The following is a 56,681-nucleotide window of genomic DNA, read 5'->3' as shown; positions in this document are numbered from 1 at the left end:
CGGGCGGCCGAACCGTTCTGGCGGCATCCCCGGGACCAGAACCTCGACGGCTCGGGGCTGGGCGTCACCATCGCCACGTCCCTGGTGACGGCGGGCGGCGGGTCCCTCGACCTGCTGCCCGCCGAGCCGCACGGGGTGGACGCACGGATCCGTCTCCGGGCGACGCGATGACGGGCCTCCGGCGCAGGACGCTGCTGGCACTCCCCCTGATGGCCGCCGCCTGCGACCTCGCCCCGCCCCCTCCCCTGGACCGCCTGACCATCGCGACCGGCGGGCAGGGCGGCGTCTACCACACGCTCGGCACGGCCTACGCGGCCGCCGCCGCGCGCCGGTGGCACGCCGACGCCCGCGTGCTGACCACCGCGGCCTCCGTGGAGAACCTCCGCCTGGTCGCCGACGGGCGCGCCGACGTCGGTTTCACGACCGTGGACTCGGCGGCGCTCGCCGTCCGGGGCGAGGGGGCGTTCACCCACCCGCTGCCCGTCGTGGCGCTGGCCGGTCTCTACGACGACTACCTCCAGGTCGTCGTGCGGGCCGACGGGCCGGTGCGCGAGATGACGCACCTGCGCGGCCGCCGGGTGTCGACCGGGTCGCCGGACTCGGGCACCGAGGTGGTGGCGACCCGCGTGCTGGAGGCGATCGAGCTCGACCCCGACCGAGGGATCGACCGCCGCCGCATGTCGGCGGCCGACTCGGCCGAGGCGCTGCGCAAGGACGAGATCGACGCCTTCTTCTTCACCGGCGGACTGCCGACGCCCGCCGTCGCGAACCTGACCGCGGCCACGCGCATCCGGATCCTGTCGATGAGGCACATCGTCGACGGGCTCCAGCAGCAGTACGGAGAGGTCTACCAGACCCGCTCGATCCCGGCGAACACCTACGCGCTCGGCGAGGAGGTCATCACCGTGGGGATCGCCAACGTGCTGGTGGTCCGCTCGGACATGGGCGGCGCCAAGGCGCGGGCGCTCACCGCCCTGCTGTTCGACGCGAAGCCGACGCTGGTGAAGGCGCACGCCGAGGCCCGCCGCCTGGACCACCGCACGGCCACCGCCACCTACCCGGTGGCCCTGCACCCCGGAGCGGCCCGGTACTACCGCGACTCCAAGGTCATGGTCACCCACCGGGGCCGGTGAGCCACAACACAGTCACAGACCGAAACGACTTGTTAAGGACACCTCAATTTCCGTGCCCAACCATGGCGGGCCCGGGCCCCCTCGCGGTTATCTAATGGCACCTCCGTGGTGGTGCGGTGAAAACCGCCGTTATCCCAGCTCCGCCCGCGGTCGGTGTACGTTCCCAACACCGGCCGCGGGCAGAGCCCACGGATTTCGCGACGAAACAGGCCAGTGGCCGTCCTTTTTCGTTCGTACGGTTCCACGGAACCGAAACGAGAGGGCACCACTGATGACCATCGTCGTCACCACTCCGACCGGACACGTCGGCTCCCGCGTGCTCCGGCTGCTGCTCCAGGCCGGCGTCCGCCCGCGCGTGCTGGTCCGCGACCCGGCACGGCTGGACGCCGCGACCCGCGAACGCGTCGAGGTGCGGCGCGGCGACCTGACCGACGCGGCGTTCGTCCGCGAGGCGACCGCCGGCACGCGGACGGTCTTCTGGGTCGACCCGACCCCCCACACGGTCGAGGACCCCGTCGGGACCTCCCGGCGCACGGCCTCCGGCCTGGTCGAGGCCGCCCGGGCGGGCGACGTCGCCCGGGTCGTGCTGCTGAGCAGCGTCGGCGCCGAGAGACGCCGCGGCGCCGGCCACATCGACGCCCTGGCCTGGATCGAGGAGCGGCTCGACGCCACCGCCGCCGACACGCTCCACCTGCGGTGCGGCCACTTCTTCACCAACCTGCTGATGGACCTCGACGGCCTGGCCCGCGGCGAGCTGACCACCTCGGTCCCGCCCGACCGGCCCCTGCCGTGGGTCGATCCGCGCGACGTCGGCGAGGTCGTGGCCGCGCGGCTGCTGAACGACGGGTGGAAGGGCCATCTCGTCCAGGCCGTCCACGGTCCGGAGGACCTCACCTACGAACAGGTCGCGCGGATCCTCACCGAGGTGCTGGACCGTCCCGTCCGGCTCAGGGCCGTCGGCGACGACGACCTCCGCGCCGCGCTGCGCTCGGCGGGCCTGCCCCCCGGCGCCGTGGAGGGCATCGTGGGCATGACGGCCGGGACACGCGACCTGGTCCCCGAGCAGCCGCGCGACGTGGTGACGACGACCCCCACCACCCTCGCGGCCTGGGCCTACGACCGTCTGCGCCCGGCATTCCTCAGCGGCTGAGCGCGGCGTCGAGCTCGGCGAGGGAACGGCGCAGGAGCGAGCGTTCGAACTCCCGCGGGTCGTCCTCGCCGGGCCGGTACGTCGCCATGTACGCGTGAACGGCCGTGAACCAGGCTTCGAGGTCCTCCCGCCGCCGGGCGTCGACCCGGCCGTTGGCGACGGCGTGGTCGGCGAGCATGGCGAACTCCTGGCGCATGAGGTCGGGCTTGGGCCGCTGCGGGTTCACCCAGTCGTCGGTGACCACCGGGCGGAGGCGGGCGCCGCTGTCGTGCCAGTGCAGCAGGATGGCCAGGTCGCAGGTGAAGCCCTCGGGCAGCACGGTCGGCCACAGGTCCCGGAGCGCGGCCCGCTGGCCGGACCACGGGGTCGTCCCGAACGTCGGCAGCGCCTCCGGGAGCAGACGGCCCGCGAGCGGCGCGAAGAAGCCGTGCAGCCAGAGCTGGGGGTAGACCGGGCGCCAGTACAGGTCCGCGATCGTGGCCTCGGCGACGCCCCGCAGGATCGGGGCGACCAGGGAGACGGCGAGCGGCTCGTCCCCCAGGTACCGGAGGTCGCCGTCGATGAGGCAGACCACGTCCGCGGTGGACGCCTTTAGGCCCGCGAGAACGGCGTTGCCCTTGCCCTCGGCCGCCTCGGTCACCCGGGCCCCCGCGGCGGCGGCCCGTTCGGCCGTGGCGTCGGTGCACCCGCTGGCCGCGACGACGACCTCACCGTCCACCCCCAGCGTTTCCAGGGCCCTGAAGCCGTCCCGGACCACGCGGGCGACGCTCTCCTCCTCGTCGTGGGCGGGGATGACGATGGCGACGCCGCCCTCGACGTTCCGGAGCGAGCGGGGCGAGTCGACGTCGATGAGTCCGAGGGCCGGGTCGATCGTGGGCTGGGTCACTCGTCACTCCAGGCTTGAGAGGGCGTTCCGGAGAAACTGAACCATCCCCGGGCGCGGACGCCTCCCCTCAACGCCCGCGGCACCCGCCGTGCTCCGGCCGACACCCCGTGTGTGCGCCAGCTCACGTCCAAATTGACCCTTATGTCCGCTCGGTAACGGGTATCCCGCACAAGGTTACGAACGGGCGTGGCGGCCGGTTCGTCGCCGTCCCCGGACCCGGGGTCGGCATGATGTCGCGCCACCGGAGCACGAGGAACGGCCATGTCGACCATCAGCGGCGTCCAGACGCCCGCCGAACCCGAACACCCCGCCCTGCGGCCGGTGCCGCTGCGCGCCATCTGGAAGGACGTGCGGCGCGGTGGCCCGCTGGAGCTGCTGGACCGGCTGGCCCGCGAGGAACCCGGGCGGATCGCGCAGCTGCGGCTGGGACCGTTCCGCCCGCTGCTGGTGACCCATCCCGACCACCTGCGGCACGTCCTGCGCGACCGCGCCGACAACTACCCGCGCGGCGCGGCGATGTGGTCGGCGCTCGGCCGGCTGACCGGCGACGGCATCGGCGGCGAGGGCCCCCAGTGGCACGCCAGCCGCCAGATCCTGCAGAGCGCGTTCTCCGGCGCCCACCTGCGGCAGATGAGCGGCGCGATGCTGGACGGGATCACCGCCGGCACCGACGAGCTGGTCGAACGCGCGGCCGCCGGGCCCGTGGACGCCGGAACGGAGATGACGCGCCTGGTGCAGCGCGTCATCGACCCGGTGTTCTTCGGCGACCTGATCCCCGACGGGGAGGGCGACCGCCTGGGCGAGTCGATCGCCACCGCGATGGGGAGCCTGCTGTGGCGGATGGCGCTGCCGTTCGTACCGCACGCCGTCCCGCTCCCCGGCGACCTGGCGTTCTGGCGCGCCACCCGGACGGTGCGCCGGATCCTGCAACCGCTGCTGGCCGAGGCCCGGCGGCACCCCGTCCCCGAGCACAGCGTGATCACCAAGCTCATGCGGGGCACCGGCGCCGACGGGCGGCCGCTGACCGACCAGCAGATCGTCGACGACATCGTCGCGCTGTTCGTGGCGGGCAGCGAGTCCAGCGCGATCGCCCTGACCTGGGTCTGGGTGGCGCTCGCCGAGCACCCGGAGGTGCTGGGGCGGGTGCGGGAGGAGGTCGACCGGGTGATCGGCGACGGCGGCCTGCGGCGCGACCACGTGCGGGAGCTCACCTACACCAGGATGGTGCTGCGCGAGGTCCTGCGGATCTACTCGGTGGGCTGGGCGGTGCCCCGGATGGCCACCGACGACGACGTCCTCGGCGACGTCCCGGTGCGGGCCGGGACCACCCTGGTCATCTCGCCGTACCTGACCCACCGGCTGCCGGAGTTCTGGCCCGACCCCCTGCGGTTCGACCCGCTGCGGTTCACCCGCGAGCGGTCCCGCACCCGCGACCCGCTGGCCTACCTGCCCTTCGGCGACGGCGTCCACCAGTGCCTGGGCGAGGCGTTCTTCCTGGAGGAGGCCACGCTGGTCGTGGCCGAGCTGGTGCGCCGCTGCGACATCGCCGTGGCCGACCCCGTCCGGCCCAAGCTGTCGCTGACGGTGCAACCGCGCCAACCGGTCAGGCTGCGGGTGACACCGCGCGCTTGAGGGCCGTTCCCGAACGGCATACTTGCCGCCGACGGCCCTGATGGCCCGTGCCACCCGCCCCGCCGCCCGTCCAGGAGTCGCGCATGCGTGAAGCCACCGACCACCAGATCACGGCGACGGCCCTCGCATGCGCCCGCGACCTCCAGGACCGCATGCGCCGCTACCCGACGCTGTTCCCCGACCCGCCGCTGGGCCCGGACACCGCCACCCGTGTCGCCCAGGCGATCGCCTGGGGCGCCCCCTGGTGCACCCCCGCGCAACTGCGCGCGCCCGCCCGCACCGCGTTGTGGATCTTCGCGGTCGACTGGCTGATCGACCACCAGGCCACCGGTGCCGAGCAGGTCCGCGCCCTGGTCGACGGCTGCCTGCGCGTCGCCGACGGCCACCCTCCGCAGGGCGCGCTGGAAACGATGCTGGCCGAACTCCGCGCGGACCTGGCCGACCGCGACGCGATGCCGGTATGGCGCGAGGAACTGCGGCGCATGCTGACGGCGATGGAGCGGGAGTGGGCATGGGTCGCCGGCCACGCGCCCACCTGGCGGCAGTACCTCGACAACGCCGACAACTTCGGCTCGACCTGGGTCAACGTCACCCACTGGATCGTCACCGGCGACGACGCCACCCGCGAGCACCTGGACGTCCTGCGGCGGGCCAGCCGCCTGGTGCAACAGGCCCTGCGGCTCTACAACGACCTCGCCACCATCGGCCGCGACCGTTCCTGGGGCGACCTGAACGCGTTGATGCTGGGCCTGGACGAGACCGCCGCCCGCCGCCACATCGACGACCTCATCACCCGGCGCGACCGCTGCCTGGAGCCCCTGCGCACGGCCTGCCCCCGGCAGATCACCTATCTCCGGCGCCAGATCGAGTACAGCGCGGCCTTCTATGGCGACGGGCGGGACTACTGGGGAACCCTCGATGACGAAAGCGTTTCCGACCGCTGACGAGGATCATGGTGAGGCCCGCGTTGCTATGGTGATGCACGTGCATCCGGGTGCCCGGTGACACCATCGCGGCTGGTTCGGACCGCGACGGCCGAGATACCGGCGCCCTCTGTTTGCGCCTCCCCGCTCGTTGCGCCCTGCTAGGACTGGTAGATGCGTCTGCGCCCCCCTCCCGAGTCCCGCAAGATCCGGCTGCGGTCGAAGATCACGGCGGTCCTGCTCTCTCTCATCGCGCTCTGGGGGTTCTCCGCTTGGGTCACCGTGCGCGACGGCTGGAACCTGTTGCAGGCCGCCGAGCGGGACACCACCGTCGGCCGCCCGTCCAAGACCCTGACCAACGTGCTGCAGGACGAGCGCCGGCTGTCGCTGGCGTACCTGGGCGCCAGGGAACGCCGCGTTCCCCCGCCGAGCCTGGTCGAGCAGCGGGCCCGCACCGACCAGATGATCCGCCAGTGGCAGAGGCAGGCCCACCAGGCGCCCGGCGAGAAGATCCAGCGCGCGGTCAAGCTGACCGCGCAGCGGTTGCGCGCGTTGCAGGCGGCGCGCGCGGCGGTGGACGCCGACACCACCGACCACACCAGCGCCGTGCAGCCGTTCGACGCGGCCATCGACGCGACGTTCGTGATCCACGCGGCCAACGCCGAACTCGACGACCAGGGCATCGCCGCCGACGGCCGCGCGCTGATCGCGCTGACGCGGGCCCGCGAGCTGCTGGCCCGCGAGGACGCCATCATGGCCGCGCGGCTGGCCGGGGCCCGCGTCACCGAGCCCCGGCAGGCCCAGTTCGCGCTGGCGGTCGGCGCCGCGCGGATGGAGCTCCAGGACGCCCACACCCAGCTTGCGCCCGCCGACCAGCGCCGCCTGGACCAGGTGATGCAGAGCGGCGCCTTCACCCAGCTGCGGTCCCTGGAGGACCGCCTGCTCGGCCGCGTGCGCGGCAACCGTCCGCCCGTGACCGCCGCCCAGTGGCAGTCCGTCACCCGGCAGGTCCTGGCCGACCTGGACGCCACCATCGACGCCGGCGGTGACGCCGTGGTGGAGCGCGCCCAGCCCGTCGGCCTGTGGGTGCTGGCGCGCCTGGTGCTGGCCGCCGGACTGGGCCTGGTGGCGGTGGTGGCCTCCATCGCGCTGTCCATCACCACCTCGCGACTGCTGCTGCGCCAGCTCCACCGGCTCAAGGTCGCCGCCCAGGAGCTGGCCGAGGACAAGCTGCCCGCCGTCGTCGACCGGCTCGGCCAGGGCGAACGGCTCGACGCCGCCGCCGAGGTCCCGCCCCTGGAGTTCGGGGACGACGAGGTCGGGCAGGTGGGCCAGGCCATCAACCGCGTGCGGACGACCGCGATCGACGCCGCCGTCCAGCTGGCCGAGCAGCGGCTCGGCTTCCGCAACACCCTGCGCACCCAGGCGCTGCGCACCCAGGCGCTGACCCAGCGCCAGCTGCTCGCCCTCGACGAACTCGAACGCCGCCGCGACCTGGACCCCGCGGTCTTCGGCGGGATCGTCCGCGTCGACGAGCTCGCCACCCAGACCTTCCGCCACTGCGCGAACCTGCTGCTGCTGACCGGGGAGCCCGGCTACACCGGCGCCCGCAGGCCCATCGCCCTGCTCGACGCCGTCCGGCACGCCGTCAGCCAGGTGGAGGACTACCAGCGCGTCACGACCCAGCCGGTCGACGAGCGCTGGCTCAGCGGCCGCGCCCGGGACGTCATCTCCCTGCTGGCCGAGCTGATCGACAACGCCCTGCGCTTCTCCAGCGCCGACACCACGGTGGAGATCTCCTCCCAGCCGGTCCCCCGCGGGCTGGCCCTGACGATCGAGGACAAGGGCGTGGGCATGTCGCCCGAGCGGCTCCAGGAGGCCAACCATCTGATCGTCGACCCGCCCAGCTTCGACGTGTCCAGCACCACCCAGCTGGGACACCGGGTCGTCGGCCTGATCGCCCGCCGCCACGGCATCTCGGTGACCCTGAAGCCGTCCCCCTACGGGGGCGTGTCGGCGGTGGTCCTGCTGCCCCCCGACCTGTTCGAGGACCCGCCCGCGTCCCACGACACCCCCGCGACCGGCACCGCCCGCAGGACCCCGACCGGCACGGGCCCGAACGCCAAGCCCGCCCCCGTCCGCCTGTCGGTCATCACCGCCCCGCAGGAGTCCTCCACCGCCGTCGCCACGGCACCGCGCCCGCGACAGGAGCCCGACCGGATCGCCCCGGCCCCCAGCCCCGAGCCCCGGCAGACCACCGAACACGGCCTGCCGGTCCGCCAGCCCCAGCAGCACCTGGTCCCGGAACTCCGCACCGACGAGCCCACCGAGGCTCCGGAGCCCGTTCCCGACGACCAGGACACCCGCTCCCCAGAAGAGGTGCGCCGCATCATGAGCGCCTACCAGAGCGGCACCAAAAAGGGACGCAACGAAACCGCCCCCACCCCAGACGAGTAACAAAGCGGGGCCGCCACACCAGCGGCCCCGCCCACCTCCTCCAGGCGCAAACCAACCTCCCGGAAAGACGCCTCCGCCCCGCCGGCGTTCATCACGGCACCGGCCCATGCCCCGAGCGCCACGCCGCCCCACAGACACAAATCTCCTGGCATTCGTCGATTTCGTCGCGCGGGCAACCGTTCCGCGGGCCTCGCCGGTAGTACCGGCAGGAACGCGACGAAAGGCGAGGCCTATGCGAGATCGGGCGGAGTTCACCGCCTATGTCGAGGCGCGGTCGCCGAGAATGCTGCGCACCGCCTACCTGCTGTGCCGCGACTGGGCGCAGGCCGAGGACCTGGTGCAGACCGCGCTGGTCAGGGCGTGGCGGGCATGGCGGCGGATCGGCGACGACCCCGACCCGTACGTGTACCGGATCCTGGTCAACACCCACGCGTCGTGGTGGCGACGCCGGTGGCGGGGCGAGGTCCCGACGTCCGCGCCGCCCGAGGCCACCGCCGCCGGCGACGCCATGGGGGCGGCCGACAACCGGGCCCTGCTGTGGGAGGCCCTCGGGAGGCTGCCGCGCGGGCAGCGGGCGGTGCTGGTGCTGCGGTTCTTCGAGGACCTCAGCGAGCCCAGGGTCGCCGAGATCCTCGGCTGCTCGGTCGGCACCGTCAAGTCCCAGACCAGCAAGGCACTGGCCAAGATGCGCGTCGACCCGCAGATCGTCGCCGTCACCGCGGAATCGAGGAGGGTCTGAGATGCCCACGATCGAAGAAGAACTGCGACAGACGCTGACGGAGGCCAGCGCGAACGCCCCGACCGGAGGCGACCGGCTGGCCGAGGTACGGCAGCGGATCCGCCGAGGCAACCGGATGCGGTTGGCGGGCGGAGCGCTGGCGGGAGCCTCGGCACTGGCGCTCGCCGGACTCCTGGCGCCGAGCACGCTGACCGGACCGGACGCCGACCACCCCACGACGGTCAACGTCGCCGCGGTGACGTCGGCGTCCAGCGGCAGAGCACTGCCCGACACCTACCTGGGAATGCCACGCGTCACGGCCCAGCGTTTCTCCACTGGAGGCAAGAGGACACGGATCGACTTCGCCCCCACGGGACCCAACACCGCGATCACGATCCAGTGCCCCACCGGGACCATCGCCGTCGCCTGGCTCAACGGCCGGCTGCTGGCCTACGGGGACTGCCACCGACGGGGCGACACCTTCGGCTGGACGACGATCAGCGCCCCCGACGCGGGAGCCCTGCCCGCCGGAAAGACCGTGGCCCTGGAGATCGCCGTGCTGCCCGCGTCGACCCAGCGGACCGTGGCCATCGTCCCCGACGGCCTCCCCACCGAGAAACTCCGAAAGGAGGGCCACACCCGCAAGCAGACCATCACCCAATACCTGGCCACCAACCCGACGAGCCAGGTGACCTGGTCAACCGCCATCTACAGCGGAACCTGCAAGAGCACCGACTGCACTACGACCAAGCGCACCAAGTAACGCCTCTAACTCAACGGCGGCACCCCCGCCATCCAGGCGGCCGAGCGACCAGAACACAGCGTCGAGCCCCACCCCCGGCCCTACGCCGCCAAACGACGCACCCTCGCAACTCCCCACGGCCGAAACGACGACACATACTCGGCCCGTGTACCCACCCCAAGCCAATGATCACCAAACACAAATAAGGCAGCCCACCTGCACTGATGCAGGTGGGCTGCCTTGTCACGGGTGGAGCTGAGGGGATTTGAACCCCTGACCCCCTCGATGCGAACGAGGTGCGCTACCGGACTGCGCTACAGCCCCGCGGACGAGAAGTAGATTAGCACTGATCGCGCGGTGGGTGGGAATCAAAGCGTGCTGGTCACTCGCCGACGGCGCGGCGGTCGTCGGCGTACTGGTCGAAGACCTCCTCCTGTGCGGGCGCCGACAGTTCGATGATCTCGGCCTGGGGGGTGGCGGCCTCGGCGGCGCAGGCCGCTTCGCGGGCGCGGATGCGTTCGGCGGCCAGGCGGGCGCGTTCCTCGGCGGCGTGGGCGGCGTCCATCTTCACCGCGACGCGCAGCAGGGTCAGGTGGCCCGCCAGCAGGAGGACGGGGGGCGCGACGATCCACCAGGGGGCCACGCCGGCGGCCGGGACGGTGATCGCGGTCAGCAGGAGGAGGGACAGGCCCGCGGTGCGCCGGCGGCGGCGGGCGATGACGGCGGCGCGGCCACGGGCGTTGCGGCGGGGTGTGACCTCGGTCTCTTCCTCCGGTTCTTCCTCCTCGGGCGCCTCCTCCTCGGCATCCTTGTGGAGGATCTTGGAGATACCGGACTGCTCGGTGTCGCGGCGCAGCCACATGGGTACCAGGACGATGGCCCAGACAGCGACGATGGCGAGATAGAGAACGGCACTGCTCACCGGCCCACCGCCGGGGCCGAGGCGCGGCCGACTTTCGGCGCGCGCACGTGCATTGGGAGCAGGGTCACGCCCCGCACGGTACGAGCCGGTGTCAGAGGTTGACGAGTATAAAGGGCGGTGTGTCGCGAGATCGATGCCGTGGTTACTCTCCGTTTGCCGAGTCTTCTTGGTCGCAAGATTTTTTCGGCGGGGCGAGCAAACGTCACGAGGCCGAGGACGGCCGGGGAAACGCCTGGTCACGGCCCAGCCAGCGGGCGCGCAGGCCGCCGGGGACATCCTCCACGGTCAACGCATAGCAGATGTGGTCGCGCCATGCCCCGTCGATGTGGAGATGGCGGCGGCGAATTCCCTCTTCGCGGAATCCGAGTTTTTCGACCACGCGGCGGCTGGCGGCGTTCTCGGGGCGGATATTGGCCTCGACGCGGTGCAGCCCGACGGTGAAGAAACAGTGGTCCACCGCGAGGGCGACGGCGGTGGGGATCACCCCGCGGCCGGCGACGTGCCGGTCGACCCAGTAGCCGATCTGGGCGGAACGGGCCGAGCCCCACACGATCGCGCCGATGGTGAGCTGTCCCGCGAACGCCCCGTCGTAGGTCACCACCCACGGCAGGGCGAGTCCCTGGCGGGCCTCGCGGCGCATGGTGTGGACCATGGACAGGTAGGGGCCGAGGCCGCTGCGGAACAGGGGCGTCTCGGGGTTGGTGGGCTCCCAGGGGCGGAGCCAGTCGGCGTTGCGGACGCGTAGTTCCCGCCAGGTGGCGGCATCACGGTGCCGCAGGGGGCGCAGCCCCACCGGGCCTTCGGTCAGGGTGACCGGCCATCCCCGCATGCGTTCCACGGCTCCCATGATTCCCTGGTCCGGCCTTCGGACGCCATCAATTGTCGCCGACGAGTTCCGATCCACCCAGGTCCGGTGCCACAAAACGGGGCATTAGGCGGCGCCGAGCAGGCCCAGGAGGCGTTCCACTTCGGCCGCGACGGCCGTTCGCGCGGGCGCCAGGTATTTGCGGGGGTCGACGCGGGCGGGGTCGTCCCGCAGGGCGGCGCGGAGTTCGCCGGTGAAGACCTCGTTGAGCCGGGTGGCGATATTGATCTTGGTCATGCCGCGGGAGACCGCCGCCGTGAGCGTCGCGTCCGGAACGCCGGAGGACCCGTGTAGCACGAGCGGAACGGGGACCTCCGCCCGCAGCCTCCCGATCAGGTCGAGGTCCAGCACCGCGTCCCGGGTCAGCATCGCGTGGGAGCTGCCGACCGCCACCGCCAGCGCGTCCACGCCCGTCGCCGCGGCGTAGGCGGCGCCCTCGGCGGGGTCGGTGCGCGCGCCGGGCGCGTGGACGCCGTCCTTGCCGCCGACCTCGCCGAGCTCCGCCTCGACCCAGACGTCCCGGGCGTGGCACCAGGAGACGATCTCGGCGGTGGCCGTCACGTTCTCGGCGTACGGGAGCGTGGAGGCGTCGAACATCACCGAGCCGACGCCCAGCCCGACCGCCTCGCGCACCAGGTCGGCCGAGGTCGCGTGGTCCAGGTGCACCGCCACCGGGACCGACGCCCCGCGCGCCGCCGCCAGCGCCGCGCTGATCACCGGGGCCGCCGCGCCGTGGTAGCGCACGCAGTTCTCGCTGACCTGGAGGACGACGGGGGCTCCGGCGGCCTCGGCCCCGGCGACGATCGCGGTGGCGTGCTCCAGCAGGATGACGTTGAACGCGCCGACGCCGCGTCCGGCGGCCGCCGCCGGGCCGACGATCTCGCCGGTGGTCACGAGGGGCATGGGACTCCTTGGACGGTGATCTCGGGGAGGAGGCGCGCGTACAGGGCGGCGTCGAAGTCGCCCGCGACGGGGGCGCGCACGGCGGCGGCCGACAGCGCGACGGCGTGCCGCAGCAGGTCGGGCCAGGGTTCGCCCCAGCGGGAGGCGACGGCGGCGGCGACGGCGTCCCCGGCGCCGGTGGGGTTGCCGGTGACGGGTCCGGGCGGGGAGGCCCGCCAGGCGCCGTCCGGGGTGACCGCGAGCAGGCCGTCGGCGCCGAGGGAGACCAGGACCGATCCCGCTCCGGCGGCGCGCAGGGCCGCCGCGCCGTCGAGGGGGTCGGAACGTCCCGTCGCGCGCGCCAGTTCCTCGGCGTTCGGCTTGACCAGGGCGGGGCGGCCCGCGACGCCCCGCGCGAGCGTCTCCCCGTCGGCGTCCAGGATCACCGGGACGGACGCGATCTCGCCCAGGGTCGCGTACGCCGACTCCGGCGCCCCCGGCGGCAGGCTCCCCGACAGCACCACGACGTCGGCCTCCGGCAGCAGCCTCCGGTAGTGGGCGAGGAACGCCTCCCACTCCCTCGCGCCGATCCGCGGCCCCGGCTCGTTGAACACCGTCGCCTGGCCGGTGCCGGTCGCGACGGCCGTCAGCGTCCGCCGCGACGTGCCTTCGATCGCGAGGAAGTCGTGCCGCAGCCCGCAGCGGTCCAGGTCGGCGCGGACCAGCGCGCCGGTGTCGCCGCCGAGCAGCCCGGTGGCCAGGACGGGGGCGCCGAGCGCGGCGGCGACGCGGGCGACGTTGACGCCCTTGCCGCCCGCGCGCCGCCGGACGGCGGCGACCCGGTTGGAGCCGCCCCAGGCGATCGCGTCGACCTCGTAGGTGACGTCGAGGGCGGCGTTCGGGGTGACGGTGAGGATCACTGCCAGTGGCCGCCCTTCATCACCCGCCAGACGCTGAGGTCCTCGTCGAGGACGACCAGGTCGGCGGCCTTCCCCGGCTCCAGCGAGCCGATCTCGGCGTCCAGCCCGAGGGCGCGCGCCGGGGTGAGGGAGGCGGCCCGCGCGGCGACGGTGATCGGCAGGCCGACGTCGGTGACGGCGCGCCGGAACGCGTCCGCCATCGTGATCGTGCTGCCCGCGATCGAGCCGCCCTCGGCGAGGGTGGCGCGCCCGTCCGACACCCGCACCCGCATCACGCCGAGCATGTACTCGCCGTCGCCCATCCCGGTCGCCGCCATCGCATCGGTGATCAGCGCGACCCGGTCCGGGGCGGCGGCGAACACCAGCCGCGCGACGTCGGGGGCCACGTGGATGCCGTCGTTGACCAGTTCGACGGTGACGCGGGCGTCGTTCAGCGCGGCGGCGACCGGACCGCCCTCGCGGTGGTGCAGCGGCCGCATCGCGTTGAACAGGTGCGTCGCCACCCGGGCGCCCGCGTCGAACCCGGCGCGGGTCACGGCGGAGGTCGCGTCGGTGTGCCCGAGCGCGGCGAGCACGCCCTCGGCGGCGGCCTCGCGCACCAGGTCGAGCGCGCCGGGCAGCTCCGGCGCGAGCGTGATCATGCGGACGTGCCCGCGCCCCAGCTTGACCAGCTCGCGGAACTCGCCGGGGTCGGGGTCGCGCAGCAGCGCCGGGTCGTGCGCCCCGCACCGGGACGGCGCGATGTAGGGGCCCTCCAGGTGAACGCCCGCGATCAGCCCGTCCTGGGCGGCCTCGGCCAGCCCGGCGACCGCGCGCCGCAGCTCGGCGGCGTCGCCGGTGACGAGGCTGGCCATGGTCGTGGTGGTGCCGTGCGCCCGGTGGAACTCGGCGACGCGCCGCGCGTCCTCGGGCGTCCCGCTCTGGTAGGAGGCCCCGGCGGCCCCGTGGACGTGCATGTCGACGAAGCCGGGGACGACGTACCGCCCGCCGAGGTCCACCTCGCCGGGGGCCGGGCCGTCCGCCGGGTCGGAGTCGGCGACGATGCGGCCGTCCCGCACGTTCAGGGAGCCGGTGCGGACCTCGCCGGGCAGGACGAGGCGGGCGTTCGTGAGAAGCGTCATGCCCCATCTTCCAAAATCACCGAACGGGTCAGGTTGCGCGGGGTGTCCGGATCGGCTCCGGCGGCGCGGCTCAGGGAGACCGCCAGCCGCTGCACGCGGACCAGGTCGGCCAGCGGATCCAGCGCCGAGGTGATCATCGTGCCGCCGACGTCCGCGACCTGCGCGGCCAGGCCCGCCGGGGGTTCGCCGAACGACCACGCCACCCGCCCCGGGCCGGTGATCGCGATCGGTCCGTGCCGGTACTCCATCGCCGGGTAGGACTCGGTCCACGCCCCGGCGGCCTCGCGCATCTTCAGCGCCGCCTCGTGCGCGATCCCGACCGTCCAGCCCCGGCCCAGGAACGTGAACTGCGCGGCGGTCACGGCGGCCTCGGGCAGCGGGGCGGCCAGGGCGCGTTCGACGTCGGCGAGCGCGGCGGCGACGTCCTCGCCGAGGACGGCGCGCAGCAGGACGAGCTGGGTGGTCGCGAAGCGGGTCTGCACCACCGACCGCTCGTCGGCGTAGTCCAGCACCACGACCTCGTCGGCGGCGTCCACGACCGGCGTCGCCGGATCGGCGGTGATCGCGACGGTCGGGATCCGGCCGCGCACCCGGTCCAGCGCGGCCAGCACCTCGGTGGTCGTCCCGGAGCGGGTCAGCGCCAGCAGCCGGTCGTAGCGGCGCTCCAGGGGCGCCTCCGACGCCGCGAACGCGTCGGTCTCGCCGTGCCCGGCGGCCTCGCGCAGCGCCGCGTACGACTGGGCGGCGAACCACGAGGTGCCGCAGCCGACGACGGCGACGCGCTCCCCGGGCCGGGGCAGCGTCCCGGCGAGCGCGGGGGCCGCGTCGGCGGCGCGGGCCCAGCACGCGGGCTGGCTGGCGATCTCGGCCTCGGTGTGCCCGGCCGACGGGACGTCCGCCACGGTCGCCTCCTCCTGTGCGCAATGTTGATCGATTTATAACAACTCCGAGCAGAAAGGAGCAATACCGTGCAGCGCTAGAATCCGGGGCTACCGTCACGAACCCGCGCACTCCCGAGCGAAAGGGGGCCGGTGTGAACCGGCACGAACGCTGGAACTCCCTGCTCGGACTCCTCGCGGACGCTGGTCAGCTCACCGTCGAGGAGGCCGCGCGGCGCATGGACGTCTCGGCGGCCACGATCCGCCGCGACTTCGACCAGCTCGCGCAGCAGCAGATGCTCACCCGCACGCGCGGCGGGGCGGTCGCCCACAGCGTCAGCTACGACCTGCCCCTGCGGTACAAGAGCGCCCGCAACGCCTCCGAGAAGCAGCGCATCGCCGCCGCGACCGCCGAGCTGGCCCGGCCCGGCTCGATCGTCGGCCTGAACGGCGGCACGACCACCACCGAGGTCGCCCGGGTCCTGGCCACCCGCGCCGACCTGCACGCCACGGGCGAGTCCCCGGCGATCACGATCGTCACCAACGCCCTCAACATCGGCAACGAGCTGGCCGTCCGCCCGCATGTGAAGATCGTGCTGACCGGCGGGGTGCCGCGCCCGCAGTCCTACGAGCTGACCGGCCCGCTCGCCACCGGGATCTTCGACCAGGTGACGCTGGACGTGGCGATCCTCGGCGTCAACGGCGTCACCGTCGAGCACGGCGCCACCTGCCAGAACGAGAGCGAGGCCGACGTGAACCGACGGATGGCCGAACGCGCCGACCAGGTCGTGGTGGTCGCCGACGGGTCGAAGGTGGGGCGGCGCGCGTTCGCGAAGATCTGCGACACGGCGCGCATCGACGTGCTGGTCACCGACGGGACGGTGGCGCAGTCGGCGGTGGACGAGTTCACCGAGGCGGGCGTGCGGGTCGTCCGCGCCTGACCGGGGTCACCTCAGGTAGAAGATGCGGTCGGCGTTCTCCGCCAGCAGGCGCGCGTTCCACTCGGCGCCGCCGTCGAGGTTGGCGGACACGAAGACCGGCGGGGTGACGCCGCGCGCCACCAGCCGTTCGACGGTTGCGGCGACCAGCGCGTGCAGCAGCGCGGTGCCGGTCACGCCGGACGCCGGGCAGAACCGCTGCGGGACGCCCTCGGCCTCCAGCACGGCGTCGCCCTCGCCCACCTTGTTGTCCAGCACGAGGTGGGCGACGTCCGCCAGCTTCTTCCCGGAGGCGTGCCGGGAGGCGACCGCATCGCTGTACGCGCGGGAGGTGACGGCGATGACGGTGAGACCGCGTGCGCGGGCGGAGGCGGCCATCTCGACCGGCACGGGGTTACGCCCCGACACCGACACGACGATCAGCACGTCGCCGGGCTCGACGGGCGCGTTGTCCAGGATCGCGTCGGCGTAGCCCGGCAGCCTCTCGATGGCGCTGCCGAGGGTGACCGGCCGGGTGTCGAGGGCGGCGATGCCGGGCCCGTAGATCGGGTTGACCAGCATCAGCCCGCCCGCGCGGTAGACGAGGTCCTGCACCGGCAGCGAGGAGTGCGAGCAGCCGAACGCGAACAGCCGGCGCCCGCCCGCGAGCGCCTCGGCGATCACCTCGGCGGCCTCCCCGATCGCCGGGGCCTCCTCGTCGCGCAGCCGCTCCAGCAGGGCGATGGCGGCGTTCAGGTAGGCGTCGGCGAGTTCGCTCATGGGAGCTCCAAGAGGTCAGGGACCGGGCACCCGGGACACGTGCCCACCACTGATGAGCATCCGCCCGGACGGCCCCCTCCGGAAGCCCTCGCCCCACGCGGTCCGTCACCGGCTAGAACGGGCCGGTCTCCGTGTCGTCCGTGTCGGAACGGGGGTGGTCGCCGCCGCCGATCTGGTCCACGGCGTGGTGCAGGACCGGCCCGAGGACGCGCATGCCGTCGCGGACCCCGCCGGTCGAACCCGGCAGGTTCACGATCAGCGTGCCGCCCGCGACGCCCGCGACGCCGCGCGACAGGATCGACGTCGGCACCGCGTCGCGGTTCTCCTGGCGGACGGCCTCGGCGATGCCGGGGATCTCGCGTTCGACCACCCGGCGGGTCATCTCCGGGGTCTGGTCCAGCGGGGTCAGGCCGGTGCCGCCGGTGGTGACGACCACGTCGTAGCCGTCCTCGACCGCGTCGCGCAGCACGTCGGCGACGGCCTCGCCGTCGGGGATGACGACGGGGCCGTGGACCTGGCAGCCGAGCTCCTCCAGCAGCTCCACCAGCACCGGGCCGGACCTGTCGGAGTACACCCCGGCCGCCGCGCGGTTGGACACCGTGACCGCCATCGCCCGAATCATCTGACCTCCATGCCCCACTGCGCCGACCCCCGCGGACGGCGTGCCAGGTCACGCTATGCCAGACGGCACGGACGGCGGCACCGGATCGGCCGAAACGGAACCCCGCCGGGAACGGCGCGGGCCCCTACCAGAACGCGCCGTTCCGTCCCGGCAGCGTCTCGGGGTGCCCGGACCTCCGGCGTCCCCTGGCCAGCCGGTGCAGCGTCACCGCCAGCACCATCGCGGCGGGCAGCGCCGGCGGCAGGGCCGCCAGCGGCGCGATCGTCGCCGCCTCCAGCGCCCGGCCCGAGGCCAGGCCCGCCACCCCCAGGTTGTCGCCCTGCCTGCCCGCCGAGGTCACCACCGTGACGAACGCGGCGGCCACGGCCAGCGACGCCCCCGGCAGCGACAGACGCCTCCACCGCGCGAAGAACGCCAACGCGACCCCGACCGCGCCCACCACCGGCAGCGCCATCGCTCCGCCCCACCGCATGGCCTGCGGACGCATCGTCACCTGGACGACCGGCGGCGTCGTCCCCTTGCGCAGCCGCCACGCACGGGATCCCAGGTCCGGTGGGGCCGTGGGCCTCAGCGTGACCGGCACCGACGGCAACCACAGCCGCACCCCGGCGTCGGGAAAGCCCCGTTCCTCCAGCCGGCGCCACACGGCGGCGGTGTCGAGGCGCAGGGACACCCGTTCGCCCGGCCGGTACACGCCGTCCACGTCGACGCGGGCGAACGGCTCGCCCCGATCGGTCAGGGTCCGCGTCCGCGACGCGCGCGCCCCGGGGAACGTCTCCCGCGCCATCTCCTCCGCCAGCGCCCGGACCTCGGCGTCCGACCGCAGCGGCCCGGCCGCGTACAGGTCGAGCCGGCCGGTCCCGTCCGGCAGCACCGTCAGGTGCGCCCACGCGCCGGGCCCGCGCCGGCCGGTGCCGCCGCAGGCGGCGAGCCCGCCGAGCAGCAGCAGGACCAGGCCGAGCGCGGCCATCCGCCGTAGGGACATCCGGGCCTCCGATGCCGGTCGTCGGTCGGCCACAGCATCGGGGACCCGGATCGCGTGTCCGTCTCGTTCCGGTACCGGTCGGATCAGCCGCGCGGGAGGATCAGCCCGAGCGGCGCCACAGGCCGGTCTTGCCGCCGGTCTTCTCCTCCACCCGCACGTCCGTCAGCACGGCCGCCGGGTCGATCGCCTTGATCATGTCGATCAGGGACAGGCCCGCCACGGTCACCGAGGTCAGCGCCTCCATCTCCACGCCCGTGCGGTCCAGGGTGCGGACCCGCGCGGTGATCGCCACGCCGGTGTCCTCCACCGTCAGGTCCACGGTCACGCCGTGGATGGCGATCGGGTGGCACAGCGGGACCAGGTCCGGGGTGCGCTTGGCCCCCATGATCCCGGCGATGCGGGCGACCGACAGCGCGTCGCCCTTGGGGACCTCGCCGGACCGCAGCGCGTTCACCACCTCCGCCGACACGCGGACGAAGCCGGTGGCGGTGGCGGAACGGCTGGAGACGTTCTTGGCGGTGACGTCCACCATCCGGGCCGCCCCGGTCTCGTCCAGGTGGCTGAACCCGGTGAACTCCGAACCCATGGCGCTCATGACGGCATCCTCATGACCTCGACGTGGGAGCCGGCGGGCAGGGCCTCGGCGTCCTCGGCCAGCGCGATCAGCGCGTCGGCCGACGACAGCGAGCCGAGCTGGTGGGAGCCCTGCCCCTCGGCGGGGGTGACGGTGTAGCGGCCGCGCTCGAACGTCAGCCGCCCGCGCAGGAAGTGCCGCAGCCCGGCCGGGGACCGCACGTCCTCGGTGAGCATGGCGCTGACGGTAGGCAGCGGCTCGGGCGGCAGGCCCTGCATGGCGCGCAGCGCGGGCCGCACGAAGACCTGGAACGACACGTAGGCGCTGACCGGGTTGCCGGGCAGGGTGAACACCGGGACGCCCTCCAGCAGCCCGAACCCCTGCGGCTTGCCCGGCCGCATCGCCACCTTGTGGAACGCGACCGTGCCCGTCGCGGACAGGACCTCCTTGACCACGTCGCGCGCGCCCATCGACACCCCGCCGGAGGTGACGATCGCGTCGGCGCGCATGAGCTGGTCCCGCAGGGTCTCCAGCACCTTGCCGGGGTCGTCGTCGACCTTCGCCTGCCGGTAGCCGACGCCGCCCGCCTCGGCGACGGCGGCGGTCAGCATGAAGCTGTTGGAGTCCCAGATCTGGCCGGGCGACAGCGGCGTTCCCGGCTCGCGCAGCTCGTCGCCGGTGGACAGCACCACCACGCGGGGCTTGGGACGCACCACGACGCGGGCCCGGCCCACGGCCGCGAGCATCCCGAGCCGCGGCGCGTTCAGGCGCGTTCCCGGCTCGGCCACGACCTGCCCGGACAGCACGTCCTCGCCCGCCCGGCGGATGTAGTTGCCGGGCGGGGCGGGCCGGATGATCCGGACGGTGGCGGTGCCGCCGTCGGTCCACTCGACCGGGATGACCGCGTCGGCCCCGGCGGGCACCGGCGCGCCCGTCATGATCCGCGCGGTGAGGCCGGGACGGATCGCCGACACGCCGGAGTCGCCGGCCGCGATGTCGCCGATGACCGGCAGCTCGACGGGCGAGGACTCCGAGGCCCCCGCGACGTCGGCGGCGACCACCGCGTACCCGTCCATGGCGGAGTTGTCGAACGGCGGCAGCGGCACGGGGGCCGCGACCGGTTCGGCCAGGACGGCGCCCTGGGCCTCCAGCAGCGCCAGGTCCAGCGGCGGCAGCACCGGAACGCTGTCCAGGATGTCCGCCAGATGCTCATCGACCGTTCTCATGCCCACGGTCCCCCAGTGTGACGTGCCGTCACTTGCCCTCGGCGGTGCCCACGCCGTCGTGGTCGGCGACGAACTCGCGCAGCCACTCCATGAACTCGGCCGACAGGTCCTCGCGCTCGGAGGCGAACTGCACGACGGTGCGCAGGTACTCCAGCTTGTTGCCGGTGTCGTAGCGGCGGCCCCGGAACTTCACGCCCCACACGCCGCCGCCCTGGTCGGCGGGCGTGTCGGCGAGGGTGCGCAGCGCGTCGGTGAGCTGGATCTCGCCGCCGCGGCCGGGCGGGGTCTTCTCCAGCACGTCGAACACGGCCGCGTCGCACACGTACCGGCCGATGATGATCCAGTTGGACGGGGCCTCGTCGGCGGCGGGCTTCTCCACCAGGTCGGTGATCTTGACGACGTCGTCGTCGTCGGTGGCCTCGATCGCGGCGCAGCCGTAGGCCGAGACCTGGTCCGGCGCGACCTCCATCAGCGCCACGACGCTGCCGCCGCGCTGCTCCCGCACCTCGATCATGCGCTTGAGCAGGTCGTCACGGGCGTCGATCATGTCGTCGCCGAGCAGCACCGCGAACGGCTCGCGGCCCACGTGCTGGCGGGCGCAGTACACCGCGTGGCCGAGGCCCTTGGGCTCGCCCTGCCGCACGTAGTGCATGATCGCCAGGTCGGCCGACTCGCGGACGGCGGCCAGGCGCTCGGTGTCGCCCTTAGCGTCCAGGGCCTCCTCGAGCTCGTAGGCCCGGTCGAAGTGGTCCTCGATGGAGCGCTTGTTCCGACCGGTGATCATGAGGACGTCGGACAGTCCCGCGTCCACGGCCTCCTCGACGACGTACTGGATCGCGGGCTTGTCCACGATCGGGAGCATTTCCTTGGGCGTCGCCTTGGTGGCGGGCAAGAATCGGGTGCCAAGCCCGGCCGCCGGGACGACCGCCTTGGTTACACGTGCATAGTCGGCCATACACAGACCCTAATCACCGACAAGGACCAACGCGTGCAGGACATCGCCTCCAAAGCCTCCCTCCGCACCGAACTGCTGGCCCGACGTGCGGCGTTGTCCCCCGACGCCCGTGCCACGGCGGGCCGGGCGATGCGGGACGCGCTGCTGTCGGCCCCCGAGGTCGAGATGGCCGGGACCGTCGCGGCATACGTGTCGATCGGCAACGAACCGGACACGCGCGGGCTGCTGTACGCGCTGTGGAAGCGCGGGACGTACGTGATCCTGCCCCGGCTGCTGCCGGACGGCGACCTGGACTGGGCGTCCTACGAGGGGCCGGACTCGCTGGAGCCCGGACGGCTCGGGCTGCTGGAGCCGACCGAGCCGCCGCGCGGCCCGGAGGCGGTCGGGCGCGCCGACGTCGTGCTGGTCCCGGCGGTGGCCGTGGACCGGGGAGGGATGCGGCTGGGCCGGGGCGGCGGGTCCTACGACCGGGCGCTGGCCCGGGTCGGCCCGGCGATCCTGACCGTGGCGCTGGTCTACGACGGCGAACTGCTGGACGAGGTGCCCGCCGAGCCGCACGACCAGCGCGTCCGCGCCGCCGTGACACCGGGCGGCGGGTTGATACGGTTCTCCTGATTTCTCCCAGTTCTGCCCCCCGCCGCCGGACTCTCTCTCGCGGAGGTTATGTGAGTGCTCTCGCCCGGCGCGCGGCTGCCCTGATCGGGGTGACCGCCCTGACGCTGTCCATGGCGGCGTGCGGCGACGACGGAGACGGCAAAGGCGGCGAAGGCGGCGGCAAGGGGAAGGGGGCCCGGCCGCCCGCCCCGGTGAACGGCGCTCCGACCAGCGGGCTGCTGTTCGCGTTGTCGCAGGTGAAGGCCGACGACCGCACCCGGCGGAGCTTCACCTACAGCCACCAGGAACGCCTGCGGGCGCTCGCGGGCGGCCCGCTGGAGAAGTCCCGGCTGTCGGCGCTGCCGATCGGGCTGGGCGACCTCGGCCGCTACCCGGCGGCGACGATCGCCGGGCCGACCGGCATCGACCCCGCGAAGGCCGGGCACGCCTGGCAGGCGGGGGTGCCGCCGACCGTCGCCGGGCACCTCACCGGGCCGTTCGACGCGGACGCGATCGGCGGCAGGCTCGGCGGCCTCGGCCACAAGCGGACCGGCGACACCTGGGTCCGCCGTCCCGACGGGTCGTTCGACATCGAGGACCCGCTGACCAAGCAGGGGATCCTCCCCACGCACCCGCTCAACGCGATCCGCGTCGACTCCGGCCGCGGCCTCACCTACGCCCGCCTCCCCGCCACCCTGGACCTGGTCACGAAGGACGCGGGCGGGCGGGCGCTGGACGCCGACCCGGCGTTCGCCGCGGTCGCGCGCTGCCTCGGCACCCCGCTGGCCGCGCAGCTCTCCCAGCGGCAGGGATCCGCCGAACTCGTCGGCACGGCGGTCGGCGGCGTCTCACAGAACGACCTGGAAGAGGTCATGTGCGTCCGGGTCGCCGGGGACGCGAACACCGCCGCGACCAAGCTGAGGACCGAACTGGGGTCCGGGCGTTCGGCGACCGGGCGGCCCTGGTCGCAGATCATGCCGGGCGCGAAGGCCGAGACCGCCGGGGACGGGGTCGTCCGGCTGGCGTTCCGGCTCGGCGCCGACCAGCGGCCCGGCATCCTGTTCGCCGGTTTCGTGCGCAGTGACCTGCCGCGCTGGGCCTGACCCCCATCCCATCACGAGCATTGGAGGCATTGACATGACGGCGCCGTGGCGGATTCTGGCCCTGCCCCCGCTGGACGAGGACCTGGTGCGCGGACTGTTCACCCGGCTCGGCGACTCGGTCGAGGTGCTGTTCCCGGCGGCGCGCGACCGCGCCGGGCTGCTGGCGGCGCTGCCCCAGGCCGAGATCGTGATCGGCGACTTCACCGGGCGGCTCGCCCTGGACGCCGAGGCCGTCGCCGCCGCGCCGAGGCTGGCGTTCGTGCAGATGCCCGCCGTGGGCACCGACAGCCTCGACACCGCCGCGCTGGCCGCCGCCGGCGTCCCGGCCGCCAACACCGCCGGGGCCAACGCGCGTTCGGTCGCCGAGTGGGCGGTCGGCGCGGCGTTCGCGCTGTGCCGGGGCCTGGTCTGGAACGACCGGGCCGTCCGCGCGGGCGGCTGGCCCCAGATGGAGGCCCTCGCCCGCGGCCCCCGCGAGATCCACACCCAGCGGGTCGGGATCGTCGGCTACGGCGCGATCGGCGCGGAGACGGCCCGGCTGTTCGCGGCGCTGGGCTGCCCGGTGTCCTACTGGTCGCGGCGGCGGCGCGAGAACGCCGTCGCTACCTACCGCGACCTCGACGACCTGCTCGCCAGGTCCGACATCCTCGTGCTGGCGCTGCCGCTCACCGACGACACGCGCGGGCTGGTCGGCCCCGACCGGCTGGCGCTGCTGCCGGACCGGGCGCTGCTGGTCAACGTCGCGCGCGGCGGCATCGCGCCCGACGACGCGGTGCTGGCGGCGCTGGAGTCGGGCCGGCTCGCCGGGGCGGCGCTGGACGTGTTCGACACCGAGCCCCCGGCGGAGGACCATCCGTTGCGGGCGCACGAGAACGTCCTGCTGTCCCCGCATGTCGCGGGCGCGACCGGGCAGGCCCAACTCAACATCGTCACGCGGGTGCGCGACAACATCACCGCCGTGGTGGAGGGGCGGCCCGCCGCCAGCGTTGTCAACGGCGTGGATCCCCAGGTCAAGCGCCGGTGAACGGAGACTGACCGCCCGACAACCATCAGCGGAAATGTGTCGTCAGCGTGCGACTAAGTAGGATTCCTTAACGATCTTTTTCTCGCGACCCCACGGGGAGGGATGTGCCGCTCGAAACCTGGCTACTCCTCGGAGCCACGCTCATACTCTGCGCGATCATCGCGGTCCGGCTGTCCCACCGCGCCGGACTGCCGACGCTGCTGGCCTACATGGGCCTCGGCCTGCTGATCGGCGAGTCGGGCTTCGGCATCCGGTTCGACGACGCCCTGCTGGCGGAGATCCTGGGCCTGGCCGCCCTGGTCCTCATCCTCGCCGAGGGCGGTATCACCACCAACTGGCGGAACGTGCGGCCCTCGGTTCCCGCAGCCCTCGCCGTCTCCACGATCGGCACCCTGATCAGCATCGTCGTGGTGGCGCTGGCCGCGATGGAGCTGCTGGGCATGGGCTGGCAGCTGGCGTTCCTGCTGGCCGCCGTGCTCGCGCCCACCGACGCCGCCGCGGTCTTCTCGGTGCTGCGGCGGCTCCCCCTGCCGTCCCGGCTGACCGGCCTGCTGGAGGCCGAGTCCGGGTTCAACGACGCCCCCGTCGTGATCGTCGTGATCACGCTCAGCGTCCAGAACGCCGTCGCCCCCAACCTGCTCCACCTGCTCGTCGTCATGCTCTACGAGCTGGCCGCGGGCGCCGCCGTCGGCATCGCGATCGGCTGGCTGGGCGCGCAGGCGCTGCGCCGCATGGCACTCCCGGCGTCCGGCCTGTACCCGATCGCCGTGCTGTCGCTGGCGGTCGGCTCGTACGGCGCCGCCGCGAAACTGCACGCCAGCGGCTTCCTCGCCGTCTACCTGGCCGCACTGGTGCTGGGCAACGCGCGGCTCCCGCACCGGCCCGCCACCCGCGGCTTCGCCGAGGGCATCGCCTGGCTGGCGCAGATCGGCCTGTTCGTGATGCTGGGGCTGCTGGCCTCGCCGTCGGAACTGCCCGCGGAACTGCTGCCCGCCCTGGTCATCGGCTTCGTGCTGCTGCTGGTCGCCCGGCCGCTGTCGGTCGTGCTGTCCACACCGGGCTTCGGGCTCACCTGGGGCGAGAAGCTCTTCGCCTCGTGGGCGGGCCTGCGCGGCGCGGTGCCGATCGTGCTGGCGACCATCCCGATGGTCAACAACGTGGCCGGGGCGGACCGGCTGTTCTCCATCGTGTTCGTGATCGTCGTGGTGTTCACGCTGCTCCAGGGGCCGACGCTGCCGCTGGCGGCCCGCCTGTGCCGGCTGGAGAGCGACGAACGGGCCCGCGAGCTCGACGTCGAGGCCGCGCCGCTGGAGGAACTGCACGCCGACCTGCTGGAGATCCGCGTCCCCCACGACTCCCGGCTCAACGGCGTGGAGATCTTCGAGCTGCGGCTGCCGAAGGGCGCGCAGGTCACGCTGATCGTGCGGGACGGCGCGAGCTTCGTTCCCGAACCGACCACACCGCTGCGCGCGAGCGACACCCTGCTCGTGATCACCACCGAGGAGGCCCGGGAAGCGGCCGAACGCCGCCTGCGCGCGGTCTCCCGGCGCGGCAAGCTGGCCGGCTGGTTCGGCGAGACCGGAGCCTGACCCCGAACCGACCATCCCCCGAACCCACCGGACCCCACCCCGAACCGACCCGACCACGCCGCGAACCGAGGAGGCCATGCCCCACCCCAAGAAAGCCACGGCCCGGCGGCCCCTCTCGGAAGGACCTGGCTGCGGCCCTCCCGAGAGCGGCACTGACCTGCGGCTTCGCGTCGGGAACAGGTCGCGGACGAATCCTGTTCCATTCATCGGTACCATTAGCAGTCGTTTCGAGTGAGTGCCAGCCCGCCGTCCGGGCTGAGGCAGCGAGGAGGAACCGTGCCGACGTATCAGTACGTTTGCACCGAGTGCGGCGAGCCTCTGGAGGTCGTGCAGAAGTTCAGCGACGAGGCGCTGACCGAATGCCCGGCGTGCCAGGGCAAGCTCCGCAAGGTCTTCTCCGCGGCGGGGATCATCTTCAAGGGGTCCGGCTTCTACCGCACCGACAGCCGCGGCGGCTCGACCTCGACCGTGGGCTCGTCCGCGAAGTCCTCGTCGAACGGCTCGTCGGACAGCTCGTCGAACGGCTCCACGGCCTCGTCCGACTCCTCGACCTCCTCCTCGTCGACCTCCTCGACCTCGTCCGAGAAGGTCGCCTGACGTTCCCCGACCGACCGCGGGTGCGCCCTGGGCGCACCCGCGGTCGTCGGCTGCCCGACGGTCTCCCGGCAGGGAGAGCCATGGGATGAGCCGAACGATCCTCTCGACGCACGCTCGGTGATGATCACGCCCCGCCGGTGGCCGCATGCGACGGCCCACCGCGACGATCGCCGAACGGCGCGCGGAACGGCTTGTGCCAGCGCCCGTATCGCCGCTGCACGGACGGCTTGAGGTCACCCAGCACCAATGCGCTAACCCAAGCCAGAGCAGCCCCGCCGCCATGACCGGCCTACCGCCAGACGAAGCCCAGCGGCTCCAGCAACTCCGGCGAGACGAACTGGCCGGACGGAGGCTCGGCAGACGGCCTCCCAGCTCGTTCCGACCGAATCCATGACGGCGCGACCTGCCCTCACCTCGCCAGCCGTGTTCGCCCACGGCAGTGCCGCCAGCGGGACGGTCATGGCCGATCTGGGCCGCCAGCAGGCCGAACGGCAGCAGTACGGGCGGCACGTGGTACGACGACATCGTCGGATCCCTCCTTGATCACCACAGTGGCCACGGCCTCGTTCCGCGACCTGGTCCGAGTGTCAGCGCCCCGGGCCGTCCCTCGAAAGACGCTTCTCGAATCTGTGGATAACTCGGTTGTCCACAGATCCCCAGCGCGTCTCCCGGCCGCGCTCCCCCGCTGGCTAGGGTCGGCGGCATGAACAGCGCACTCCCCTCAGCCGATCTCGGTGTGATCGGCGGCTCCGGCTTCTACTCGTTCCTCGACGACGTGGAGGAGGTCCGCGTCGACACGCCGTTCGGGCCGCCCAGCGATCCGATAGCGGTCGGCGAGCTGCACGGACGCCGCGTGGCGTTCGTGCCCCGGCACGGCCGCGACCACCGTTTCCCGCCGCACCGCATCCCCTACCGGGCCAACCTGTGGGCGCTGCGGTCCCTCGGCGTGCGGCAGGTGCTGGCACCCAGCGCCGTCGGGTCGCTGGTCGCCGAGCACGGCCCAGGGACGCTGACCGTCCCGGACCAGCTCGTGGACCGGACGTCGGGACGGCCGCAGACGTTCTACGAGGAGGGCGCGGCGGTCCACGTGCCGTTCTCCGACCCGTACTGCCCCGTCGGGCGGCGAACGGCGCTCACGGCCGCACAGACCCAGGACTGGGAGCCGGTCGACGGCGGAACGCTCGTCGTGATCGAGGGCCCCCGGTTCTCCACGCGCGCCGAGTCGCGGTGGTTCGCCGACCAGGGATGGACGCTGGTCGGCATGACCGGGCACCCCGAAGCCGTCCTGGCGCGCGAGCTGGCGCTCTGCTACACGCCGTTGTGCCTGGTCACCGATCTGGACGCGGGGATCGAAGAGGGCGAGGGCGTCACCATGCAGGAGGTCCTGGCGGTGTTCGCCCGCAACGTCGACCGGCTGCGCGGCGTGGTCGCCGAAGTGATCCGGACGCTGCCCAGCAACCGTTCCTGCCCGTGCCCGACCGTCCTGGACGGGCTTGAGCTGCCGCTCACGCTGCCATGATCCGGCGGCGTGGGCGGCGGTGGGCGGCGGTCCTCCTGGCGGCGCTCGGGACGTGCCTCGCGCTGGTGGCGTTGCGGCCGGTCGCCGCGGCCGGCGTGCCGTTGACCGTCGCCGCCCGCGACCTGCCCGGCGGGACGACCGTGGCCGCCTCCGACGTCCGCACGGTCCGGGTGCCCTCCGGCAGCGTCCCGGCAGGCACGGTCGCCACCCCGGTCACCCGTACGCTCGCCGGGCCGATGCGACGCGGGGAGGCGTTCACCGACGTCCGTTTCCTCGGCCCCGACCTGCTGGACGGCTACGGCCCCGGAACGGTCGCCGCCCCCGTCCGGATCGCCGACGCCGAGGCCGCCCGGCTGCTCCGTCCCGGTGACCGCGTCCACGTCCTGGACGCCCCGAAACCGGACGCCGTATCCGAGGCGCGCCCGCCCGTGCCCACCAGGCTCGTGGCGTCCTCGGCACCAGTGATCATGGTTCCGCGGGCCGCCGACAACGCATCCGGCCAGGGCGCGCTGGTGGTCCTGGCCGTGGACCGGACCCAGGCCGCGGCGCTGGCGGGAGCGAGCGGCGCCCTCTCGATAGCCCTGGCCGGACGTTGATAATCTCTCCTGTCACAGATTGATCACTTAAAGTAACAGGAGGAGTCATGACCGGATTCAAGAAGTTCCTGTTCCGGGGAAATCTGATCGAGCTGGCGGTCGCGGTCGTCATCGGCGCGGCGTTCACCAACGTGGTCAACGCCCTGGTGCGGGGGTTCATCGGCCCGCTGATCGCGCTGGTCGGCGGTGAACCCAACTACGACAACCTCAAGTTCACGATCGCGGGGACCGAGTTCCCCTACGGGGTCTTCCTCACCGCCGCGATCTCGTTCCTGATCACCGCGGCCGTCGTCTACTGGCTGGTGGTGCTGCCAGCCACCAAGCTCGTCGAGCGGATGAGCCGCGCCGAGGAGGCCGTCGAGCACCCCTGCCCCCACTGCCTGAGCGACATCCCGAAGCTGGCCACCCGCTGCCGCTACTGCACCTCCGAAGTGGAACCGGTCGCCTAGGACCTGTTCCGAAGCGGGCCCCAGCCACACATGCGGGCGCGCTACCTGACCTGCGGGCCCACCTCCGGCTTCGGGCCCGCAGGTCAGACCGCGAAGCCACGCCGCGCTCGCCAAGGCACGGTCCCAGGCGAGCGCCGTGGGCCAAGACCTTGAAACACGGTCTGGAACACCCCGGCCGAGAGGCCCGGCCCCTCGGCCCGGTCAGTCGCTCTCGGTCCCGAACTCCCAGTGCCAGGGTTCGAACGGGTTGCTGTAAGCCCACGCCGGATGCAGCCAGCCGTACTTCTTGGCGTTGCCCTCCATCCACCGGAACTGCATCGACCCCGCGTTCTGCACCCCGCCGCACAGGTCCACGGCCTGCCCCTTGCCGTGGTTGCTGGTCCCCGGAACCGCCGCGAACCCGGGCCGCTGCGCGTACACACGATGCTGGTCGGCCAGGCTCCGATAAGAGTCCGTCACACAGATGTCCCGGCCGAACCGACGCTTGTAAGCGGCGTTCAGCTTGTAGAACCCCAACGCCGCGTCGGCCCGGAGCTGATGCCCCTTCTGCGGCAGCGGACACAGGTACTTGGCCGGGATCAGCCCGTTGGGGAAGCGCTTGGCGTTCCCCACCAGGTCCTTGTCGCAGGCCATCTCCAGCCGCTTCTCCCGGCTGGCCTCCATCTTGTCGAGCATCTGCGTCAGCTGCTTGGTGAGGCCCTCGGACTTGGCCTTCAGGGCGTCGATCTGCTCCTGCACCCGCGTCTGGTCGACGGCGTTGCGCGACTGGAGCTCCTGCGCGGTCGACACCAGCCCCTGCCGCCGCCGCTGAAGGTCATCGGCCCGCTTGACCAGCGACTCCTGCGCCGCCGCGATATGCGTCACATCCGCCGTGGCCCGCAGCGCGTCCGTGGACTCCCCGCCCCCGAAGATCGCCATGACCCCCGCCGCCCCCGGCGCCTGGTAGGTCGTGTTGGCCAGCCGCGCCAGCGGCTCCCGCATCCGGTTCAGCTCGGCCTCGGCGACCGCGAGATCCTTCAGCGTGGCCCGCAGCTTGTCCTGCGACCGCTTGAGCTCCTTCTGACGTCCCTGCATCTGACGGGTCGCCTTCTCCAGGTCGTCCCGCGCCTTGGACGCCTGACGGCGCAGCGCGTCCAGGGGGTCGTCCGCCGCGGCCCCTGGGGCCACTCCAATGGTCGCCATCACCAGGAAGACCGCGGTCAGCATGGCCGACCGGGGGGTTGGCACGGTGGTTTTCCTCCTGATGCCCAGCAATACCGACAGCGGCAGGAACGCTACTACACGTTCACCGATGCCTCAGGCGTGACCCACGTCACCGCACACGGTAACCATGCCGTTCACACCACATCCGCAGGAACGGAACGTCCTTCCACGTCGGCGGACACTCCCGCCGCCGCTGCGACCTCTCCCTCTCGGGAGCCCGCCGCCGCTCCGTCGGCGTGACCTTCACCGTCGGTCTCGGCGTCGGTGTCGGTGAAGGCACCATCTCCGCCGGCTCAGGCCCGTCCTTCGGCGGCACATACTCCCCGAACGTGGTGGGACCACCCTCAGGCTTCTGCGGCACCGCCGCCGGAGCACTCCGCCCCCGAGAGGGCTCATCCGAACCCCCGACGACGAGGCCACCGACGACGAACGACACGGCGACACCCCCGGCCACCAGAAGAACACGCCGCCGAGGACCGCGTCCCTGTCCCTCACGATGCCGCCCACTCACAGCCCCGAAGCGTACCGACTCCAGCCCGAGCCCCCCACCCAAACCAGACACTTCGGATAAGAAGGAGCGCTCACACCCCCCGTTCCCCTACCCTGGTCCCAGAGTCCGCTAGGCTCTACGGTCGAGTCCCAGCCTCCGTAGCTCAGGGGATAGAGCACCGCTCTCCTAAAGCGGGTGTCGCAGGTTCGAATCCTGCCGGGGGCACACAGAACAGGGGAAATCCTCCTGCCCTTCGCCGGTCCGTCGCAAGACGGACCGGCGATCTTGTTCGTCAGCTCCCTGACGGCTTCCATGGCGCTCTCCTTCACTGTGACCCGAACAACGACCTCATGCTCGACGTACCGATAGCGGACCTGAAGGTTGAAGCTGTCGAACAACTCCCTGCGAAGGTTCTCGGGGATCTCCCACAGAGTGACCACCAACGTCGGCAGCTCCTCCAGCAGCGACGGGTCGTTCCGCTCCCCGTCCTCCTGCCCGGCAGTCAAAGCCGCAAGCTCGGCGGCCTTGGCCTTCCGCTGCTGCGCCACCTCCATGTAGCGCCGCCGAAGCCGCTCCCGGAACTCGGCGTCGACGTCCTCATCCCCGGTCGGCGCGAACTTCTCGATCTGCGCCATCAGGTTGTCGCCCCGCCGCTTCAGGTCCGCGACCTCCTTGGTGAGCCGCTGCAGGACCGGCGAGGGCTCCCGTTCCTGGACGAGCGCACTGCGCAGAGCGGTCTTGCGGTGCGGCCCCAGGACGTGGTCGGCGAAGAACTCACTGACGATCTTCATCAGGTCATCCTCGCGCACCCACAGGCTCTTGGGGTGGTCGGCGTACCACTGACGCCGCCCCTTGTGATGGCGCATGTCGGCCTCACACGCGTAGTAGGAGACCCCGGTCCGGTACTTGCCGTGCATCCTGCGGTCGCACATGTCGCACAACACGTAGGAACGGAGTTCGTAGACGCGCTTGGTCTGCGGGTGGCGATTCCACCCCGAGGTCGACCGGGAACCCTGCCGGGTCCTGCCGACCGGCGTGACCTCCTGGAACCGTTTCACCGTCACCAGCGGCTCGTGCACCGGTCGCGGGGACCAGACCCATTCCTCGGGCGGATTGCACTTGCCGCCCTTCTTGATGGACCGCCGGTTCCACACCATGTAGCCGGTGTACTTGAGGTTGCACAGAATCTCCCGCACCGCCGACCCGCTCCACCGGCCCAAGGCCCTGCAGGGATCGGGAGGCGTGGGAGGCGGATACTTCTCCGGTTCCATGTTGAGGAAGTCGGCGATGCAGTCTTAGCCGAGCCGCCGGACGGCCCGCAGCTCGAAGATCTTGGTGACCGTGGGTCCCTCGACCGGGTGCGGTATCAGCCGTGACTTGGTGCGGCCCTCGGCGCGTTTGGCGGCGACCGGATGAGGCGTCTTCTTGGCCCGGTAGCCGTAGCAGGGCTTGCCGACGTTCCATCCCTGCTCGGTGTGCTCGCAGAAGGCGTCCCAGGACAGCTCCAGCATGTTGAGCACGTACCACTCGGCGACGGCCTGTTTGACCCGCCGGGCGAGCGTCGGGGTGGCGCACTTGCGCGCTCGTCCGGTGCGCGGCCGGTCGAAGTCGGGCATGGGCTCGTGGGCGGCCAGCAGCAGGACCCCGGCCTGTTCCAGCTCGTACTCGATCTTGGTACCGAAGTAGGTCCGCCGCGCCACCCGTTCGACCGATTCGCAAATCACCGCCACGAACCGGCGGTCGGGCCGTTTCGCCTCGGCCAGCAGATCCTGGATGCCGCCGTCCCGCGCAATCGAGATGTCGAACGCCTCGTGCGCCTTTCCCCTTCCGCGCGCGTCCAGGTCCATGCGCCCGGACTCGACATCGTAGAAGTGCGCGACGATCGTGCACTGCGCGGGCAGCGCATCGCGGGCGTTGTGCAGCTGGCGCGGCAGTGACAGCGTCGGGTCCTGCTGGTCGTCGGTGGAGGTCCGTCCGAGCCAGGCCACCGGCATGGCGATGCCGGTGGCCTCGATCGGGGCGTCGATGTCCCCTGAGTCTTCCCAGGGGAATCTCACGTCCCTCGCTGCTGGCGCAACCATCGCAGGATCTCCAGGATCACGGCGTTCTGCCGTGCGTCGAGGTCGTCCCCTTCGTCGTCGGCGACGGGAACGATCTCGACCCGCGTCTCTAGAGGCCGCCGACGACGCCTTCCGGACCTGCGACGGTACGCCGCGGCGTCGTCTGCCAGAGGCCCCTGGCAGGCATCCTGTGGCCGTCTGGCAGGTCCCGGGGAGGCAGGTTGTCTCCGTTCAGTCACCTGGTACCTCCGGCGGCAGGTCGCGGCCAGCGGCAGCGGCCAGACGGCGGGCGATCAGGTCGTAGTAGTCGGGGACGAGTTCGATGCCGGTGAAGTGCCGTCCGAGCTGCCGCGCGGCAAGACCGGTGGTTCCGGCTCCGGCAAAAGGGTCCAGGACGTTGCCGCCGGGGCGGCAACCGGCGGCGATGCAGCGCAGCGGGATGTCGACCGGGGAACGGCGCGAAGTGCGCCGCGCGCAGGGGCCGGGTCGGGATGTGCCACACGTCGCCGGGGTTCTTGCCGTTGCGGTGGACCGAGTCGTGCCGCCGCCCTGGCAGCATCCGTTCGCCGTGCCGCCTTCCGGCACACCGTTCGCCGGGATCGGCGTACTTGCCGCGCGAAGGCCGCAAGATACAGGCCGCGTTCGGCACGTGGCCGCTTCGGGGAGCGTGTCCCGGCTCTGGCCGGTCGTTGGCGCAGGGCTGGCGGAGCGAGTCCAGGTCGAACCAGTAGTGCCGCTGCTTGACCAGCAGGAAGACCAGCTCGTAACGGTTGGGCAGCCGGCCGGTGACCGACTGTGGCATCGCGTTGGGCTTGTGCCACACGATGGCGTTGCGCAGGATCCAGCCGTCGTCCTGGAGGGCGAAGGCGACCCGCCAGGGCATGCCCATCAGGTTCTTGGGCGGCAGAACCTGCCGCGACCGAGGCCGCACCGGCGGCTGCCGCCGGTGGAAGCCGCCGCCGCGGCAACTGCCGTCGGAGTTGGCCGCGTACCGGTCCCCCAGGTTCAGCCACAGGGTGCCGTCGGCGGTAAGAACGCGGCGGGCTTGGTCGAAGACCTGCCGCAGGGCCTCGACGTAGGCGGCAGGGGTTTCCTCTTGGCCGATCTGGTCTGCCGCGCCGTAGTCGCGCAGCCCGTGGTAGGGCGGCGAGGTCACGATGCAGTCGGCAGAAGCCTCCGGCAGCTCGGCAAGGACCTGCCGCGCCTCCCTGAGGAACACCTCGGCGGCGGCATCGCTCCAGTAGGGCGTCTTCATCCCCACTCACCCTCGACTAGATCGTTGATGGGAAATGTTGGTGCTGGTCAGTGGTCGTAGGCGATCAGTGATCGTTTGATGGGCTGGTTGGTGAGCCAGTTGTGCCAGATGGCGGCGTTGAGCGCCACGATGCGCTGGCTGATGCGCGTCCACAAACCGTCGGTGGTGCGGGCGCGGTGGCGTTCCAGACCCAGCTGGTTCTTCAGCGTCCAGATGACCGCCTCGATGCCCGCCCCGGCAAAGCCCTTGTCACACACGATCGGGCACGGACCCTCAGCGGGCGGGCGCACATGCAGCAGATGCACAGCTTGTTTGCGCTCGTCCAGTTCCTTGGGGTGGGCCAGGCTGAAGGCGCACACCGCCCTCTCGGCGATGGTGACCAGCATCAGCTTGGCACCCCAGTAGAAAGCATGGTGGGAGGTGTCGTGGCCATAACCGGCGATCTCACCCAGGCTGGAGCGGTTCGCCGTGACCCGAGAGGCGCCGCAGCGCACCGGGGTGCCATCCATCAGCCGCAGCCGCTCGTGCCAGGTGGGGGTGGCGCGGGCCAGCCAGCAGGCCACCGCCACCCACACCGGTCCCAGGGTGCGCAGGTGCCGGTTGTATTGGGCCTGGCACGGCAGCCGGGGAAACAGGTGCCCGATCCGGGCCGGGGCCAGGCGCAGCCAGCGGCGCTTGGCATCACAGCCCAGCAGCACCTGGGCGACCGCGACACAGACCAGCTCGGCATTGCTCAGCGTCCGGGGCCGGCCCCGCTGGGGCGAGGATTGCCGCCAGGGCAGGACCTGGTCGTCCAGATGAACGTAGAGTGCGGTCAGAAGGGCGTCTAGGTTTGTCTTCACACACCGACCATGGGCGCCCTTCCCCATACCCGCACCCGGTTCAGCAATTTCCCATCAACGATCTAGACTGAGTTCCCATGAGCTCACCCGAGCACCTGGCCAGCGTGTTGGACAGGGTGTGCACCGAGGTCGCCAAGGCCGCACAGGGCAACCACGAGGTCGCCGAACGCCTCATTGTGGTCGCAGGCTAGCAGGCGGCTGTGCTCCATGCTTCGGGGGTCGATACCTACGGCCACGACGGAGTGATCGCCTTCATCAACGATTCGGGTGTTCCCTTCGTCGAACAAGCAGACGACCTCATTAACCAGGTGAAGCCCCTGAACCCCGAAGCAGTGCTCCTGGCGGGGTCAGCACTCACTGGCCGCCCGGGAGGAACCTTCCGGCGCATCTTGGCAGTCCAGCTCTTTTCCAAAGTGCACGATCTCCGGATAGCCCGGATCGCAGAGCTGGAACCCGTCGAAGGCCCTGTAGAAGCAGTCGGCCCTTGGAAGAACGTCAGGCCAGGGCCTCCGACTTGGGCCGAGCGAGCTTTGATCTGACGCAACGAGGGATGATGACGAACCCAGGCAGCTCCGCCTCCAGCAGCGGCCAAGATCCATATTCCCGTCACCGAATTCGGGTCATCGCCATGTCCGGCTCCGGGAAGATCACAGCCGACAGCTTGGAGCCCTGGTCCTCGGTCTCCGTTCTCAACACGTTCACCGGCGACGCCCTAGCCTTCCCAGCGTCCGAGGTTCCGTCGGGCGTTCTCAACCGCGAGCCCGACGGCCGCGAGACGCTTCTAACCGTCGACGGTCTCCGCCTGGAACTCGACGGCCACGGCAACGCCACCGTTCATGAGGGCACCAGCGAGGTGCCTGGCCCGGGCATCTTCATGGTCGTAGAGATCCTTCCGGAAAGTTGGACTAGGAGCATCTGGGCTCGTCAACGGTCCCAGGTCACAGCTGACGGCGGTTCATCGGCCACGCCTTCGGCCTGTCGCAGGCAAGGGATGATCGTTTAGCCTCCTTGCGTGACTGCTACTCCACCAGACCAACCGCCACTGTTTGCCTCAGAGACTCCCGCCGATCCCGAGCTCTCCCTCGTGGCCGAGCAGATCATGTCCCTAGATCCCCAAGGTGAAAGGATCGCGGGAGTCATCCGCAAGACGTACGACATGCTCCTCGATGGCCAGCACACTGGCCGTTACCGGTGGAGCCAGCTCTACAAGACAGAAAAGACCTACTTCGGCACGCTCGTCGAGATCAACTTGCAGCGCGAGTTCAGCTTCGCCGATGGCCAGGCGATGGACTTCGCGATCTGCGGTGTCGATGTGGACTGCAAGTTCTCCCAGGACAAGGCCAGGTGGATGATCCCGCCCGAAGCGATGGATCACCTTCTCCTCGGGCTGTGGGCCAACGACGACCTAGGGAAGTGGTCCGCAGGTCTCGTGCGAGTGCGGCCAGAGCACCTGACTGCAGGAAAGGGCAACCGGGACAGCAAGCGTAACCTTTCCGCCGAGGGGCGCAACGCTATCCACTGGCTGTTTCAGGATCGGCCGCTACCTGAGAACATCTTGCTGCGCCTCCCGCCCGCCGATGTGGACAAGATCTTTAATTGCTCACGGCATGGAACTAAGCGTGTTGACATGCTCTTCCGGCTGGCTCAGAAGCGACCCGTCCGCCGAGCTGTGGTAGCGACCGTCGCCCAGCAGGACGACTACATGAAGCGGGTACGTGGCAACGGCGGATCACGCAGCAGCCTCCAGCCCGAGGGGATCGTCATCCTCGGCCAGTACAGTAGCCACGGCGTGATCGCTGAGGAACTTGGACTTCCAGTTCCCGGTTCCGGGGAGTTCGTCAGCGTCCGGCTCGCCAGCTACACAGATCGCCACAAAGGCGCGCCTTCCGTGGTGCTAGATGGACGGCGGTGGGTGGTCGCCACATCAGAGGACCCTGTGGAGATGGCTCCGGTGCTACCCGATGTCCGCAAGTGATCTCGTGAGGTTGATCACCGTAAGTCGCAGCTGAGTGCAGTTAGCGGGTACCTGCCCTCTCGCCACCTCCATTCTGTCAGTCGCCTCCGGTAACTTCTCGAGCACGTTCCGTGGAAGCTGGCCCGACAGCATCCATCACGACTTCGACGGCCGAAGGGAGGGGCACGTGCTCCCACAAGCGCACAACCCTCCAGCCAGCAGCCTGAAGCGCGGCATCAGCGGTTCGATCGCGCTCAACGTTACGGCGCAGCTTGGGAGTCCAGTACCACTCGTTACTGGTGGGTTCACGACCATGTTCAGGGCACACATGCCAGAAGCATCCATCAACAAACACCGCCACCTTGCGCGCGGTAAAGACGATGTCCGGGCGAACCCGCACGCCGTCAGGCAGATCGAGCCGAAGATCCTTCCGGTAGCGGTAGCCGCGAGCGTGCAGCGCCCGGCGCAGGGCGATCTCCGGCTTGGTGTCGGTACGCCGGTTAGCCCGCATGTTCCGCGAGCGCCCTTCACTTACCGGGCGCGGGTAGGTCCCGGCAGTCCAGGCAGCTTGCCGTCGGCTGTCGCTGTCTTCAGTAGACACGATGATGCCATCACTTACTCAGTTCGCTTGGCAGGGACAGTCATGCGTGAGACTACTGTGTATGACTTCCATCCCGCCCAGCTCACAGACACCAGACAGACGCCAGGAGGCAGCAGTGTCAGATCTTGAGGTCGTCGAGATCTGCGCGGGAGCAGGTGGTCAGGTACTCGGCTTGGAACGTGCCGGCTTCCGGCATCGCCTCGCGGTCGAACTTGACGCGAACGCAGCTCGCACTCTTCAGCACAACCTCATCAAGGTTCTGGGCTACACCGAGAAGGAGGCCGAGGACGCGGTTCGTGTCGGCGACGTAGCCGACCCCAAAGTCTGGAACCCAGACGAGCATCGAGGCGTGGACCTGCTGGCTGGAGGCGTCCCCTGCCCACCGTTCAGCATCGCCGGCAAGCAGCTGGGCGCTGGTGATGAGCGAGACCTGTTCGCCTGGGCAGTCAAACTGTGCGGCCGGATGAAGCCCAAGGCTCTGCTGCTTGAGAACGTCAAAGGCCTAAGCGGCAGCCGGTTCACCGCTTACCGGCAGCATGTCCTCGATCAGCTTCAGGACTATGGTTACATCGCCGAATGGCGGCTCCTCCAGGCAGACCAGTTCGGCGTCTCTCAGCTACGCCCACGCTTCATCTTGGTCGCCCTGCAACCGCAATACGCCGAGTACTTCGACTGGCCAACTCCGCGCACTACGCCTCCTCCTACCGTCGGTGAGCTGCTGCGAGACCTGATGGCCCAGGGCAACTGGAGCGAAGAGAAGCTCGAGGAGTGGGTGAAGCGAGCCGATGGCATCGCTCCCACCATCGTCGGCGGCTCCAAGAAGCACGGCGGCGCCGATCTCGGACCGACCCGGGCAAAGGCGGCGTGGGAAGCGATGGGCGTCGATGCCAAGGGTGTGGCAGACGACCCGCCTGGCCCCACTAACCCACGGGTCAAGGGCGTCGAGAACCCGATGCTGACCGTCGAGATGGTGGCCCGCATCCAAGGCTGGTACGGCGAGGATTTCTCTGATTGGGAATTTCTCGGCGGCAAGACATCCAGGTACCGGCAGATCGGGAACGCTTTCCCTCCTCCCGTTGCCAGGGCGCTCGGAGCAGCGATCAGGGATGCGCTCCTCAAGAAAGGCGAGAGGCACGGCCTTGTCGAGAAGGCCGAAGTCGTCCACGATCCCGTCTACAAGATCTTGCGAAGCCAAAAGCGGCCGATCACCACAGAGCAGCTAGTCGTCAAGCTAGCCAAGAATGGAACACCGCTAGAGCAGCCAGAAGTTGAGCGTCGGCTCGCACACCTCGGCCGCGACTTCAAGCTGACAAAAACCCAGCGATCAAACGGAGATACCGCTTTCAAGCTAGGCGAATTCAAAGCATTCCTTGGCCAGGAAGAGCACCAGCGAAACCAGATATTCGCCCGGCAGGCTGCCCTCTTCAGCTAGGCGGCAGGTTCCAGGGGCCATATAGAGGCCCCTGGAACCTGGTTCTCTTCACGAGCGTCACCAGTACCACCCGAACCCTCCTTAACCTGCGATTTTGCTACGACGCTACAACGCCGCCAACTCGTAATAGCTGACAGGTCGCAGGCCGCAAGGGAAGACCGCGCTCGGCGGCCCTATATGGCCTTCCCTTGCGACCTGCACGCAGCAGGCAGATCCCGCCCGATCACCCAGCCCCGAGGATCTCCTTAAGCTCCGCCTCGGCCATGAACCGATGCTTCTTACCTCGGGCTGTGTTAGCAATAATCTTGGGGATGAATGACACGTCGAGGTCGAGCGAGCCCAGCAGATAGGTGTCGGCTCCTGCGGCTTTTCTAGTGCGGATGTCCAGGCCAAGTTCGCGGAGCTCGCGGACGCGGCGCTCGGTGTGGACCGAGTCGCCACTGACGATCCGCAGCAGGGCGGCAGGGACCTCAGTGCCCTGGCGCTGGAGCAAGATGAGGAACAGCTTCTCGTGGAGCGCCGAACCATATGGGACGGTCAGGTAGGGGTCTGGCACACGGCCGCCGTAGCGTTCCTCCATGATGCCGCGGAGCTGACTCCTGAGGTCACGGAAGGTGTCGCAGGGCTGATCAAGGTCAATCTTGAGGCGGACCTCCATCGCATCGGCCAGGACACGCTTGGCATAGAGGTAAACGTCGAAGATGTCCTGGGAGGAGTTGTCGGACTCCAGCCGACTGAGGAGGTCCTTTACTGCCAGGACGGCCTCAGACCGGAGGCGGTGCCAGGCGTCGTGAGGGCTGGATGTGCTCGGAGTCATGTGGTCTCCATTCAGCGCGCAGGGGGTGTTGGCGGATATCTGAGGATATGCGCATCTTCGCCGGCGTCCTGCACGGCTTCGAGGTCGCCCAGCCATTCCCGCAGGAACTGCGCTCCTTGAGCGTCCTCGCTACCTGCCCTGATGAAGCTGACCTTGTTGCCGAGTTTGATCCGGGGCATTCCGGGGCCGGAGCTGCTGAGCTTGTCCTGGAGTTCCAGGCCAGCGGCGAAGCGGCGGATGTCGGAAACGAAGTCCAAGACTATGACCTTGTCCTTACCAGGAGCGAGTCGCAGCCCGCGCCCGAGCTGCTGGACGAAGATCCGGCGGCTGTGGGTGACCCGCTGAAATACCACGATGTTGACGTCTGGCAGGTCAACGCCCTCGTTGAGGATGTCGACGGCGCAGAGGATTCCGGTCCTGCCGTCGGCGAAGTCCCACAGGGTGCGGCTGCGAGTGGGAACGTCCATTGCCTTGCCGTCGCCGCGCTTGGAAGCGATGACCTCGGCGCGGGTGAACCCGAGGGCGTTGATTCGTGCGGCCATGCGCTCAGCGTGGTCGATGGTCCCGCAGAAGATGATGCCGCGTGGGTTCGGCTGCTCCTGCCACGCTTCAGCGAGGCGTTCAACGACGGCGTCATCCCATTCTTCGATGAAGAGGGTTCGGTTGATGCCGCGAGGTGACAGGGCTGGGTGCTTGGAGGAGAGTCCCTGCGCGAGGGCATCCCAGTTGATGTTGTCGGTAAACATCCGGTAGTCGACGTTGGAAAGGTAACCCTCGCGGAGCCCTCGGACGAGGTCGATGTCGACGACGGGGTGGTCGAACCAGCGACGCAGGTCCGTACCGTCCGGGCGCCAGGGGGTAGCGGTCATGCCGACGAGAAAAGCACCACCGTCTCCAGCGGACAACTCGCTGAGGACAGCGTCATATGCGCGGATACCGAGGTGGTGGCACTCATCGACCATGACGAGGTTGAAATCTGGGAGGTCGCGGCCCGCGCTGACCGCAGTGGCCACGCTGTCCACGCACGCGAACAAGACATCGAGCTTTTCCAGAGTTCCGGGGTCCGGACGCTCGTGCCCGTTCCACACGCCAGTGGCTGCGGTGGTGGGCAGCATCGGCCAGAACGACCGCTCGAGCTGGTAGACCAATTCGTTGCGGTGAGCGAGGACGAGCGTCCGCGAGCCTGGCCGGAGGGCGGTGAACCGGTGGTGGAACTCTGCAGCGACAAAGGTCTTGCCAAGCCCCGTGGCGAGGACGACCAGAGCGCTGCGGGCGCCGCTGAGTAGTTCCTCAGTAATCCGGTCAACGGCGCGGGCCTGGTAGGAGCGCAGCTCATACCTGTCGGGGAACTGTTTCGCGACCGAGATCTCTGGGACCCGCTCTGCCTGCCGCTTCAGCGCCCTGCGGTCCCATAGCTGAAGCGGGATACCTTGGGCGGCGAGCTCTCGCTGCTGAGCATGGACCGCGGTCTGGAAGCCGTTGAGGCTCACCAGAACGGGGACGTCCGCCTCATAGCGCTGGCATGCCGCGATCGTCTCGGCGACCGCGGCGGGACCGATGGGCTTTGTCCAGCGTTTCATCTGGAAGAGCCAGCGACGCCCATGGAAGGTACCGACGACGTCGGCGCCGCCGTCGCCGGACGCGCCGACTCTCTGGACTGCTGTGTAGCCCAGGCACAGCAGCAGCCGCTCGACTACCCGCTCGAACGCCTGCCAGCCGGTGTCGTCGAGGTACCGGTCGGTAATGATCCGCTGGGTCATGCGAGCTTGTCGCCAAGGAATTCGGCGGCCGCGCGGGCGCGGACCACGATAAGCCGTTCGGGCTGCTGGTAGCGGAGGTAGGACGCGCAGTCCTCCAGGCAGCGCTGGTACTTGGTGGTGAGCTCGGATTGGAGGGCGCTGGCCGCGACAGGCAGAAGCTGCTCGGCGCTCGGCCAGGGGTCACTCCATACCGTCCCGCCGAACCAGGCCGCCGGGAAGCGGCCGAAGAAGGCGGCGAGCGTCTCTGGCGTGCAGTACTTCAGGTAGCCGCCGGACTTCAGGTGGTCGAGCTCCGCCAGGTCTACATCGGCGCTGATCATCTCGTTGGCCATGGCGGACTGCTGCTCGCCGGTGAGCTCGGCGTAGAAGTCCTTGGCCTGGCTGATCCCGGCGGCCCGGTCGACCACTCCAGCCATCAGGGTCCTGATCGCCTGGCGGACGGAGTCGGCGTTTTCGGTCACCGCGTCCCCCCATCCCTGCATGAGGACCTGCGTGGTGATTGTCCCGATGGAGTGCCCGGGCTGCCCTGCGAGGTTCTGGTGGAGACTGTAGAGGTACTGCGCGACTTCGGACGCGATCACATAGGCGGGCCGGACTCCGTTGGCGAATATGGCATGCCCGAGGTGGATGTAGACCGTGATGTGCCCAGTGGTGCGCTCGGTGATGAGCGGGACGGCAGGCCGCTCCGGCCTGGTGAGGATCGGGCGGTGGACGTTCCGGACTCGGACATCGAGTGGGTTGGTGCTCTTGCCGTTGCAAAGCTCGATCGACAGACCAGTGACGCTGAGCTCGCTGTTGGCGTCCGATTCGGCTTGGAGCGCCTGAGGGCTGGCCGGGTGCGGCTCGCCTTCAGCCTGCCCGCAGCTGACGCACCGAGTGATCCCGGAGGCGTTATCGGTCGCGCAGAAGGTACAGGTCCATGGGAACTTGATCACGGGGTTCTGGTCAGCGCCGCAGGCCGGGCAGAGTTCCGCCTGCTTGGCGATCGTCTGGCCGCAGTCAGCGTTGAGGCACTGCTTGCCGATGAGGATCGCCGCGCAGCCGCCGCAGCTCTCGGCACCCTTGACGTTTTGGAAGCCACATGACACGCACTCAGGCAGTTCCTCGATCGGAGGTTCGTTCGCGGTCTCAACCAGTTCCCACCACTTGGCGTCGTCGTGGTAGCCGGGCTCCTTGTTCAGGAACCGCTGGTAGTAGTCCCGCTCGACCTCGCGCGAGATGCGGACGGCCTTGCCCTTCGTCTCGTCGTAGACGCCCATGTAGAGGTCGGCGCGGCCAAAGTTCCTGACCTTCCGGTATCCCTGGAAAAGGAGCGAGACAGGTGTTGTATTCTTCTCGTCGTCGGGCCACTGGCTGGGCAGCAGCGAACCACCTCGCAGGTACCGCATGGCTGTCTGCCATTCCTCGGTCGAGACCTGGAAGTTCTGCTTCTGGAAGTCGACGGGCACGTGGTCGAGGTGGATCTCCCCAACGATCCTGCCGTACTGCTGGTCGATCGGGTATTCCCGCTCTGAGGTGCCCTTGACCTCGTCCCGGTAGGTGAAGAACGCATCCTTCTCGTAGGTGCGGATGGCGCGGCCGTTGCGGATCAGGTCGATGCCGAAGTCGCTGGCATCGTCGAAGCGCTGGATTCCGACCCATCCACGGATATGCTCGGCGACCTCCCGGCTCTCCGTCCCGCCGCAGCGCGGGCAGACGTTGCCACCGTTGAAATCCGCGCCGTCCTTCAGGCACCGCCGAGACCGCGTCAACTCCTCGTCGATGGCGATCCGCGCCGGGATCTTGCCGTGTCCCGCCCGCTCGACATACCGCTCTTCCGACCAGGCGCAGTGCTCAAAGCCGCGGCAGGGCTCTCCGTTCACGGTCATCTTGACCGACCTGCCGGAGTCGCTCCGCAACAGCGTCGCGTAACGGCGGCCGATCCTCTCCCGCAGGCTGTCCTTGGACATGCGCGCGACGTCGCGGATGAAGCCGTGGTTGGCGTCGCCCTGTGGCCACCACCCCTTCACCTCCACGATCGTGCCGTGCTCAAGGCCGGGCGGCCGCTCGACGGTCTCGGCGGTCACCTCGAACTTCTGGTCCTTGATCAGCTTGGGCAGGTCCAGCGTGACCTGGAGCGCGTGGTCCTCCCCTGTCCGGACCGAGATCACGCGGGTGATCCGCCCAAGCTTGCCGGTTGCGATGTTGAACCCCATGCCGAACAGGCCCAGGGTGTCGTAGTGGTTCTTGGAGGTGAAACCGGCCCGCATCGCGTTGGCGATCTGCTCGGCGGTGAGTCCCAGACCGGTGTCCCGCACTCGGATGACGCCCTCGCCTCGGTCGACCGCGGCCGGGCCGGGGACGTCGATGATGACATGCCGGACCACCGAGGGTGTCCCTGCAATCTCAGCTGCGCGAAACGAGTCGATGGCGTTGTCAATCAGCTCGCTCAGAGCATCCAGAGGGGAGATCGGCGTGCGTGTCAGGGCAACCAGCACTTCCGGGGTCGGGGTAATGTCGAGCAGCTTCTGCGCCATTAATCCGCTCTGTTCGTTGATCGGGATACCGATGCCTGGCCGGTCGGTCAGGCGTCCATCCTGGGCTCGTCCGGGGCGCCGAAACCAGTGGCACTTCCGTGCTGGTGGGCAAGCCTGAGCAGACGAGTCCGGTCAACCAGCGGGCTTGCCTTCAAAATCGACGCAAACCACGGAGCGATGAACACCGACATGTAGGGCAGTTCACCGGGCTGGAGGATATCTGCGGCCAGCGACCATCCCGGGCCGGGATGCGCCTCCTCCCGGAGGACGGCCTGGAGGTCGAAGAGCGGCTCGTCTATTCCAGTATCCCGAAGCTCAAGGTCGCGAGTCGCGCCGATCAGCCACCACTGGAAGAGGCGGTCGGACGGCCGGGTCAGCGCCTGCCTGATCGCCTTGCTCGACAGGCCTGCAGCCCGGTAGGCAGCCAGCGCGAGGTCCTCGCCTGGGTTCCGCTGGGCAAGGTCCTTCTGGGACAGGAACGGCTGGTCGTCGGCAGGTTCCGGCGCCGGGCGGTTGAGCTCGTCGATCGTGCTCGTCGCGAGCTGCGCGCCGAGGAACCTGGTGACGTCCGCGTAGAAAGCCGCTGTCTCGACGATGAGGAGCCGCGCCTCGGTCCGCTTCTCGAACTCATCGATCAGACCCGGCCACGGGCGCTCCTCCTGGCCGAATCCCTTGGGCTGGTACCAGTCGCGCTTGGTGTCGCGCGAAACGAGGACGACCCTGGTGCCAGGCGGGAGTGCCTCGGCGTGCGCGATCATTTCCTCCCACAGCAGGAAGTCGCCCGCGGCTCCAAGGTCAGTGCCCTTTCCTCCGTCCTCGGAACCAGGGGGGATCTTGTTCGGGAACCTGAAACTGGTGGCGAGCTCCACGCGTTCCCTCAGCAGGCTGTCTCCCGGCGGTTCACCGATCCGGTCGCCGTACAGGGCCGCGATCTGCGGCAGCAGGGTGTCCTGGCCTTGCGTGAAGGTCGCGGAACCAAAGTCGCCTTCTTCCTTGGCTCTCTTGATCCGGTTGACCAACTCGGTACGCCATGGATCCATGAGCTCCTTGAACCGGCTCTCGCTGATCAGCTCGTTGAGCCCGTCCGCAGCCTGGTTCCCCGCATAGTCCTCAAGAAGGTTCGTAGCCTCGGTCACGGCCTCGCTAATCCGCTTCCATGCCTCTCCGAACTTCAAGGACACCTGGTTCGGGGCCTTGTGCAGCGCGTCGACCCGCTTCTGGATCACCCCGGCCCTGCCGCGGACGAACTCCAGCCCTACCTGGTAGGGCATCCACAGCCGACCGGAGACCTGCCCCAGCACAGCAAGCAACTGCCGGCGGGTGTTCGGCGTGTACCGGTAGAGGTCCAGCAGGACGTTCGTGTCCAGGACGATCGTCCCGTCTGTGAAGAAGCCTTTGCGCTCCTCCTCAGTCAGGCTGCTGTCGGGCTGGATCCATGCCCGGTACTGCTGGAGTAGCTTCCATTCCGTCCCAGCTTGCCCGCTCAGCACTACAGCACCTCCCGACTGTGTCCTCACATGATCTTAGAGCGGACAGAGCCTCCTCTCCGCTGTTTTTCACTTTCGGCTATCAGTCCCCCCTCGATCGGGTGACGCCGCCAGCACCCCGAGACCGCGATCTCGACCTCGTCGCTGCCGCGATTGCGGATGCCGGTCCGGCCAGCGATCGGATGGCGCATGCGCTGCGAAGGCCCTTCGACGTACTCCTCGATGGCCAGCGGACCGCCTCACCTGCGTGCACATTCAATGCTTAATGATTTATTCCCTTGGCTTATCGAGCTTCCGCTTTTCAGGAAGGTCGGGTGCAGGATTCACCGGGTCGTTCTCACGCGCACGCGCCCAGAACTGGCCGTCCAGTGAGAACTTCGGGCGGGCATCGTCGGGTGAGACAGTAACGAGGCGGGTGGAGATCCATTCACCCTTGATCGGTACCGGTAGTCCGAGTGCGCGGGCGACGTGCGGATGTGATCCTTGGTGGCCCAACACGACGATGCCCTCCTTGCGCAGGTGTATCCGTGCGTCGCGGGCCCGCTTCGGCGAGTCGTCCTGCTGGCCAATGGTCAGCACTGTCTGCCGGCGGACGATCCGTCCCTGTATCTCGCGGAACAACTGGTTCAGACGCTGCTGACCCGACGAGGGCCGACGTGGCAGCGAGGCAGCGAGAATCCGCTCGCGTACTTCGGCGTCCAGGTGGCGCAGCAGGTTTGTCGGCAAATCTGCCTGAAGGCCGCCCCAGAGCCAGTACACCTCAGACTTGGCGCTGGCCGAAAGCTTGCGTTTGTTGTCTCGGTTGTATGCACGCACGCGGTCACCGTTCGCATCCAGCTCCTTCTTCCAGCGCAGGCGCTCATCGGTGATCCGCACGATGCCCGCGGCCCACTGACTCGTGTCATCATTCATCCAGGTCACGACCGCCGCATGGTCGGCACGACCACTCCGGCCGCCATGGTCAGTACACAAATACATCTCCATCGGGATCTCCCAGCCACCGAGATCCTTGGAGAACTTGCAGTCAATGTCGAAGCCAGCGATAGACCAGTCAAGGTCCACGCCGTTCGCGATCTCAAACTCCTTGGTGAGGTTCACCTCAACAGCCGTGCCGAGATACGTCTTCTCGGTCTTCGTCAGGTGCTGGTATGCCCAGCGCCCCGTCCGCTGACCATCGAGCAACTCATCGAGGGAGTCACGCAGCGCCCACCGGAAGCGCTCTCGCGCTACCGGCTGGTTGTCGAACCACTCCACAAACGGGGCGAGGTCATCAGGGACCTGCTGCGTAAGCCCGGACTGAATCCGCCACTCACGCGGAATCTTGCCCATAGCCTCGCGTGGGAGATCCCAGGTGCGGAATGCGTTGCGGCGCGAGTGCATCGCCGCCAACGCTCGCGAGTCCTGAGCGGCATCCTGTGGGAACGGCAGTCCTGCTTGAATCGTCACATGTAGCAGTCTGGCAGCAGGGACTGGCAGTCCGACTGCCGGAGGGTCTGAGCCCGCTGTACAACCCCTGAGCCTTTTTCAACGTCGGTTGCCTGTGCAACCGACCGTCCTCGCAGGGACGCGGTCGGCCCTGCTCCGCGCCCGATCGATACGGCGCCATGAACGCCTCGTGGATGTCGCCACGGATCTCCCAGCGGATGCGCAGGCGGTAGAACCAGCACAACAAGCCGATCGTCTGCTCGACGACGTAGCGGCGCGCGCCCGGACCGAAGCCGCGCCGGGCGATGATGCCCTTGGCCTGCACCAGGCAGCGGTGTTTGTCATGGTCATAGCCGCAATCGGCATGCCACTGCACATCGCGTTACATTCGCGTTTTGCTGCGGCTTTCAGGTGCTGTTGAGCGATCTCGTCAGCCAACAGCGTTCAAAAGTGGGTGAGATGTGCTCAAATACGGTCACGCACTCCTTTAAGTATTGGGGCGACTCAAGGATGGAAATGCGCAAAGAGAGGTGCAAATTGCGCATAGCCGGACTCGCTACTCAACAGGTCAGTTGACAATGGGTCTTGTGATCTAAGTCACTCGAATCCCTTGTACTCCTTCGTGGCAGCCTGTACGTCTCCTCTTACCGACCACCACCGCTGATGTAGCACCCCGCGCACTGTTGTCACGCCTTGTGACCGGTGCATAAGGCCGTATGGGCCTACAACCCCGGTCGAGGAGGCCGTTTATGTCCAGCAAGCGCATCACTCTCGTCGCTGCTGCCGGTGTGGCGGTTTGTGGGGTGGGGGCGGTGTCGTTCGCGGCGGTGTCGGAGGCGGCCGGGGTGAACCGCAAGGTGTACGCCTACGGTTCGCATGCCCGGCAGAAGCTGGATGTGTTCTGGAAGGCCCCGCGGAAGGGGACCCAGCCGGGGCTGGTCATCGTGCACGGAGGGTATTGGGACGGCGGTAGCCGCGTTGATTGGCGCTCTACGGCCAAGTGGTATGCCGGGCAGGGGTTCGCGGTGTTCTCCATCGATCATCGGTTGGTCACCGATGCGCCCTGGCCCGCGCAGCGCAATGACGCGGTGGCGGCGATGAACTGGATCCGCAAGCACGCGCGGGCGTTCAAGCTGGACGCCGGGCGGATCGCGGTGCTGGGGTCGCAGGCCGGTGGGCAGATCGCCGCCCAGTTGGGCACCTATGGCACCGGGGGTTCGCGGGTGCGGGGAGTGGTGGCGTTGTCGCCGGTCAACTCGCCCAGGCTGGCCTATGACAGCGCCCAGACCACCGCGGCGTCCTGGACGCGGCGCAAGGTGCGTGACCAGACGGTGTTGCTGGCCAACTGCACGCCCACTTATCGGGATGCCACTTGTGGCAACCGGTATACCGATGCCGATCCCACCGCCCATGCCGGAGCCGGGGATGCGCCGATGTGGCTGGTGCACTCCAAGGGGGACGTGATCCCCTCGACGCACAGTGCCCCGCTGCGTGCTGCCCTGATCAAGGCCGGGCAGAAGGACGTCAAGCTCACCACCGTCAGCGGCGGCGCCAGTGGTGGCGGGATCTTGACCAGTGCCGCGCGCACCAACATCCTCAACTGGCTGCGCGCTCACACCAAGCCCCGGGCCGGTGGCAGCTCCACCACGGAGGTGGAAGCTCCGTCGGCGCTGCGGTCGGTGAAGCCGCGTGCCGCCTCGATCGACAACGGTGCCGGTGCGGCGAGCTCGCGAGTGCGGGCTCGGTCGGCCGGGGAGGTCCAGCAGCGGTCGGACCTGGCCTACGGCACGCATGCGCGGCAGAAGCTGGATGCCTTCTGGCGTCCTTCGGCCGCGCCGCGTCCGGCGGTGATCGCGGTGCATGGCGGCTGGTGGTACGAGGGTGACAAGTACGGCATGGCCGGCCGGGCCCGGTGGCTGGCCGACAACGGGTATGCGGTGTTCGCCATCAACTACCGGCTCAACACCCAGGCGCCCTGGAGCGCCCAGCGCTCAGATGTGCAGGCTGCTGTTGCCTGGGTCAAGTCCCGTGCCGCCGCCTACAACGTCGACCCGCGTCGGGTGGTGTTGCTGGGTTCTTCGGCGGGCGGTCATCTGGTCAGCAGTGTCGGTGTGCACGGGACCGGTGCGGTCAAGGCGGTGGCCGCGGTATCGCCGGTCGCCAATCCCTATCAGGCTTATCTGGACGGCCAGGCCCCCGGTGCCGGCGACAATCGCCGCAAGCTGCGTGACACCGCGGTGCTGTTGACCCGCTGCACCCCGGTCAAGAGCGACAGGTCCTGCTGGAACCGCTGGGTGGACGCGGTCGCCTTCAACCACGCCAGCGCGGGGGACGCCCCCATGCTGATGATCCATTCTCAGGGCGACTTCGTGCCCGCCTCGCACGGCAGCGGGCTGTGCGGCAAGTTGACCCCGCACCACGTGCCCTGCACCACCCGCATCGTCGAGGGCGACTCCCACGGGCTCAGCGTGCTGAACACCCCCGGCACCGCCGACCTGCTCCTGCACTGGCTCAAGACCCACGCCTGAGCCGGGAGACAGAAAAATGATCAATGTGCGCGTCCCCGCCGGACGTCGTGTCCTCCTCGCGGCGGCGGGTCTCACGATCGCCGTCGGGATCGGCGGTGCTTCCCCGGTCGCCGCCGCGGAGCCCTCGCCTGGGCCTTCTTCCTCGGCGTCCCCCACCGTCTCGCCCAGCCCCTCTCCGGTGCCGCGGTTCATGTTGGCCTGGCAGGGGCCGCGAGAGATCCTGGCGGGGCAGTCGGGTCAGGCTTCGCTGCGGGTTCGAGCGCTCGACGCCACGGCTTTGGACGCCCGGTTGACGGTCTCGGCGACCAAGGGCGCGGCGGTGACGGTCACCTGCGTCAAGAACGCGCGGGGGGTGTGCAAGCTCGGCGACCTGGGAACCTCCCCGGTCACCGTGGCGATGACGCTGCGCGCGGCACGCAAACCCGCCACGAAAAAGGCCGTCTTCACCGTCACGGTGGTGGCGCGTGGTACCGCTGTCGTGAGTGAGCGGTTCACCGCGTCGATCAAGGTTCCGGCCCCGTCGGGCCGTCCGTCCTCCTCCCCGTCCAGCAAGCCCCGCCCTTCACAGAACGTCCCGGCCCCCCAGACGCCTCCCGCACCGAGTACCAACGGCCGGCAAACCTCACCGGCTTCCGTTTCTCCGCCGTCCACGCCCCCTGCCGTCGCGCCTCTTCCGCAGATCGCCTCAGATCCCACGCCGATCGCCGGCGGTCCGACCTCCGCGCCGCAGCTCGTGCTCCGCTCGGCCGATACCGAACCCGGTGATCCCGCGGCCGCCGCCGCCCAGAGCATGTGGCTGACCGTTCTGCTGGTGGCCGCCGGAGTCGCGCTGATGCGAACCGTCCGCCTCTCGCGCCGTCCCCGGACAGCGGCCGCCACCGCACATCGGCGCCGCTCCAGCGGTATCCCGACGCGGAGGTCCCTCGGCTTTTCCCGGCGTGAGCGGACGCGTTTCAGCCGTGCGGCGAAGGACGGCGGCAGGCGCCCCTAGAACGCATGGTGGGTGGGCGCTTCGTCGGGCGCGGGCGTCGGAGCCGGTGGCGCTGCCTGGAGATGATGGGGTCTCGTGGGGTGCTCGTCGAGGTGCCCTGAACACTGGTGTTCACCATGTGAAAAGGGTGGCTTGCGGAGGGTGACGGGGGTGGAGGAGCCTGGGTGACCGGTGGGGTTTCCTCAGCGCCACCGTCGCCTGTGCGTCGTTTCGAGGGCGGCGCACAGGCCCGTCGACCGGTGCCGTGCCCCCGGGAGCGTCTCCCCCCTGGCCCCCGGGGGCACGGCCTGCTCAGGCGGTCAGGTCCCGGTTCCGGGTCTCGGGGAGGGCCAGGATGCACAGCAGGGACAGGATCGCCATCGAGGCCATGAACCAGCCGATCGAGGACGAGCCGTACCGCTCCCCCAGCTGGGCGACGATCAGGGGCGCAGCGCCGCCGCCGAGGACGCCGCCCAGGTTGTAGGCCAGGCCCGCGCCGGAGTAGCGGACGTCGGTGTCGAACAGTTCGGGGAGGAACGCCGCCATCGGCCCGTACACCACCCCCATGCACAGCAGCGCGCCGCTCAGGGCGACGGTCACCAGCAGCAGGTTCCGGGTGTCCAGCAGCGGGAACAGGGCCATGCTCCAGACGACGCCGAAGACCGAGCCCGCCAGGAGGACGCGGCGGCGGCCCTGGCGGTCGGAGAGCCGGGCGACCAGGAACGTGCTCACGCCGAGGACGGCGACCGCGACCAGGGTGAGGGACAGCATGGTGTTACGGGGGATGCCCAGGGTCTTGGTCGTGTAGGTCAGGCAGTACGTGGCGGCCGTGTAGAACATCACGTAGACCACGACGATGCTGCCCGCGCCGAGGAGGATCTCCCTGGGGTTGCGGCGGACGACCGTGGCCAGGGGCATGCGGGCGTCCTTCAGCCTCTCCTGGTGGGCGGCGAACGCCGGGGTCTCGGCCACCTTCAGGCGGATGCGCAGGCCGACCAGGACCAGGGCGAACGACAGCAGGAACGGGATCCGCCAGCCCCACGAGTCGAACGCGTCGGCGGGCAGCCAGGAGGAGAGCGCCCAGAAGATGACGGTGGCTGCGAAGTAGCCGACCGGGGAGCCGAGTTGCGGGGCCGCCGAGTACAGGCCGCGGCGGTCGCGGGGGGCGTGCTCGGTGGCCATCAGCGCGGCGCCGCCCCACTCGCCGCCGAGGCCGATGCCCTGCAGGACGCGTAGCAGGACCAGCAGGATCGGGGCCGCGACGCCGATGGTGCCGTAGCCGGGCAGCAGGCCGATGAACGCGGTGGACAGCCCCATCAGCAGCAGGGAGACCACCAGGGTGGCCTTGCGGCCGATGCGGTCGCCGAAGTGGCCGAAGATCGCGGCGCCGAGGGGGCGGGCCAGGAAGCCGACCGCGAACGTCGACAGGGAGGCCAGGGTTCCGGCGAGCGGTGACAGGTCGGGGAAGAACGCCGCGTTGAGGACGAGGGCGGCGGCCGTTCCGTAGATGTAGTAGTCGTAGAACTCGATCGCCGTGCCGATGAACGACGAGACGGCGACCCGTCGCATGTGCCGGGGGGACGAGGGGGCGGCGGAGGCCGTGGGAACGCTCATGTGCGGGGGGCTTCTTCTGCGGACGGGAGAGGCGGGCCTCTCGGGGGTGGGATCGGGCCCCCGCCGGTGGGCGGTCGCGGACGGCCCGGGAGGCGTCGGGGATCGCCCTCGGTCCTCACCGTGTCGTGGCCGTTCCGCTCCGCACTCTAATAAGGAACTGCTCTAACCACGCACACCGGTGACCGAATTAGGGGCATTCGCGGTGGAAGCCGTGCCGGGTCAGCAGTTCGGCCAGGCGCGTGCCCAGCGGGGTCAGGACGCGGCCCGTTCCGCCGCAGGTCGGGCAGGGGATCCGGCGGTCACCGGCGGGACGGGCGGCGGTGTGGTCGCCGATGGCGCGTTCGACCGCCGTCACGATCGCCGGGGCGTCGCCCTCGGTGAACCCGGTGGCGCGGCGGGCGGCCTCGGCGACGCGGGCGAGCTCCTCGGCGCGCTCGTACCAGGCCCGCCAGTCGGGGCTGTCCACCGTTCCCCGGCCGCCGCAGACCGCGCAGACGTCCTCCAGCGCCTCCAGGAGGCCCGACCACTCGTCCCTGCCGTTCTCGCGCACGTGACCCCAACGAACCGAGTTCCGCATCCGCTGTCACGGAACTGGTACGTCGTTCGCGCCCGGCCGGTTCACGTTCCCGCGGGCGGCGCCGCGCCGGGGAGGACCCGCCGGTGGGAGGCGGTCGCCCGGAGGGGGCACGATGGAGGGTGTGATCGTGGACGCGTTCGAGAGACTGGCCGACCTGGTGGGGGACGGCGGGGTCGTCGTGCTGAGCGGGGCCGGGTTGTCGACCGAGTCGGGGATCCCCGACTACCGGGGGGAGACCGGCCGGCGGCGGCGCGCGGCGCCGATGACGTACCAGACGTTCGTGGGGAGCGCGGCGGCGCGGCGGCGGTACTGGGCGCGCAGCCACGTCGGGTGGCGGAACGTCGGGCACGCCGCGCCCAACACCGGGCACGTCGCGGTCGCCGGGCTCCAGCGGGCCGGGCTGGTGTCCGGGATCATCACGCAGAACGTGGACGGGCTCCACCAGGCCGCCGGGGCGACCGGGGTCGTCGAGCTGCACGGCGCGCTCGACCGGGTCGTGTGCCTGGGGTGCGGGCGGCGGTCGGCGCGGGCCGAGCTGGAACGGCGGCTGCGCGCGGCCAACCCCGGCTGGGACGCGCGGATCCAGGCGGTCAACCCCGACGGGGACGTCGAGCTGGACGACGCGGACGTCGCCTCGTTCCGGATGGTGGACTGCGCCGTCTGCGGCGGGGTCCTCAAGCCCGACGTCGTGTTCTTCGGGGAGAACGTGCCGCCCGAGCGGGTGCGGGCCAGCTACGCCGCGGTCGACGACGCGGGCATGATGCTCGTGCTCGGCTCGTCGCTGACCGTCTGGTCGGGGTACCGGTTCGTGCGGCGGGCGGCCGAGCGCGGGATCCCCGTCGCCATCGTCAACCAGGGGCCCACGCGCGGCGACGACCTCGCCCTGGTGCGGATCGCGGCCCCGCTGGGCGCGACGCTGCGGAGGCTGGTCGCCGAGGTCGGGGACGCCGTCAGATCTCCGGGTCCTTGAGGGCGCGCCGGTTCACCGGGCGGGGGTGAGGGCGGCGGCGACCCAGGGGGTCAGCAGTTCGGTGACGGCCTCGATGGCGCGGGCCGGGTCGGAGCAGGGGGCCAGGTACGCGCCGGTGCTGGAGCGGAACCACGGCGCGGTCGGCCCGCCCGCCACCAGGACGCTCTCCCCCACGCTCGGCGCCTCGGAGGCGTAGACGTGCAGCAGCGGCGGGTGCGTGCCGAAGCGGCGTTCGACCCGCCATCCGCGGCGGCGCAGGGCGCGGGCCAGCCGGTTGAGGTGCCGTCGCTGACGGCGCGGGCCGCGCCGCCGCGCCGCCGGACGCTCGTCCGGGTCCATGCGGTGCATTGTGCCGATCGGACCCGCGCGCGGGGGCGATTGTGGCCGATCCGGTCAGGCCGCCGGGACGGGCTCCTCGGCGATCTCGCCGTCGGACAGGGCGAGGACGCGGTCGGACAGGCTCAGCAGCACCGGGTCGTGGGTGGCGGTCAGGACCGTGACGCCCTCGCTGCGGACCACGGCGCGCAGCAGCGGCATGATCTGGGCGGCGGTCTCGGAGTCGAGCTGGCCGGTGGGCTCGTCGGCGAGGATCAGGCGGGGGCGGTTGGCCAGGGCGCGGGCGATGGCGACGCGCTGGCGCTGGCCGCCGGACATCTCGTAGGGGCGCTGGGCGGCGTGGTCGGCCAGGCCGACCAGGGCCAGCAGGGTGCGGACGCGTTCGTCGCGCTCGGCGGGCGCCATGCGGGCCAGGCGGAGGGGGACCTCGACGTTCTCGGCGGCCGACAGGACCGGGATCAGGCCGTGGGACTGGAACACGTAGGAGATGATCTCGCGGCGCACCTTCAGCAGGCCGTCCTCGTCCAGCGCGGTGATCTCGTGCCCGGCGACGTGGACGCTGCCGGAGTCGGGGGGCTCCAGGCCGCCGAGGACGTTCAGCAGCGTGGTCTTGCCGGAGCCGGAGCGGCCCTTGAGCGTCACCAGCTCCCCGGCGGGGACGTCGAACGTCACCCCGCGCAGCGCCCGCACCTCGATGTCGCCGCTGCGGTAGGTCTTGGTCAGGTCCGCGACGCGGACGATCGGCTCGCTCACTGGTCCTCCCTGCCGTCGGGCCAGACGCCCACGTGGTCCTCGTCCAGGGTGAGGCGGACGCGGTCGCGCAGGTCGAGCGCCTCGGTGAAGTCGCGCGGTAGCTGGACGCGGCCCGCCCGGTCCAGGAGGGCGTACTGGGTGGCGACGCGGACGCCGTCGCGGTCCTCGCGGCGGATCTCCGAGGAGGTGCGGCCGTCGCGGATGGCGACGGTGCGGTCCACCTGCGCGGCGACGTTGGGGTCGTGGGTGACGATCACGGTGGTGGTGCCGAGCTCGCGGTTGACGCCGCGCAGCGCCTCGAACACCTCGGCGGCGGTGGCGGTGTCGAGCTCGCCGGTGGGTTCGTCGGCCAGCATGACCTGGGGTTCGTTGGCGACCGCGACGGCGATGGCGACGCGCTGCTGCTGGCCGCCCGACAGCTCGGTGGGGCGGCGGCCGGCGAGGTCGGCGATGCCCAGCAGGTCCAGCAGCTCGCGGGCGCGTTCGCGGCGGTCCCGGCGGCGGGTGAAGCGCATCGGCAGCTCGACGTTCTGCGCGGCGTCCAGGTAGGGCAGCAGGTTGCGGGTGGTCTGCTGCCACACGAACCCGACCTGCTCGCGCCGGAACCGCAGCCGCTGCTTGGCCTTCATCGCCAGCAGGTCGGCCCCGGCGACGCGGGCGACCCCGGCGGTGGGCACGTCCAGCCCGGACAGGATGTTCAGCAGGGTGGACTTGCCCGACCCCGACGCCCCCACGATCGCGATGAGCTCGCCCTTGTCCACCAGCAGGTCCAGGCCCTGCAACGCGACGACCTCGACGCCCTCGGTCCGGTAGATCCGCATCAGGTTGTCGCAGACGATGTGCGCGCCCTCGCCGTAGGCGGGCCCGGCGCGGGTGGCGCGGCGTTCCAGTTCGGCCAGGTCGGGGCCGTCGTCACGGATGTCGGTCACGGTCACTCCCCCGTTCTCAGCACGGTGCCCAGCCGGTGGCGGGCGTCGAAGGCGGCGTCGACGGCGGCGGCCAGCGCGGCGGCCGCCAGCAGCGCCCCGCCGAGCACGGCCGTCGCGAGCGGGTCCGGGGCGGAGGCGGGGACGGCGAGCCCTCCGGTGTAGGGCCGCAGGTCCGCCAGCGGGCCGACGATCGCGGGCAGCGCCAGGCCGAGGGCCCAGCCGCCCGCCGCCGAGCACAGCAGCACCGGCGCGATCTCCAGCACGGCCAGCGCCCGCCGCTGCCGCCGGCCGAGCCCGAGGGCCTGGAGGTGCGCGACGGCGCGGGAGCGGGCGCGCGCCCCGACGGCGAGCAGCAGCACGACGGTCAGCATCCCGTAGGCGGCGGCGGTCAGCACGCTGTGGCGGAACGCCGCCGACACCGTCCTCATCAGCGGCCCGTCGGTCGTCTTGCGCAGCGTCTCGGAGCGGATCCGCAGGTACTCGCCGTCGCGCAGGGTCTCGGGGGTCACGGCGGCCGCGGCGGCGCGCAGCGCGGCGGCGTCGATGCGGTCGCCGCTCAGGAACACCTGGGACGGCACGGCCTGCGCCCCGCCCAGCAGCCGCATCGGAACGATCACCGCGGGGGTGCCGGGCGGCAGGCCGGGGAACTCCGCGAACCGGCCCGCGGCGGTCGCCCCGATCCGGGGCTCGTTCCCGCACTCCAGGAAGATCTGCCCGGTGGAGCCGACCGCCGCGACCTCCTTGGACAGCAGCGCCCCGTCGGGCCGGCCGGGCGCGGGCGGCACCGACGCGGCCGTGCGGCCCGCGACGCGCCGGTAGGCGTCCAGGTCCACGGCGACCACGGTGACCAGCAGGCCGTCGGCGCCGCCGCCGCTCAGGATGCAGCCGGGGACGGCGCGCGCCCCGACCGCGCCGGTCACCCCGGGAACGCGGCGGAGCCGGTCGACGGCGCCGGTCTCCAGCCGCGCGGAGAACACCCGGGCGTCCGCTCCGACCTCGTGCAGGGCGACGCGTTCCTGGCCGCGGCGCAGCGTGTTCTGGACGGCGGTGGAGAACCCGGCCACGGTGACGGCCAGCAGCAGCACCGTCAGCGGCAGCACGGCGACCGCATGTCCGCGGGAGACGCGGGCCAGGCCGACGAACGCGACCGTTCCGCGGCCACGCCGCGCCAGCCGGGTCAGCGCGCGCAGCGGGAACGGATACGCCCGCAGCACCAGCAGCGCCACGGCCACCCCCAGCAGCGCCGGGACCGCCACCACGAACGGGTCCCAGCCGCCCGGCGCCGCCTGCCCGGCCGGTCCCCGGCGCCGCGCCAGCACGACGGCGATCACGGCGAGCGCGACGACCAGGCCCTCGGCCACCAGCCGCCGCCGCGACGGGCGGGCGGTCGCGAGGTCGGGGCG

The 56,681-nt window shown here is 70.7% G+C and carries 52 protein-coding genes, 2 tRNA genes and 3 pseudogenes (1 of these 57 running past the window's edge); 25 read left to right on the top strand and 32 right to left on the bottom strand.

The window, feature by feature from the left end; translation table 11 throughout:
* From AKI01S_RS18455 to AKI01S_RS18445, 3 genes are all read left to right on the top strand, one after another.
* Positions 1-171, top strand: partial view of a sensor histidine kinase gene (locus AKI01S_RS18455; protein WP_067818946.1) — the final stretch only. 1,203 nt of this gene lie to the left of the window's left edge; the window shows 171 of its 1,374 coding nt (coding positions 1,204-1,374); its start codon lies off the left edge, out of view; its stop codon occupies positions 169-171.
* Positions 168-1,133, top strand: coding sequence for a TAXI family TRAP transporter solute-binding subunit (locus AKI01S_RS18450; protein ID WP_067818943.1), 966 nt, complete (start codon positions 168-170; stop codon positions 1,131-1,133). The genes AKI01S_RS18455 and AKI01S_RS18450 overlap by 4 nt, the downstream gene beginning before the upstream one ends.
* 271 nt (positions 1,134-1,404) lie before the next feature.
* Complete coding sequence (locus AKI01S_RS18445; RefSeq protein WP_067818940.1) at positions 1,405-2,283, top strand: NmrA family NAD(P)-binding protein; 879 nt, start codon at positions 1,405-1,407, stop codon at positions 2,281-2,283.
* Here the strand turns inward: AKI01S_RS18445 and AKI01S_RS18440 are convergent.
* The gene (locus AKI01S_RS18440; RefSeq protein ID WP_067818937.1) at positions 2,273-3,169 is read right to left on the bottom strand and encodes a glycosyltransferase family 2 protein; all 897 of its coding nucleotides are present in this window, start codon (positions 3,167-3,169) and stop codon (positions 2,273-2,275) included. The genes AKI01S_RS18445 and AKI01S_RS18440 overlap by 11 nt on opposite strands.
* Positions 3,170-3,430: 261 nt before the next feature.
* Here AKI01S_RS18440 and AKI01S_RS18435 point away from each other — a divergent pair, with 261 nt between their 5' ends.
* The 5 genes from AKI01S_RS18435 to AKI01S_RS18415 all read left to right on the top strand — a co-directional run bounded on the left by AKI01S_RS18435 (position 3,431) and on the right by AKI01S_RS18415 (position 9,662).
* Positions 3,431-4,801, top strand: coding sequence for a cytochrome P450 (locus AKI01S_RS18435; RefSeq protein WP_067818934.1), 1,371 nt, complete (start codon positions 3,431-3,433; stop codon positions 4,799-4,801).
* 83 nt (positions 4,802-4,884) lie between these two features.
* On the top strand, positions 4,885-5,745 hold the full coding sequence (locus tag AKI01S_RS18430) for a terpene synthase family protein (RefSeq protein ID WP_067818932.1): 861 nt from the start codon (positions 4,885-4,887) through the stop codon (positions 5,743-5,745).
* A gap of 153 nt (positions 5,746-5,898) precedes the next feature.
* Positions 5,899-8,181: a nitrate- and nitrite sensing domain-containing protein gene (locus AKI01S_RS18425; RefSeq protein ID WP_067818929.1), complete on the top strand. Its 2,283-nt coding sequence runs from the start codon at positions 5,899-5,901 to the stop codon at positions 8,179-8,181.
* 232 nt (positions 8,182-8,413) lie between these two features.
* Positions 8,414-8,920: a SigE family RNA polymerase sigma factor gene (locus tag AKI01S_RS18420; protein WP_067818926.1), complete on the top strand. Its 507-nt coding sequence runs from the start codon at positions 8,414-8,416 to the stop codon at positions 8,918-8,920.
* A 1-nt stretch (position 8,921) separates the two neighbouring features.
* Positions 8,922-9,662, top strand: a complete 741-nt coding sequence (locus AKI01S_RS18415) for a hypothetical protein (RefSeq protein WP_067818923.1) — start codon at positions 8,922-8,924, stop codon at positions 9,660-9,662.
* A gap of 229 nt (positions 9,663-9,891) precedes the next feature.
* Here the strand turns inward: AKI01S_RS18415 and AKI01S_RS18410 are convergent.
* The 7 genes from AKI01S_RS18410 to AKI01S_RS18380 form a co-directional block, all read right to left on the bottom strand.
* Positions 9,892-9,965 (bottom strand) — tRNA-Ala (locus AKI01S_RS18410).
* Positions 9,966-10,023: 58 nt separating this feature from the next.
* Positions 10,024-10,563: a divisome protein SepX/GlpR gene (gene sepX, locus AKI01S_RS18405; protein ID WP_067818919.1), complete on the bottom strand. Its 540-nt coding sequence runs from the start codon at positions 10,561-10,563 to the stop codon at positions 10,024-10,026.
* Positions 10,564-10,765: 202 nt separating this feature from the next.
* A complete protein-coding gene (locus tag AKI01S_RS18400) occupies positions 10,766-11,392 on the bottom strand; it encodes a GNAT family N-acetyltransferase (RefSeq protein WP_067818974.1) in 627 nt (208 codons plus the stop codon).
* A 102-nt stretch (positions 11,393-11,494) separates the two neighbouring features.
* Positions 11,495-12,331, bottom strand: a complete 837-nt coding sequence (locus AKI01S_RS18395) for a class II fructose-bisphosphate aldolase (protein WP_067818916.1) — start codon at positions 12,329-12,331, stop codon at positions 11,495-11,497.
* Positions 12,319-13,230 (bottom strand): 1-phosphofructokinase family hexose kinase, encoded by a 912-nt coding sequence (locus AKI01S_RS18390; RefSeq protein ID WP_067818913.1) that lies wholly within the window; start codon positions 13,228-13,230, stop codon positions 12,319-12,321. The genes AKI01S_RS18395 and AKI01S_RS18390 overlap by 13 nt, the downstream gene beginning before the upstream one ends.
* Positions 13,227-14,351: an N-acetylglucosamine-6-phosphate deacetylase gene (gene nagA / locus AKI01S_RS18385; RefSeq protein WP_067818910.1), complete on the bottom strand. Its 1,125-nt coding sequence runs from the start codon at positions 14,349-14,351 to the stop codon at positions 13,227-13,229. Before nagA ends, AKI01S_RS18390 begins: the two co-directional genes overlap by 4 nt.
* On the bottom strand, positions 14,348-15,253 hold the full coding sequence (locus AKI01S_RS18380; RefSeq protein ID WP_067818907.1) for an SIS domain-containing protein: 906 nt from the start codon (positions 15,251-15,253) through the stop codon (positions 14,348-14,350). The genes nagA and AKI01S_RS18380 overlap by 4 nt, the downstream gene beginning before the upstream one ends.
* 131 nt (positions 15,254-15,384) lie before the next feature.
* Between AKI01S_RS18380 and AKI01S_RS18375 the strand changes: the two genes are divergently transcribed.
* A complete protein-coding gene (locus tag AKI01S_RS18375) occupies positions 15,385-16,170 on the top strand; it encodes a DeoR/GlpR family DNA-binding transcription regulator (protein WP_067818904.1) in 786 nt (261 codons plus the stop codon).
* Between the two features lie 6 nt (positions 16,171-16,176).
* On the opposite strand, the gene AKI01S_RS18370 is transcribed toward AKI01S_RS18375, so the two are convergent.
* From AKI01S_RS18370 to galU, 6 genes are all read right to left on the bottom strand, one after another.
* On the bottom strand, positions 16,177-16,926 hold the full coding sequence (locus tag AKI01S_RS18370) for a sugar isomerase domain-containing protein (protein WP_067818902.1): 750 nt from the start codon (positions 16,924-16,926) through the stop codon (positions 16,177-16,179).
* Between the two features lie 112 nt (positions 16,927-17,038).
* Positions 17,039-17,536, bottom strand: a complete 498-nt coding sequence (locus tag AKI01S_RS18365; protein WP_245681680.1) for a MogA/MoaB family molybdenum cofactor biosynthesis protein — start codon at positions 17,534-17,536, stop codon at positions 17,039-17,041.
* Positions 17,537-17,672: 136 nt separating this feature from the next.
* Complete coding sequence (locus AKI01S_RS18360) at positions 17,673-18,533, bottom strand: hypothetical protein (protein WP_157419923.1); 861 nt, start codon at positions 18,531-18,533, stop codon at positions 17,673-17,675.
* A 100-nt stretch (positions 18,534-18,633) separates the two neighbouring features.
* Positions 18,634-19,119, bottom strand: coding sequence for a cyclic pyranopterin monophosphate synthase MoaC (gene moaC, locus AKI01S_RS18355; RefSeq protein WP_157419926.1), 486 nt, complete (start codon positions 19,117-19,119; stop codon positions 18,634-18,636).
* Between the two features lie 5 nt (positions 19,120-19,124).
* The gene (gene glp / locus AKI01S_RS18350) at positions 19,125-20,333 is read right to left on the bottom strand and encodes a molybdotransferase-like divisome protein Glp (protein WP_067818890.1); all 1,209 of its coding nucleotides are present in this window, start codon (positions 20,331-20,333) and stop codon (positions 19,125-19,127) included.
* 28 nt (positions 20,334-20,361) lie between these two features.
* Positions 20,362-21,288 (bottom strand): UTP--glucose-1-phosphate uridylyltransferase GalU, encoded by a 927-nt coding sequence (gene galU, locus AKI01S_RS18345; RefSeq protein WP_067818887.1) that lies wholly within the window; start codon positions 21,286-21,288, stop codon positions 20,362-20,364.
* 33 nt (positions 21,289-21,321) lie between these two features.
* Here galU and AKI01S_RS18340 point away from each other — a divergent pair, with 33 nt between their 5' ends.
* The 5 genes and pseudogenes from AKI01S_RS18340 to AKI01S_RS54270 form a co-directional block, all read left to right on the top strand.
* Positions 21,322-21,903 (top strand): 5-formyltetrahydrofolate cyclo-ligase, encoded by a 582-nt coding sequence (locus tag AKI01S_RS18340; RefSeq protein ID WP_067818885.1) that lies wholly within the window; start codon positions 21,322-21,324, stop codon positions 21,901-21,903.
* Positions 21,904-21,992: 89 nt separating this feature from the next.
* Entirely contained in the window at positions 21,993-22,985 is a 993-nt protein-coding gene (locus tag AKI01S_RS18335; RefSeq protein ID WP_067818882.1) for a hypothetical protein, read from the top strand.
* Between the two features lie 34 nt (positions 22,986-23,019).
* Positions 23,020-24,009 carry an NAD(P)-dependent oxidoreductase gene (locus AKI01S_RS18330; protein ID WP_067818880.1) on the top strand — a complete coding sequence of 330 codons (990 nt, stop codon included), beginning with the start codon at positions 23,020-23,022 and terminating at the stop codon, positions 24,007-24,009.
* A gap of 104 nt (positions 24,010-24,113) precedes the next feature.
* Positions 24,114-25,598 carry a potassium/proton antiporter gene (locus AKI01S_RS18325; RefSeq protein WP_067818877.1) on the top strand — a complete coding sequence of 495 codons (1,485 nt, stop codon included), beginning with the start codon at positions 24,114-24,116 and terminating at the stop codon, positions 25,596-25,598.
* Between the two features lie 231 nt (positions 25,599-25,829).
* Positions 25,830-26,015 (top strand): annotated as a pseudogene (locus AKI01S_RS54270) (FmdB family zinc ribbon protein); the annotation flags it as partial.
* A gap of 14 nt (positions 26,016-26,029) precedes the next feature.
* Here the strand turns inward: AKI01S_RS54270 and AKI01S_RS53525 are convergent.
* Entirely contained in the window at positions 26,030-26,323 is a 294-nt protein-coding gene (locus AKI01S_RS53525; RefSeq protein ID WP_067818874.1) for a hypothetical protein, read from the bottom strand.
* 575 nt (positions 26,324-26,898) lie between these two features.
* On the opposite strand from AKI01S_RS53525, the gene AKI01S_RS18315 reads away from it, so the two are divergent.
* Genes AKI01S_RS18315 through mscL form a run of 3 tightly spaced genes read left to right on the top strand, consistent with a single transcriptional unit; the run spans position 26,899 to position 28,759 of the window.
* Complete coding sequence (locus AKI01S_RS18315) at positions 26,899-27,714, top strand: S-methyl-5'-thioadenosine phosphorylase (RefSeq protein ID WP_067818871.1); 816 nt, start codon at positions 26,899-26,901, stop codon at positions 27,712-27,714.
* Positions 27,711-28,310: an SAF domain-containing protein gene (locus AKI01S_RS18310; protein ID WP_067818868.1), complete on the top strand. Its 600-nt coding sequence runs from the start codon at positions 27,711-27,713 to the stop codon at positions 28,308-28,310. Before AKI01S_RS18315 ends, AKI01S_RS18310 begins: the two co-directional genes overlap by 4 nt.
* A 47-nt stretch (positions 28,311-28,357) precedes the next feature.
* Positions 28,358-28,759, top strand: a complete 402-nt coding sequence (mscL, locus tag AKI01S_RS18305) for a large conductance mechanosensitive channel protein MscL (protein WP_067818865.1) — start codon at positions 28,358-28,360, stop codon at positions 28,757-28,759.
* Positions 28,760-28,960: 201 nt separating this feature from the next.
* On the opposite strand, the gene AKI01S_RS18300 is transcribed toward mscL, so the two are convergent.
* Positions 28,961-29,986, bottom strand: coding sequence for a M15 family metallopeptidase (locus AKI01S_RS18300; protein WP_083999788.1), 1,026 nt, complete (start codon positions 29,984-29,986; stop codon positions 28,961-28,963).
* A gap of 618 nt (positions 29,987-30,604) precedes the next feature.
* Between AKI01S_RS18300 and AKI01S_RS18295 the strand changes: the two genes are divergently transcribed.
* Positions 30,605-30,677 (top strand) — tRNA-Arg (locus AKI01S_RS18295).
* An 824-nt stretch (positions 30,678-31,501) separates the two neighbouring features.
* On the opposite strand, the pseudogene AKI01S_RS54675 reads toward AKI01S_RS18295, so the two are convergent.
* The 4 genes and pseudogenes from AKI01S_RS54675 to AKI01S_RS18275 form a co-directional block, all read right to left on the bottom strand.
* Positions 31,502-31,723, bottom strand: a pseudogene (locus tag AKI01S_RS54675) (recombinase family protein); the annotation flags it as partial.
* A gap of 24 nt (positions 31,724-31,747) precedes the next feature.
* Entirely contained in the window at positions 31,748-32,509 is a 762-nt protein-coding gene (locus tag AKI01S_RS52835; protein ID WP_067818857.1) for a serine integrase family protein, read from the bottom strand.
* A gap of 234 nt (positions 32,510-32,743) precedes the next feature.
* Positions 32,744-33,767: pseudogene (locus AKI01S_RS53520) on the bottom strand (DNA-methyltransferase).
* A 47-nt stretch (positions 33,768-33,814) separates the two neighbouring features.
* A complete protein-coding gene (locus tag AKI01S_RS18275; RefSeq protein ID WP_067818851.1) occupies positions 33,815-34,609 on the bottom strand; it encodes a hypothetical protein in 795 nt (264 codons plus the stop codon).
* Between the two features lie 628 nt (positions 34,610-35,237).
* Here AKI01S_RS18275 and AKI01S_RS18270 point away from each other — a divergent pair.
* Entirely contained in the window at positions 35,238-35,612 is a 375-nt protein-coding gene (locus AKI01S_RS18270; protein WP_067818848.1) for a hypothetical protein, read from the top strand.
* Between the two features lie 81 nt (positions 35,613-35,693).
* Complete coding sequence (locus AKI01S_RS18265) at positions 35,694-36,584, top strand: NaeI family type II restriction endonuclease (RefSeq protein WP_245681679.1); 891 nt, start codon at positions 35,694-35,696, stop codon at positions 36,582-36,584.
* A 76-nt stretch (positions 36,585-36,660) separates the two neighbouring features.
* Here AKI01S_RS18265 and AKI01S_RS49265 read toward each other — a convergent pair whose 3' ends face one another.
* Positions 36,661-37,164: a very short patch repair endonuclease gene (locus AKI01S_RS49265; protein ID WP_083999785.1), complete on the bottom strand. Its 504-nt coding sequence runs from the start codon at positions 37,162-37,164 to the stop codon at positions 36,661-36,663.
* 115 nt (positions 37,165-37,279) lie between these two features.
* Between AKI01S_RS49265 and AKI01S_RS18260 the strand changes: the two genes are divergently transcribed.
* Complete coding sequence (locus AKI01S_RS18260; RefSeq protein ID WP_067818840.1) at positions 37,280-38,596, top strand: DNA cytosine methyltransferase; 1,317 nt, start codon at positions 37,280-37,282, stop codon at positions 38,594-38,596.
* 223 nt (positions 38,597-38,819) lie between these two features.
* Here AKI01S_RS18260 and AKI01S_RS18255 read toward each other — a convergent pair whose 3' ends face one another.
* The 5 genes from AKI01S_RS18255 to AKI01S_RS18235 all read right to left on the bottom strand — a co-directional run bounded on the left by AKI01S_RS18255 (position 38,820) and on the right by AKI01S_RS18235 (position 46,622).
* The gene (locus AKI01S_RS18255) at positions 38,820-39,413 is read right to left on the bottom strand and encodes a KpnI family restriction enzyme N-terminal domain-containing protein (protein WP_067818837.1); all 594 of its coding nucleotides are present in this window, start codon (positions 39,411-39,413) and stop codon (positions 38,820-38,822) included.
* Between the two features lie 11 nt (positions 39,414-39,424).
* Positions 39,425-41,173 (bottom strand): DEAD/DEAH box helicase family protein, encoded by a 1,749-nt coding sequence (locus tag AKI01S_RS18250; protein WP_067818834.1) that lies wholly within the window; start codon positions 41,171-41,173, stop codon positions 39,425-39,427.
* A complete protein-coding gene (locus AKI01S_RS18245) occupies positions 41,170-43,689 on the bottom strand; it encodes an ATP-binding protein (RefSeq protein WP_067818830.1) in 2,520 nt (839 codons plus the stop codon). The genes AKI01S_RS18250 and AKI01S_RS18245 overlap by 4 nt, the downstream gene beginning before the upstream one ends.
* A gap of 47 nt (positions 43,690-43,736) precedes the next feature.
* Positions 43,737-45,179, bottom strand: coding sequence for a PIN-like domain-containing protein (locus AKI01S_RS18240; RefSeq protein WP_067818828.1), 1,443 nt, complete (start codon positions 45,177-45,179; stop codon positions 43,737-43,739).
* Positions 45,180-45,446: 267 nt separating this feature from the next.
* Entirely contained in the window at positions 45,447-46,622 is a 1,176-nt protein-coding gene (locus AKI01S_RS18235; RefSeq protein WP_218009717.1) for a NaeI family type II restriction endonuclease, read from the bottom strand.
* Positions 46,623-46,791: 169 nt separating this feature from the next.
* Here AKI01S_RS18235 and AKI01S_RS50645 point away from each other — a divergent pair, with 169 nt between their 5' ends.
* From AKI01S_RS50645 to AKI01S_RS50640, 3 genes are all read left to right on the top strand, one after another.
* A complete protein-coding gene (locus AKI01S_RS50645) occupies positions 46,792-47,022 on the top strand; it encodes a hypothetical protein (RefSeq protein ID WP_157419921.1) in 231 nt (76 codons plus the stop codon).
* 328 nt (positions 47,023-47,350) lie between these two features.
* Positions 47,351-49,129: an alpha/beta hydrolase gene (locus AKI01S_RS18230; RefSeq protein WP_067818821.1), complete on the top strand. Its 1,779-nt coding sequence runs from the start codon at positions 47,351-47,353 to the stop codon at positions 49,127-49,129.
* Between the two features lie 16 nt (positions 49,130-49,145).
* Positions 49,146-50,120: a hypothetical protein gene (locus tag AKI01S_RS50640; protein ID WP_157419919.1), complete on the top strand. Its 975-nt coding sequence runs from the start codon at positions 49,146-49,148 to the stop codon at positions 50,118-50,120.
* Between the two features lie 291 nt (positions 50,121-50,411).
* On the opposite strand, the gene AKI01S_RS18220 is transcribed toward AKI01S_RS50640, so the two are convergent.
* Positions 50,412-51,713 carry an MFS transporter gene (locus AKI01S_RS18220; protein WP_067818813.1) on the bottom strand — a complete coding sequence of 434 codons (1,302 nt, stop codon included), beginning with the start codon at positions 51,711-51,713 and terminating at the stop codon, positions 50,412-50,414.
* Between the two features lie 187 nt (positions 51,714-51,900).
* Positions 51,901-52,263, bottom strand: coding sequence for a hypothetical protein (locus tag AKI01S_RS18215; RefSeq protein WP_067818810.1), 363 nt, complete (start codon positions 52,261-52,263; stop codon positions 51,901-51,903).
* A gap of 139 nt (positions 52,264-52,402) precedes the next feature.
* On the opposite strand from AKI01S_RS18215, the gene AKI01S_RS18210 reads away from it, so the two are divergent.
* A complete protein-coding gene (locus AKI01S_RS18210; protein WP_083999783.1) occupies positions 52,403-53,260 on the top strand; it encodes an NAD-dependent protein deacetylase in 858 nt (285 codons plus the stop codon).
* A gap of 12 nt (positions 53,261-53,272) precedes the next feature.
* Here AKI01S_RS18210 and AKI01S_RS18205 read toward each other — a convergent pair whose 3' ends face one another.
* From AKI01S_RS18205 to AKI01S_RS51740, 4 genes are all read right to left on the bottom strand, one after another.
* Entirely contained in the window at positions 53,273-53,599 is a 327-nt protein-coding gene (locus AKI01S_RS18205; RefSeq protein ID WP_157419918.1) for a hypothetical protein, read from the bottom strand.
* Between the two features lie 54 nt (positions 53,600-53,653).
* Positions 53,654-54,349, bottom strand: a complete 696-nt coding sequence (locus AKI01S_RS18200; protein WP_245681678.1) for an ABC transporter ATP-binding protein — start codon at positions 54,347-54,349, stop codon at positions 53,654-53,656.
* Positions 54,346-55,278 (bottom strand): ABC transporter ATP-binding protein, encoded by a 933-nt coding sequence (locus AKI01S_RS18195; protein ID WP_245681677.1) that lies wholly within the window; start codon positions 55,276-55,278, stop codon positions 54,346-54,348. Before AKI01S_RS18195 ends, AKI01S_RS18200 begins: the two co-directional genes overlap by 4 nt.
* 2 nt (positions 55,279-55,280) lie before the next feature.
* Positions 55,281-56,681: FtsX-like permease family protein (locus AKI01S_RS51740; RefSeq protein WP_218009716.1), on the bottom strand; the 1,401-nt coding region annotated here is incomplete at its 5' end.

The organism is Actinomadura kijaniata NBRC 14229, assembly GCF_001552175.1.
Taxonomy (GTDB): Bacteria; Actinomycetota; Actinomycetes; order Streptosporangiales; family Streptosporangiaceae; genus Spirillospora; species Spirillospora kijaniata.
This window is presented reverse-complemented; position numbering and strand designations above follow the sequence as displayed.

Excerpts from the sequence above, each read along its gene's own strand:
- AKI01S_RS18445 (WP_067818940.1), top strand. The coding sequence starts at position 1,405 with ATGACCATCGTCGTCACCACTCCGACCGGACACGTCGGCTCCCGCGTG.
- AKI01S_RS18360 (WP_157419923.1), bottom strand. The coding sequence starts at position 18,533 with ATGTCCCTACGGCGGATGGCCGCGCTCGGCCTGGTCCTGCTGCTGCTC.
- AKI01S_RS18230 (WP_067818821.1), top strand. The coding sequence starts at position 47,351 with ATGTCCAGCAAGCGCATCACTCTCGTCGCTGCTGCCGGTGTGGCGGTT.
- AKI01S_RS18255 (WP_067818837.1), bottom strand. The coding sequence starts at position 39,413 with ATGACTCCGAGCACATCCAGCCCTCACGACGCCTGGCACCGCCTCCGG.
- AKI01S_RS18330 (WP_067818880.1), top strand. The coding sequence starts at position 23,020 with ATGACGGCGCCGTGGCGGATTCTGGCCCTGCCCCCGCTGGACGAGGAC.
- AKI01S_RS18420 (WP_067818926.1), top strand. The coding sequence starts at position 8,414 with ATGCGAGATCGGGCGGAGTTCACCGCCTATGTCGAGGCGCGGTCGCCG.
- AKI01S_RS18400 (WP_067818974.1), bottom strand. The coding sequence starts at position 11,392 with ATGCGGGGATGGCCGGTCACCCTGACCGAAGGCCCGGTGGGGCTGCGC.
- mscL (WP_067818865.1), top strand. The coding sequence starts at position 28,358 with ATGACCGGATTCAAGAAGTTCCTGTTCCGGGGAAATCTGATCGAGCTG.
- AKI01S_RS18250 (WP_067818834.1), bottom strand. The coding sequence starts at position 41,173 with ATGACCCAGCGGATCATTACCGACCGGTACCTCGACGACACCGGCTGG.
- AKI01S_RS18365 (WP_245681680.1), bottom strand. The coding sequence starts at position 17,536 with ATGGCGGTCACGGTGTCCAACCGCGCGGCGGCCGGGGTGTACTCCGAC.
- AKI01S_RS50640 (WP_157419919.1), top strand. The coding sequence starts at position 49,146 with ATGATCAATGTGCGCGTCCCCGCCGGACGTCGTGTCCTCCTCGCGGCG.
- moaC (WP_157419926.1), bottom strand. The coding sequence starts at position 19,119 with ATGGGTTCGGAGTTCACCGGGTTCAGCCACCTGGACGAGACCGGGGCG.
- AKI01S_RS18395 (WP_067818916.1), bottom strand. The coding sequence starts at position 12,331 with ATGCCCCTCGTGACCACCGGCGAGATCGTCGGCCCGGCGGCGGCCGCC.
- AKI01S_RS18245 (WP_067818830.1), bottom strand. The coding sequence starts at position 43,689 with ATGGCGCAGAAGCTGCTCGACATTACCCCGACCCCGGAAGTGCTGGTT.
- AKI01S_RS18415 (WP_067818923.1), top strand. The coding sequence starts at position 8,922 with ATGCCCACGATCGAAGAAGAACTGCGACAGACGCTGACGGAGGCCAGC.
- AKI01S_RS18270 (WP_067818848.1), top strand. The coding sequence starts at position 35,238 with ATGTCCGGCTCCGGGAAGATCACAGCCGACAGCTTGGAGCCCTGGTCC.
- galU (WP_067818887.1), bottom strand. The coding sequence starts at position 21,288 with ATGGCCGACTATGCACGTGTAACCAAGGCGGTCGTCCCGGCGGCCGGG.
- AKI01S_RS18435 (WP_067818934.1), top strand. The coding sequence starts at position 3,431 with ATGTCGACCATCAGCGGCGTCCAGACGCCCGCCGAACCCGAACACCCC.
- AKI01S_RS18205 (WP_157419918.1), bottom strand. The coding sequence starts at position 53,599 with ATGGACCCGGACGAGCGTCCGGCGGCGCGGCGGCGCGGCCCGCGCCGT.
- AKI01S_RS18425 (WP_067818929.1), top strand. The coding sequence starts at position 5,899 with ATGCGTCTGCGCCCCCCTCCCGAGTCCCGCAAGATCCGGCTGCGGTCG.
- AKI01S_RS18450 (WP_067818943.1), top strand. The coding sequence starts at position 168 with ATGACGGGCCTCCGGCGCAGGACGCTGCTGGCACTCCCCCTGATGGCC.
- glp (WP_067818890.1), bottom strand. The coding sequence starts at position 20,333 with ATGAGAACGGTCGATGAGCATCTGGCGGACATCCTGGACAGCGTTCCG.
- AKI01S_RS18310 (WP_067818868.1), top strand. The coding sequence starts at position 27,711 with ATGATCCGGCGGCGTGGGCGGCGGTGGGCGGCGGTCCTCCTGGCGGCG.
- AKI01S_RS18370 (WP_067818902.1), bottom strand. The coding sequence starts at position 16,926 with ATGAGCGAACTCGCCGACGCCTACCTGAACGCCGCCATCGCCCTGCTG.
- nagA (WP_067818910.1), bottom strand. The coding sequence starts at position 14,351 with ATGACGCTTCTCACGAACGCCCGCCTCGTCCTGCCCGGCGAGGTCCGC.
- AKI01S_RS18430 (WP_067818932.1), top strand. The coding sequence starts at position 4,885 with ATGCGTGAAGCCACCGACCACCAGATCACGGCGACGGCCCTCGCATGC.
- AKI01S_RS18315 (WP_067818871.1), top strand. The coding sequence starts at position 26,899 with ATGAACAGCGCACTCCCCTCAGCCGATCTCGGTGTGATCGGCGGCTCC.
- AKI01S_RS18210 (WP_083999783.1), top strand. The coding sequence starts at position 52,403 with ATGGAGGGTGTGATCGTGGACGCGTTCGAGAGACTGGCCGACCTGGTG.
- AKI01S_RS18220 (WP_067818813.1), bottom strand. The coding sequence starts at position 51,713 with ATGAGCGTTCCCACGGCCTCCGCCGCCCCCTCGTCCCCCCGGCACATG.